Genomic DNA, 57,671 nt, shown 5'->3' on the forward strand with positions numbered 1-57,671 from the left:
AGTGCACCTCCCGCCAGGTCGCGCCAAAACTGCGCATATAGATTACTTGCAGCGTATTCTGGATTGCACAGCTTACGGTGATGGCTACCTATAATCTGATCTTCTCTGTAGCCAAATAAATCCAAAAAGATATTGTTGGCCGATTCAATAAGGCCATCCGGTGTAAAAATTATGTAAGCGACTGAGGACTTGATCGCGTCAATCACTGATTGAAGTGACTGAAGACGAGACTCGTTCTCAAGTAAAAGGTCCGCATACCCGCTTTTGGTCGGTTTTCTGAAAAACATGTTAAGCCTCAGAATGGATTTGACTACTATATTTATCGACATCTTAGAAAAAATGTATAAGACAATTTTTCTATCAGAAAATTATGTTTTGTATATTATTTGGATGCATTGGCCTGCACTAATTTAGTGCAGGCCCTCTGTTTGTAACAAGCACAACTGGTAATGACTTTACTGTTAGCTTGATGGTTTTTCTACTACATAAACCAGTCTATACCGCCCATATCGAGAATCGCCATGTCCGACAACAACATAACGGACCGCATGAAAATCGACGTCAGCCAACTGACCATTGGCATGTATGTCATAGAGCTTGATCGTCCCTGGACAGAAACCAGCTTTTTGTTTCAAGGCTTTCGCATACGCCAGCAAGAAGAAATCCGCTTGCTGCAAAACGTCTGCAAACATGTCTGGGTAGACGCCAAACAGACCGTTGGCGTAAAAGACCAATTAATCGAGAACCACGCTCAGGCCGCTGCGGCGCAGCCGATTATTGGCAAGGTCGATTTTTCCCATGAAGTTGATCATGCCTCCCCGGTCTGGCATTCAGCCCGCGAAGAATCATTGCGCATCCTCGATGCGGTAAAGATGGGGCAGGAGCTGGACGTCCAGGCGGTCAAGGCAGTGATCAAGGACTGTGTCGAGAGCATCCTGCGTAACCCCGCCGCCATGCTCTGGTTGGCGCGCATCAAAAACAGCGACGATTACACCGCCGAACACTCGTTGCGGGTCTCCATTCTCGCCATTGCACTGGGTAGAGAGCTGGGTTTAGCCGATTATCAGCTGGAGCAGATTGGCGTCTGCGGCATGCTGCACGATGTGGGCAAGATTAAAGTGCCCAATGCGATTCTGAACAAACCAGGCGCTTTGACTGCTGAAGAGTTACGCATCATGCAAAGCCACGCCATTGAAGGGCGCCGTTTGCTGATGAGCAATCAGCAGGTCACCCCGGCCACCGTCGATGTTGCCTACTCCCACCATGAACGTCTGGATGGCAAAGGCTATCCGCGTGGCCTTGTTGCCAGCAAGATCCCCTACTTTGCAAAAATCATCGCCGTAGTGGATGCCTATGACGCCATCAACAGCGACAGAATTTACAGCAAGGGTCGGTCGAGTCTGGAGTCACTGCGCATTCTGTTCGATTCCGCCAATAGCCATTTCGATGAAGAGATTGTCGGTAACTTTATCCGTATGATCGGCATCTACCCGCCCGGCGAAATCGTTGAACTGGCCAACGGTGAAGTCGGCATCATCATTGGTTGCCCGCCGGGCAACAAACTCAAACCGAAAATCCTCTGTGTACTGGACAGCAAAAAACAACCTTGCAGGGAGCGGGTTATCGACCTGGCAACCACCACCACCGACGCCCAGGGCAAGTCCTGCCGCATCCACGAAGTGCACAGCAGCGGTGCCTTTGGCATAGACATCGAGGCCTATCGGCGCAAAGGCCTGATTATTCCACCCGGTCTCTAATAGACACTCACAGGCTGTCAGCCAATCTGCGTAGACAGCTTGTGCACCGCCGCAATCTCACCACTCCAGATCATCTCGTAGTGCGCGGTCTGCACCATCGACCTGACCTGCCGTGGAGTAAACAGGCCCCAGCACACACCCTGCGACTGACGTACAGAGTGGTAACGCAGGGCCGTGGCCTGGCTGTCCCGTGCGCTTTTCCCCAACACGCGCGAGGTACTGTAATCATCAGGCGCATAGATGGGATCATGGCGCGGCACTGTCAACGCATCCAGCGCACCCGCCTCATTGAAGCGCGCGGTCAGCCCGCGAAAGACAAAACGCTCGTAACGCAGGTCCGGCACCTGCGACCAGTAACGTTGCTGGTGATAGCGCACCTCGGCAATCGCCGTTTCCATAGAGTCAGCCAGATACAACACACCATAACTGCCATCGCTGAAGCGTGAGCCTTCCGGATTGACGTGGGTAAAAGGCGCCGCCGCATAGGAGCAGCCCTGAATGCCAAAGGGGATGTCCTCACGCGGCAGCAGAGCCAGGGTTCCGGCCTGACTCTGCATGCGGGGATTGGTCAGCGCCTGCAGCGCATACAACTGCTCAAACTCTTGCGCAGTAGCCACATCATCAAAGATGGCAATGGGCGGAAACTTCGAATGCACCAGCCGGTAGGCACGCACTGTACTGTCTGGCAGCACCTGTAGCTTGCTGATCTCTACCACTGACTACCCCGCAACGCATCAATGCGCCGGAAGGTTTCATAGACCGCGACAATATCGCCACCGCTCATCACTTCCAACGGCGAGCGACCAAAGAAAAAGGCATTGTTGTTCGGCATCCGCATAAAACCGTAAAGGTTCTCCGGATTATCAAACACCATGCGCAAGGCCGCGTGCATGTTCAACACAAAGCTCACCCGCGAGAGCTGATCACGGTCCAGACTGATCGCCGCCAGGCCGTCCTTGCGCTTGGCCCGGGCATAGGTGCTGTGCGATACGCGCAGGATCGCCTCCCCCTGCTCCCCCGTCGCCCCCCATTTATCGAGGATGGCAACAGCCGCGCGCAGACCGGTGGCAGCGGTGGACTTTTCTGAGGCAACAGCAACAGTGCTAAGCATGGTTCAATCCCGGCAATACATGTATTTACAGATACTAGACCTGTAATACTGTATTTACAAATACAAAGATGAAGCCCGCCATCAGCATCCTGACTCAGGTCGTCGCCACACACTCGCCAACCACGGCTGCTGCGCGCACGGCAACCCGGCTGGCCGATAGTAATGCTCGATCTCGACAAACCCCGCCGCGCGCATGAATGCCTGCCAGGTCTCCAGACGGTAATAGGCCGCGTAGCGGTCACCGGTCCAGCCTTCCTGATCATCGCCACGCGGGTTCGAGCTGAACAGCACCCCGCCCGGCTTCAGGCTCTGATGCATTTGCCGCAGCGCCGCAGGCAGAATCCTGCTGGGAATATGAAACAGCGTGGCGTTGGCAAAAATCCCGTCAAAGCGCTCAGCCGGAAGATCCAGTGCCAGAAAATCCTGCAGCCATACTTCACAGCCGCTGTCCTGCCGCGCCATCTCGACAAAACGCTGGCAGCCATCCAGCCCCACCGCCACATGCTCCAACGCGGTAAAGGTGCGCAAATCCCGCCCCGGCCCACAGCCCATATCCAGAATCTGCAACGGCGCAGGCGCTTGAATGTGGCGCAGCAAGGCATCGATATTCTGGCTCACATCGTGATCCCGTGTGCCCTCACGAAAGCCCTCGGCGTTCTGCTGGTAATGTTCAAGGGTCTGCCGGGCCATTGCGGTCAGACGGGACAGGCGATCGAGCTCACTCTCGGATTGCACAGGCAACGCTCCTCGCAGGGTTTCAACAACGCCGACACGCCATATTGACGTGGGGCACTTCAACCAGCTCAACCTCAAACTTGTCCAGATACTCCCGGCGCTCAAGCCGGCGCATTTGATCTTGTATCCAGAGCGCGCGCTCCTGCGCGTAGAGTGGCGGTTGCACCGGATCCCATCGCAACGGGCTGGGGAGCACAGCCACTAATTGACTGGACTGGCGCTCAGACAGTTCACAGGCATCGATATTGAAGTGATGACGGGTGGCCGCATCGATACCAAACACGCCGTGATCCCACTCGACGATGTTGAGATACATTTCCAGAATGCGCTGCTTGGGCCAGAGCAATTCAATACCCAGGGTAAACCAGGCCTCGATCGTCTTGCGGAAATAGGTGCGATCAGGCCAAAGGAACAAGTTCTTGGCCACCTGCTGGCTGATACTACTGCCACCGCGCAATGTGCCGCCGAGCTTGTTGTGCTCATAGGCCGCACGTATCTGGGCATAGTCAAAACCGAAATGCGTGGCAAAACGCTGATCTTCAGAGGCAATAACCGCCAGCTTTAGATTGTCCGGAATCCGTTCATAGGGCCGCCATTGATACTCAATGTGCAGCTCCTGCTGGTTTTGCCTGGCCACATACCAGCGCTCGAGCATCAGCATCGAGCCCGGCGCCGGCACCCAGCGAAAGATCAAGACCGGCACAAGACTCAACAACGCCACAAACAGCACCGTCTTGGCGGTTATGCGTACTATTTTTTTGAGCATGAAAATATCAATTATCTGTTCGTTATGAGCACGCATCCGTGCACTGAGTCATACCAAAAGACAATACAACTGGTGTTTACAGCCCCGCCCTGGAGCAAGCCGCTCCGGTTTTGTGGCGGGAAATGTGGGCAAAGGGTAACAAACTTTAGCGGGCTTGGTGTCGATGGAATCGACATGACAGCGTGTCGTGTCGATATTTCAGTAAAAAATCAACATGGAAAAAGATCTGGCAGCTTTTAAAGCTGCCGCCTTTTCGACTCTGTAATTCAAGCATCATAAAAATTGTCCTATCCCATCTAGTCTGAGACTATTCAAACAGGCTTCAAAAGCACCAGAAAACTAAAAATAGGCTTTCCACTGTTCATGAGGGGTCAAGATGCTGACCAAAAAGACACTACTGCACAGATTTGCTCTAGCGCTTTCGCTCTGTCTCCCAGCCTTGACGCTTACCGGCTGCATGACTGGGAGCTATTTTGAATCATCTCCGATTCCGGTACTGGATCAGCCCCCATCAACAGACTATCGATCTCTTGGCACGACGCAGACCTATATCGACATGAGAGTGGGCAGTGCCACGTGGCGCAGTATTGTCGACTACAGACTCGCCAGCCAAGCAGTCTCCGAATACGGCAGTGAAGCTGATGCCGTGATCATGTTGAACTATAACGAGGGTCCACAGCACGCAATAGGCGTGGGCATGGTCATTAGCTATGTGGCAGGCCAATCTGGCGCTCAGACAACCCCCGTTGTCGAACAACCTCAGGCCATTCCAACTCCCCTCAACTTACCCACGGGCGAGGTGATTCTCTATCGCGATAAAAGGGCTCTGAATTCCGACGTTGACTACATCGTGCACTGGCAAGGCAAACCACAAGGGGTAGTAAGAAATGGGGGCGCTTTGAGAGTGCGTTTACCCGCCGGGCCGCAGGTGTTGAACATCAGCTACAGACCAGGTGCACCAGAGTTTCAGGAGCAGCTGGTCGTATCAGAGGATTCCGAAGCCTATTTGTTCATGCGTCTGAACTACTCCCTCAGCGCACGCTCACACTTGACCATCGAGCCCGTCCCGGTAGAGCAAGGTCGCGCTGCGGTGATGGCTTTGCAAAATTAGACAGGCCGGCTGACGTTCGGCGATCAGGGTGTGTGAGCCCAGCAGACTACAGAGTTGCTGGGCGTTGATCTGACCCCGGTTTGAAATCAAGGCTTGCCCTGCCCGGTCGCCTCGCCCGGGTTTATCGTCGTATCAAAACAGTCCTTACGCCTCTCTCAGGTAATCCGTATCCAGCTGCTTGACCACCTATACCTGCTTTACCTTTAGCCCAGCGTTTGGCTTGCTTGCGCAGATAAATAGATCTGTCACTTTGTATGCGACCTTTGCCTCCTAATCAGCCACCCTTTTGGGTGTTGGTTTTTCAAAGACCACGCTTATAGACTGCCGCCATCACTGGCAGCCACCGAACGGCCAGGCGCAATCAACCCCTTTATTAAGAGCATTTACCATGAGCCAGACAGATATCCCCTCCAGCAACAAGCGCCTGCTATTCACTTTGCTGATTTTAGCTCTCTGCATAATAAGCATCAGTCTGATCTGGCTCAGCGCCAAGCGTCCAGGCAGTTTAAGCTCGGCGCCAGAGGCTATGACCCAGGAGCGCCAGGACCCCCGCGTGCAAATCGACAAGATGCTTGAGCTGGCCAACCAGAGTAAGGAACTTGCCCGAGCGGCGGTGCAGTACAATCCAAGCAATTCAGAAGCCGTCTTTATAACTGAACCCTTTTCATCCCTTCGCCCACAGCTCCAGCGCCACCTGGAAGAGCTGGATCAGATTACCAAAGCCTATTCCGCCACCGCCGCGACAGACCAGGAACGCTTGTTGATCACGACTGTCAGCACCGACCTTCAGGCCTTCATCGAGAAAGGCCTGAATGCTGTATTTGTGGCAGCTGAAAACGACCGCTTTGACGACGCCATACAGCTGTATTATCGCCAACTGGAGCCGGCGTTTACGCGCTATCGCAACAGTGTTGATGCGCTCAAACGGCTGCATCCTGAAGTAGCTGAACAAGGGTAAGCGGGCAACAAAGCCGTGCAATCGGGGTCAGGTGAGCTTAAAAGCAGACTCTGACCCTCTAAGCTTTTCGGGCTGCTCAGACAGTCTTAGCTTGCGATCATATCCAGCTCAGCCAATACCCTGTCCACGGCCGCCAGGGCGCCCTCCATATAACCGCCCTGTTCAAGCGCTGCCTCGCTGCCGATCAAACGCACCCTCTCTGTCCATGGCGCGGCGAGCGTGATCTGCGCATCCAGTGCACCGTGCTCGCCCGATGACACCCGGTCCTGTTCTATCGCGGTACAGGGGTCAGCTGCCCAATCATAAAAGGCATCCTCAATAGGCGCTGCCGCCTGCTCACCAAACAAGCGCACCAGTTGGGCACGACAAGCGATTTTGATCTCGGCCGACGTCAGGCCTGCCCGCTGCTCGGCATTAATGCCGAAGAAGCCAAACAAGGCCGCACCCTGGTTGTTGCTGGCGTCGTGAACCTCAGTCAAAGGCCCTATACGGCTGAAGGCATCACCGGATAGCCCCGCCTCGCGCCAGAAGGGTCTGGCGTAGTGGGCAACATACTTTGCGTGAGCGGCCATCCAGGTGGGTACCGCCATCAACGTCTGCACATCCTGCTCGGGCAGCGCGGGGGTGAACTGGATACCGGCGATTAACCGAGGGGGCAGCGCAAGCCACAGATGCGTATAGGTCTGTAATCGGTTGGGAGGATTGGCAAACACCGGTTCTATTACCAACCCGTCACCCTTCACAGTCTTCAAGGCGGCGTTCAGATGCAGCTGCTCTGGTGGTAACAAGGCGCTGAGTGCCGACACCAGTTGCGCGGTGCCACCCTCGATACGCATTGATGTATTGCCCTGCACATAGCCTGCACGGCGCACCACACCAACCGCCCGATCTTCCAGCAGCATAGCCCCGGTGCTGTATTGCTCAAACACCGGCAAACCCAGCTCGGTTACCAGGGTCTGCATGCGCGGCTGGAAATCCGGCCAGAACCAGGATGGCCCGAGATCAAAGCCAGCCAGTCCGCTAGAAAGGATACGACCGCCAAGACGATCGCGCGCCTCAAACAGGTCAAAGCCGATACCCTGCCAGTGCAATCGGTAGGCCGCATAGAGCCCCGCCAAACCGCCACCAATAATGGCAACTCTTGCTTCAGACATGGTTTACCTCAGAGAGAATCTATATCTCTTGCGGGTATTTCTCAGGGCTCAGGCGGTTCCGGGATACTGCCTGTAGCGACTGGCCGCCCCGCTCAGTTTTCATATGCACATAAAAGAGGGCGCCATGCGCCCTCTGAGTAGGTACTTATGGCGTGACCGGCTTTATAACCTCTCTGTCGACCATATCCTTGCCCAGTCGGGTCCAGGTCACGAGGAAGAACAGGGCACTGGCAACGTAAAGGCAGGCCATTATCACCATGGAGGTTTGCAGGCTTTGTGAGTAAACCTGGCCACAGACATCCTGCAGGCTCTGATCCAGTTGACCGATCACCGTGGGGTGACACTGATTACGTGCCAGTTCGCCCGCAGCGACGCCGAGCTCGGCGATGCCGGACTTGAAGAAGATGTCGGAGACTGCGCCAATGAACAGCGGACCGAAGCCGTAGCCAATCAGGTTGACGAGAAGCAGCATCACTGCCGTGGCCATGGCCCGCACGCGCATGCTGACCACACCCTGACCGATGGTGTACTGCGCGGCCAGGTAGCCGTACTTTACAAAGCCGCCGATGATCAGGCCGATTGCAGCGTAGAGCAGATTGTTGGTCGTGAAGGCGAAAATATAAAAAGGAACCGACAGTGCCAGACCCACCGCCGGTACCCAGGCGATGGCGCCCGGGTGCTTCTTGTAAATCCGGGTCGCCAGCCAGCCGGTAGCAAAGGTGCCAATGGCAGAAGACAGGGCTACCGGTGTGTTGATCCAGATTGCCGCCTGACCAGCGGTGATTTCGTAGGTGCGGACCAGAAACAGCGACTGGAACGAGGAGATACCGTAACCGCAAAACGCAGCGATGGTGGCGCCGGCGGTCATCAGCCAGAAAGCCGGCTTGCCCATCAACTCGTGAATAGCCTCGCTCAGTTTGGCTCGCTCTTTTTTCTCCGCCTGCTGCGGATCGGTGAAGCCGCGCGGCGGCTCCTTGACTGTCAACTTGAACACCAGGGCGACCAGCAAACCCGGCAAACCGACAACGAAAAAGGCGGTGCGCCAGTCGAACATGTCGGTAACCCAGCCGCCTATCAGGTTGGCAAACATGGTGCCAAGTGTGACACCCATGGCGTAGAAGCCCAGCGCCTGGGAGCGTTCACGTGGAATAAAGTAGTCCGCGATCAGCGAGTTGGCCGGCGGCGTACAGCCCGCCTCACCAATGCCCACACCGACGCGGCACATCAGCAGAATCCAGAACGCGCCGATGGTGACTGAGCCAATGGTGACTTCCGTTGCCAGGCCGCAGAGCGCCGTCATCAGCGACCACAGGGCCACACAGACAGTCATGATCCAAACGCGATTGGCGACATCGGCAAAGCGCGCCAACGGAATGCCCACCGCGGTATAGAGCAGAGCGAAGCCAAAGCCGGTGAGCAGTCCAAACTGCGTGTCGGTAATCCCGAGATCCGGCACCAGATCGGGCCCCACGACAGCCAGCAGTGCACGGTCGACAAAATTCAGAATGTAGATGAGTGTCAGCGCGAACAGCACATAGTTGCGGTACGCCTTGGAGCCGAAGCCAACCAGGTGGCCGCCGCTGGCAGTGGTGCTACTCATAAATAAACCCCGTGTGCATATATTGTTGTAAGAGGATGCAGGCCGGAATAGCACGCTGATACTACTCGCCAGCAGAGGCCCGAGTATAGCGATCTGGCAACGCCTGTGCTGAACAGAATCCCATAATCTGACTGGCCGGTCATAGCCATCAATACCCGACATGGCAGCGCGAACCCCTATGAATCCTGGCGCGCAAGCCAAACAGCCCTTCTGGGTGATTGACATCAATCCATAAGCAAAATAGGGCTATATCATCAAAGCGTTATAGTACTGAGACCCGGTCAAGAATCATGCTGTGCCGATGCAGACGCTCCTTAAGACACAGTCTGATCCGCACCCGCGACATGCAGTAGGAACGTTGCACAGGACTGGTTTATTTACAGACATAAAACATACCGCCAGCCTTTTGGACAAAGCTTAGCCATCCGCGGCAGGCCTTGTATTGCCCCGCCCTGCTATCTGACATACCCTCCCGTACATGAAAACACCACCGGGGATCAGAATGAACAAAACCATTTCCGCAGCACTCCTGCTGGGCTCAAGCCTCCTGCTCAGCGCCTGCTCAAGCGGTCCGTCGGAAGACGACGTCAAGACCCTGCTGGAAGCCCAGATGAACCAGATGTCAGCGATGCTGGGTGAGATCGGTGGCGAGAGCATGTCCAGCATGCTGAAAGTCGAGATCCACGGCGTTACCATCCATAGCTGCGAAGAACAACGCACCAACGTCTACCTCTGTGATATTGACGTGGATGCGACCACCCCGATTGCCGGTCGCTCCATGCAACGCTCGGAAGTGTTGATGGCCAAATCCCAGGACGGCTGGGTCCCGGCACAGTAACGCCAACGCCGCCTTATTGAGCAGCTTTTCCCGCAGCAGGCTTTAACGCATACCCATACAGTTGGCGTAATAGGTCGTCGTGGCGGGCCAGTCGGAGAAAATGCCGATCACCCCCACGTCCCGGGCCAGCACATCAATCACGGTCATGACATCGCCGTCGTTGTTGATCGCATCGGTCACGCTCTGGTAGTACCAACCGCCGCCCTCGGCCAACGGCCCGCTTCGTTCTACTGTCCAGGCAATCAAATCCAATCCGGCAGCACGGGCGTTCTCGGCATAGGTTGAGGGCACTATATGCTGTTGTTCATCGAGGCTGAGCATCTTCCACAGGGCCGGGGCAAGAATAGCCACCCCCTGCGCTTTAAGGCCTTGCATGTAGGCCAGCGAAGACGTCTCCGGCGTCATATCACGCTGATCCAGAAAAACCGCCTGGCGGCCAAAGTCAGGCATCTGGTTCACCCAGAACAGCACGTCATCCAGCAGAAAAGACTGGGGCCAGACGTCCTCCGGACTGACACCGGCATCGATATAGTCCTGGATCATCTGACGGGCAACATCCTGCTGCGTGTAATCGCCCTGGTAAGGCATATCGACAACCGGCGTCTTTAACTCGGGTGTCATCTTCACGCCCAGGGCCTGGAATAAGGCAATGCTTTCCCGGTGGCTCAACAGGGTGCCGCGGCTGGTATACAGGTCCGTGCGCCAGCTGGGGGTTCCGGCCACATAGTCCTGGGGCGTGGTCGCCACCGGATTGAAACCGTCCATCTTGCCCTGCAGTGACTTGAACTCCTGCAGCGTAATGTCACTGGTGCGGCATTCTGCATGGGCCGCCCTGCCCGTCGCCGGGTCCGCAGGGACAAAAGGCTGGGTACACTTGGCGTTCAAGGCCGGGATGGTGACAATATTGGTGGTGGTATGCAGGTCATCCTGGGCATGGCGGCACACCAGCTCACGGTCGGCGGTAAAGGCCACGTCACACTCCAGAATACCGGCACCCATGCGCGCGGCTGCCCGGTAGGATTCCAGGGTATGCTCCGGAAACTGCAGCGGCGCACCCCGGTGCCCGATGGAAAAATCAGTACGCCTCAAAGGCTGACCCTCGCAACGCTTGAGGCTGTCTTTGAGCGGGCCTTCATCCATATCGTCCACCAGCCAGGCGGGGCGCGGGCCAAGCTGCACGGCAGGCTGATGCTGCGTGTGGTCGTCAACGCCAGCCTGATCCGGGCGATCGCTGGCATACACCGGCAGTGCACAGGCGGTTGCCAAGAGCATGGCCAGGGTCGATCCGAATCGTGTCATGCGTTGCTCCGTGCCGAGATCAAGCGGGAAACACCATCTCAGTATCCTTTATTCAGATGACATGATCATGATGATCAAACCAAGATTGCCGCTCAATCGCGGACAACCGTTTGAGCGAGCCGGCTGATTTCCCGCCGGGTATACAGATGCGCTATCACCGCGCTAACCATCACCACCCCGACGATGGTGTAGAACAGGGACACCATGGGGTAGCCCCACTGCACGATAAGCACATAGTTGATTGTGGCAGGTACCACAAGCTGCCGCGCAATACCCAGGTACATCGGGAACAGGGGCTTGCGCATGGCCTGCAGCACCGCGACGCTTTGAAATAGCACCACATACCCATAAAAGGCCAACGCATCGATTCTGAGATAGGTGATGCCGGTGTTTTTTATCGCTTGCGCATCGGTAAAAAAGCCCACCATCAGGGGCGATAAAAAGACCATGATCGGGACGGATACCAACGCCATAGCCAGCCCGATCAACAGACTTTTCCGGTAGGTCTCTGCCACACGTGAAACCTGCCCTGCCCCCATATTCTGCCCGGCAACCGCCATGACCGCGCTGTTCAAACCCAGTGCAGGCAACAGCAGCAGCTGTTCAAGTCGCAAGCCCACGGTATAACCCGCCACATGATCGCTGCCAAACTGCCCAATCAGCGCCACGGTAATGAAACCACCCAGCACGATGGTCAACATGTTGAAGCTGGCTGGCAGCACTTGCTTTAGCAACGCCTGCCAGCGCGGCCAGTCCAACGCCGGTCTGATACGAATATCAAGCCGCTTGGCAAGGACATGTAACAGGTAAAAGGCCGTTGCCAGTTTAATCGTCACCGTGGCCAAGGCTATGCCCGTCACACCCAAGCCCAGCCCGAACATAAACAGGGGGTTTAAAACAAAGTTGGCAAAAAAACCGATGGCGAGTGCATTGCGGTTCGACTTGGTATCGCCCAGGGCCATCAAGGCCCCTGCGGCAGCAAAAGACAGGGTAAAGCCGACCGAACCCGCCAAGGTGACCCACAGGTACTCCATGGCCAACGGCTCGATAATCGGCTCAGCGCCCAACAACACCACCAGAGGTCGCGCGGCCAACGCCCCAAGCACAAAGGTGATAACACTGAAGCCAATCGCTATACCGCAGACGTTATCGACCCAACCTTTGATCTCACGGCCACCCTCACCTGTGGCACCGCGTCCGATGTCCGGCGCAATCATGGCAGAGGCACCCGTCTGAATACCCAGACCAATGGACAGCAACAGGAAAAAAACACTACCCGCGATCGACAAACCGGCCAAAGCGTCATCACCCAGGTAACCCGCAAACCAGATATCGGTGAGGTTGTATAAGGTGTTGAACACCATCCCCATTGATGCCGGGATGGATAACCTGATGATATGGCCCAGAACAGGGCCATGCGTCAGCGAAGGTAAGGTCGGGGAATTTTTCAAGGCGCGAATCGCATCATCAAAGGGACCCTTTTGCCTGCAGTAAACAACGCCTAGCCAACTCTGTCTTTCAAATAAAGAGTAAAGACTGAGTATCAGGGTCACTGGTGCTGGGAGCAAGGTATCAAAGGTTGCTTTGGATTACCCCACGATGGATGCAAGAACGGGTATGAGCTGAATATTTCTATTCAGGATGTATGTTTATCTGACCCCAATTTCTTCTCTCTTTAACCCCCCCCGTCCATGGGGATGACGTTTCCGTGGCGTGAATGCTGTGTTGTCCGTGACTGAAGGCCAGACGCAATCAGACTTTCGACTCACAGAAGGACTTCATTGCGGATGTCAGTTGTTCAAGCTGCCCGGCTGAAATAGTGTAGGGCGGCATCGTGTAAAGCAACTTGCCGAAAGGCCTGAGCCATACGCCATGACTTGTCAGCAGCGCCTGCGCCTCGGCAACATCGATGCTCTCTGTCATCTCGACCACGCCAATCCCACCCAGTACACGGACGGCAGCCACTGATGGCAGCTCGGCCAGCGGCCACAGCGCGCTTCTCAAGTGTGACTCGATAGCCTGCAGGCGCTGTTGCCATGGCGAATCGATCAGCAATGCTATCGCTGCTTCAGCAACGCTGCATGCCAGCGGATTGGCCATGAACGTCGGGCCATGCATGAAAACGCCAGCTTTGCTGCGGCAGACGGTAGCTGCCACATCAGCAGTTGCCAGCGTGGCAGCTAGCGTCATGTAACCGCCGGTGAGCGCCTTACCGACGGTCATGATGTCAGGAATGATACCGGCGTGCTCATAGCCAAACATTTTTCCAGTCCGGCCGAACCCAACAGCAATTTCGTCAAAGATGAGCAGCAGGTCGAGTTCGTCGCAGAGTATTCTGAGCTGACGCAGATAGCAGGGATGGTAGATCCGCATGCCGCCAGCGCCCTGTACAACAGGCTCGATGATCACCGCTGCCAGTTCGTCGACGTGCTGTGTCAGGGTCTGGCGCCAGCGTGTAATGATCTCTGGATCAGCCACCGGACAGCTGCCAGCACCTCCATTGCAACAGCATGCATTCTTGGCGGCTGAGAGCTGCTCGCCGGATGTTGGCCCAGCGGCATCTGCCGCCGCAGGAACAACCGGCGGCATGCAGGCCGGGTCGATCGGCGGCGCTTCCAGAAAAATGTTCTGCGCCAGAAAGCCTTTGAACAGACTATGCATGCCATTGTCCGGATCAGTCACGGACATCGCGCCAAAGGTGTCACCATGGTAGCCAAAGCTAAACGCTGCAAAGCGGCTTCGTCCCTCTACCCCACGCCCCTGCCAGTACTGCAGCGCCATCTTCAGCGCTACCTCCACCGACACCGAGCCAGAGTCTGCAAGAAACACAGCTTCCAGCTCAGGCGCTGTGATGTCGACCAGGCGCCGGCCCAGCGCCACGGCAGAAGGATGGGTAATGCCGCCAAACATGACATGACTCATCTTTGCCATCTGTCCGCTGATGGCAGCGTTCAGCTCGGGTACGTTATAGCCGTGGATCGCGCTCCACCAAGAGGACATACCGTCGAGCAGCCGCGTGCCGTCGGCCAGCTGAAGTTCGCAGCCTTCAGCGGCCACGACCGGCGCGCAAGGCAGGGGTCTTAAAGTCGATGTATAGGGATGCCAGAGATGGCGCTGGTCGAATGCGAGGTCTTCAGGGGTCATGGCGTACCGGATCACGTGGAAAACAGGTTAGCCACTGTATCAAAGTTGTTGCGGTGTAGCAGGCCCTCCGCGCAGCATTACCGGGGAATGTCTCCTTGTGATAATCGTCCATTTCCTATCCCGCCATGCTCAAGTGCATGACGGCTTCGACACAAGCCAGCACGCCGAGGCCATCGAAATTGGTTGTCTCCAGGCTGTCGACAGGACGAGAAGCCATTATTTCGTTCCGGGAATCTCCACCAGTCCTATGACGTATTCGCACTCGAAATTCTTCTGAAACTGCCACGACTGCCACTCATCAAAATCATCCGCCAGATATACATCCATGGGATGCACTTCACCATTATGCCGGGCAAGATGAACCTTGATGTTTTTGGGCGTAATCGAAGGCATGAGTGCCGTCAGCAACGGCATCAGCATTTTTCAGCTCCGTAAAGTTGTCGACTCGCCATGGGCATCAGCTCTAACAAAGTATGCCAGGAGCAGATTAATATTTCCGTTGGAGACTATGTTCATCTGACCCCCGTTACATCCTGTTGGCTTAACTACCCGCCCTGCCCAACCGACGCGCAGCAAGCAGCAAGATAGCGGCAATAATCACCTCCGGTGCGATCAGATCAAGCGCCAGAGCAGCATCATGCACCGCCCAAGCCAACACTCGCCCCAGCGCCGCAATACCCAGCAGCATCGCAGCCGGGTAATACCAGATGCGCTGCGAGGTCACCAAGCCAAGCAAAATAAGCGCGCCCAAGGTAAGGAAGAAGGCGGTAAAGTCACCAATCTGCGTACTACGCCCCACTCCCTCCAGCAACGGCATACCCAACTGCCCCGCCGCGCCAGACGGATCCACCAGCCAACGCAAGCCGATCAGCAGGAACATCAGGCCAAGCAAACCTACAACCACCGTCAGTATCTTGTTCATTGTTGTCTCCGGAATAATCATTTTCTATTACCGCGGTTGCGTCACATGCAGGCCAGTTTGCCTTTCTTGATGGTAGCGTCGTGACTATTGTCAGCACTTATTTATATCGATGGGATAAACATGACGAACTTTCATGTCGAAATTTAGCTTAAAAATCGACATGAAAGCTTATGAGTCAGGAACAGCTTGAGCGTTCATTAGACCCCTGTTTGTTTTTGGCTGAAAGCTTTTTATGCATCGGTTTTGTAGGTCGCATTGCTCATAGCCTATGACATAGAAGTTAGATGAACAGAAGGATATAGCTCATGAAGTTTCGCAAAATCACCTACCCTATCAGCCTGCTCCATCGAACAGAGTTTCAAGCTATGGCTTCTGCGGGGAAAGCCTGTAATAGATACAGGCAGCCGCTTTGCTGAAGACAATTTGAACAACCAGTACAGCTCATCTCCTACACCGGCTTTACCGGCTTGTTCAATGGTCAGATCCGAGCGTCGAACCAATGAAACCGACTCGACAGACCACAGCCAGTCTGCTCTTTTCTCACCCAGTTCGGGATCGTGGGCTGTGATCACACAAAACCGGATTTCACGTATCAGGTTCCGGGAAATATCGCTTCGCTCAGATGCATGCAACCTCATGTGGTACCAGCCTGCAGTGCCATCCCGGAAACCCTGCAAATATTCCGGTGAACGGCCTTTTTTTGGTGCACCTGTAACAACCATGCAGAGCTCCGGATACCGTGACTGTCGCATCCCAGTTGGCGGAATTCGCGCGGAATCTTGCAGATAAAGGTGGTCAGCATTTGAAGGGGCGCCGTAGGCTGCACCACCCAGCTTATCTGCCAAAAAAGCACGCAACCATGCGTTTCCCTCATCGTCACCACCAACTTGACCAGGAACCAAAGGAAAAGCGCCGATCCCTATTTTCCTGACAGCCGCATGATAAGGATTGAGATCCGCATTAAACGGGCTCTGGGGGTAATAGCCCGGATACAAAGCAAAAGCCCCAAAAACAGGGCGTGAATGGCTATGCAGGCCATTAGTATCATGATTACAGACAAGTGCATCGCGATAACGGTGCATCTGGTTGATTGCATCGTCCGGTACATAATCAACTAATCCGTCGTCGTCCTTTATGCGGTATTTGGCATCGAACAACCAAACAAACCGCTCCCCGCTCGGGAACACGGCCTCAAGTAAAACGTCAGGCTTTTGGGTTGTTACCAATGCCGAAATCGGCTGCGTGTTAGTCCGGAAAACCGGCTCATGCGCCAAGCGGATCTTGACACCGTCCGGCCGGACAAAACTGAACGCACCGTAAAAACCATCCCGGACAACCTGCTCAAGGCCTTGCTGCTTCAGCACTGCGCGACCGAGACTCACTTCCGTGAAACCCAGATCAATCAACAAGTCTCGAATTTCCAAGAAACACCAGACCTCGTACAGCTCTGCAACACTTTTCATGGAGACGGAAGCCTGGCGCCCGAGCACACCCAAGTACATCTTCAATTTCTGCCAACACCGGTACACAATCGAGTAGCCGGATTTCTGGTGCAAAACAAGCGATTCGGAATTCAGCCCCGAGAAGGGACCGATTTCCCTGAATAACGGGTTAGCCAACTGTTTTTCAAGACTTTGTCGCCATCCGTCCAGGGTCTGGAAAAATACAGGCGACAATCTGTTCCTGTCTGCTGCAGCATCTGCCCTTTTAGCAACCTCGACAAACCGTGCCAGGTTATCGCGACTTTTCTCCAAAACCATTTTTATGAACCGGTTTTCCGGCGTATCGACAGCTAACTTCTTTCGCGTTATCTGGTAGCGCCGCGCTGTCATGCCCGACTCAAAATCCCCTCTAACACGCTCTGCCAGGCGATTAGACACCCGGCCTTTCATCTTGTCAGCGGTTACCTTTCTGAGCTCACTTACAAGACGGCTGTGAGGAGACCGGATAATTTGTTGGACGCCCCCCTGGAGTTGCTCTTGGAGCGATTCAAACTGGGCAAGCCAGAGCAATGGAAAATGCTGGTGCGTTGATGATGATCGATCGAATTCCTGTTCAGTCTGCTCTGCCAGGGCAAAACGCCACAATGGAAACTGCGCATCAACCTTTTCATAGATGGCCTGTACATCAGAGGCCATATCCATCTTGGTCGGAAACACTTCGGCGGAAACAGCGACCTTGCGCTCGCACCCGCAAACCATGTATCTGACAGGCAATCGTAGCCACCCCACATCATTGCCCGTATTAATGCTGCCTCGAAGGGACTTGACTCCATACTTGTCTGTGTAACGGAAGGCATCGTTTATACGCGCCATTCGGTGCCTGACCACCGGCGTACCGGTAACCGCGGCCGAAAAAACAAACTCGAACTCGTAGAGAGTATTTTCAAAAAGAACAGGTGACGCCAAAGCTGCAACCGAAACCGAATCGTGCAGAATCTCGACTGGCTCACCACCAACACAGATATCACTCCCATGAATAGCCGGATTCAGCCTGATTTGCGTACTTGAGTTATTTTCACAGCGACGCACCCGCAAGGTGTGAGCAAGCAACCTCTCGCGGCTCGAATGATCGCGTGTCCAGATCGTCAACTCCCAGTCAGGGCATTTGATGGCAAGCACTTCAGGCAAAACGCTCTCCTGCTGAATCTATCAGGGCCAAAAGCTGGTAAAACCGTTAGTCTGCAGGCGGCGTCGCATCCACTTAAGTTTGGCATTGCTACGGCAGCCAACACTCAGTGCTTCGCCTTCATTTATTGCTGCCCTGAAAAGATCCGGACGACCGCCACTCCATACTGATGGCATAACCACCTCCAGGTGAGCCGACAGATTCGCCAGAATGTCCTGAGACTCCATACCATCCACAGAAACGCTATCGAATACCGACAGTTTTTCCTGATCGCCTTCGATACGCGGAAGCACTTTCATCATCAGAAAGTCATCCCATACCGCCTGAAGCTCCCGATCATCCTGCGGACCATGGCATGCAACCGAGAGTAACAGTTCATTCAGAGCTCTATATGCCAGCTCGAACGGAGAGCCCCTGAGAATCGAGTTTACACCGGAGAGAAAGGCTACCGACTTTGAACCATCAGGATCGGATGGCACCTCTATAAGATCTTCACGGCTCACCGATGATACCAGCGGGTAACTCAACGCGACTGGCTCTGCTTGCTGGTTAAAGAACTGGTCGAAATCGTTCGGGAAGAACTCACCGAAATCCAAGGACAATGCCCGATCAATTACCTTCCTGGAAAAACCATGAGTGGTTTCATCCATATTCACCGTACCGGCAACAATCAGATTGAATGGCAAAGGTATACCTGTCGTTTTGAAATACTCCCACAAGCCGTCAAGCTGGGCACCAGCCAGTCCCAAATCACTCCTTACCGCTGACACACCTGCAGAATCAAGTTGTGCAAAAATTTCCGGCTTCAGAACCGGGTCGCTGCTGTAAACGTAGGTACGCTCAACGCCGTTATCTGCGTTAGACTGCTGCAACTCTTCTTCATTAAAAAACTGCCTGGTTTCCAGAATGGATAAAAAATCGGCGAAATACTGCTCGACTGGAGCCAGATTCATCTCATCCAAGCACAACCAAAACGGACGGATTTCATCAAGATCCCGGCCAATCCAAACGGGTTTACCGCTACCAGCTTCAACGCTTTGAATTATCTCTTTCCATGCACTGACAATAAATCGCAATACATCAGTCACCACGTAGCGCGGCCCATCCACTCCCAGCCGGGAAACGTAGCCCAACATATCTGATGGCTCATGCCAATCGGGCCTGACCGGCACCAGGCAATACGTCTCCTCCAAACTACCTGTAAGCTTTGCCTGCTGGCGAATGAAACGGGTTTTACCCGTACCAGAAATGCCGGCCAAAAGAATAAAAGGCTTCGGAAGCCGTCTTGCCTCAATGCTTTTTCTAACCGAAATATTATTAGAACTATTTCTTTCGATAAAGCTAAACCAGAGAGGCTTAGCCTTATCATAAAAATCCAACATTTGAATAAGATCTTGCTTCAGCGTCTCACTACTTGGAATAGCATCAGCAGGATAATACTTAGCGATAATATTTGGTGCTTCATATGACTTACCAAGTGAGGTAGCGGCCAGCAAGTCGATGCTCTTATGCCCCCAATTGTTAATATCGGCTACCTGGCCTCTTACCAACTCAGCAAACTCTTTTGCCCGCTGATTGGCAATACGCTTCCCCAGCTTTTTAGCTGGGTTTGTAGTTCCCTGATTTAACGAAAGGTAAAATCCACTTGCATCTGCCTTGAACAGATAAACAGGATATATTCCATCTTGTGCAGACCTTGTTATTTCCGGATCAAATATTGACAACCATGGCACACTTGCCCAATTTCCAGCACCTACACTGCCTTTAACATCAAACGACTTTCCTGCCTCATTTACGATATTTTTTATCGCATCAACAAATTCATTACGAAACTGATTCGCAAGAGGGTGCCCAGAAAAACTTTGTTGTATTGAAGATTTCCATTGACCAGTAATATCCTGGAGCAATGTTTGGAGATCAGCCATTTATTATCACCAATTTTTTGAATTCATCTTTTCGGACACCCGTTCTCCCCTTAAACGACGGACATCCTAGATCTCTTCTACCGGTACGGTGGCGAAAGGAGTCAAGCACGATAGCTTCGATATCGTGCTTGAACACATCATCCAGAAAATGCTGTTTGTCTGTCTGATAGATGATCAACAGTTATAGCTCCGTGTATTTTTTGTCGGAGCCTTTGGCTTTGTCTACGGGGTACTTGGCGTTGTTCTTTTCGATCTTGGTTTTCAGTGCTTCCACCAGATCGATGCCCAGGTCGTTGGCCATCAGCAGGGTGTAGCAGAAGACGTCGGCCAGTTCATCGGCGAGGTCTTGCTTGCGTTCCTGGGCTACGGCGTTGATGGCGGCCTGGTCCTGCTTCCACTGGAATATCTCCAGCACTTCGGTCGCTTCCAGTACCAGTGACAGGGCCAGATCCTTGGAGTTGTGGAACTGCTTCCAGTCGCGCTCATCGCGAAAGGCCAGGACTTGTTCGGTCAACAGCTTTATCTCGGACACGTTCTCTCCAAAATCCTTGTCAGCAAGAAGGCAGTACAGCGCGTGCGGTTCTGCACGGGTAAGTATTTGACCTACTTTGCATTATCTGTGTGCGTTTGTCTGCTCATGTCCAACACGAACCGATCTAGCTCTGATTCAAAATGTCGATGTAGGCGCTATAGGCGAATACCCGGTTGCGCTTTTGGCCGGTGAGTTCACGCACGAGGGCGAGATCGGGTTGTGATAGCAGATCCATCACCTTGCCTGCGGTCGCGGCGGTGATGCCGCTTTGTTTTACCAGGGTGTTGATGTTGGCAATAGGGTATTCATACAGCACATCCAGCACCTGTTTGGCCGAGGGTGCCATGCGGCCCAGGCTGCTGACCAGCAAACGGTGATCATTACGCAAGGCATTGAGCTGTTGGGCGGTACTGACGGCTTGAGTGGCGGTGTCGGTAACGGCGTCGACAAAGAACAGCAACCAACTTTCCCAGTCTCCGGTGATGCGCACTTGTTGCAGACGGTCGTAGTAGACCTGCCGGTGTTTCTTGAAAAACACCGACAGGTACAACAATGGCTCACTGAGGACATTGGCGCTGACCAATATCAGCGGAATCAGCAGGCGGCCAAGGCGGCCGTTGCCATTCATAAAGGGGTGAATGGTTTCAAACTGCACGTGCGCCAGTGCGGCCTTGATCAACGGGTCTGTGGCTTCTGGCACATCATTGAGAAAACGCTCCAGCTCTGCCCAGCAGTTGGCCAGTTCGTTTGCGGGTGCAGGCACAAAGGTGGCTTCGTCAGCTCGATGGCCGCCAATCCACACCTGGTTCTTGCGGAACTCACCCGGCGCCTTGCTGATGCCTCTGCCGGAGGTCATCAGTGCCTGGTGTAACTCGGTCAACAGGCGGTAGCTGATAGGCTGCCCTTCACGAATACGCTGCACGCCCAGTTCCAGCGCGCTGACATAGCAGGAGACTTCCTGTACGTCATCCATGGGTACGCCGGGCATGCCGTCCATTTCATACAGCATGAGATCGCTGAGGGAGGACTGTGTGCCTTCTATCTGGGAGGACATGACCGCTTCTTTTCGCACATAGCTATACAGAAACAGCCGTGCATCCGGCAGCAGCGTGCTGATGGCGTCCAGCCGACCGAGGGCCAACATGGCCTGATTGATGCGGCCCTGAAGCTTATTGTCCAGTTGCAGCGGTGGCTGGGGTGGCAGCGCTGCCGGGATGAAGGCTTTGCAGGCGACTCCTCCGGCTATGCTGCCGACATTATGCCCTGTTGTGCCGCGGTTCATGTTTGCTCCAAGTTAAAATAACGATGCACGTTAATTTAACTTAAGCAGAAAAATAAAATAAAGCACGGTGTTATTTGAGGTTCTCGAAGCCATAAAAGCGTTATTTCTATTTATGTGGCCATATCAAACGATTAACTTGGGGGGCAACTTGGGGGCTGACTTGGGGGTTAACTCACCCCCGCAACGTCAAAAACAACCTTAAATCCAGCTCCAGCTGGTGATAATCCGGCTCCATATGCTGACACAGCTGGTAGAAGGCTTTGTTGTGCTCTTTCTCGCGCAGATGCGCCAGCTCGTGCACCACCACCATGCGCAGCAGGGGTTCGGGCAGGGTTTTGAAGATGGCGGAGACCTTGATTTCGTTTTTGCGTTTGAGCTTGCTGCCCTGCACTCGGCTGACGAACTGGTGCTGGCCCAGGGCGTTGTCGATGACGTGCATGCGCGTATCAAAGTACACCTTGGTGACAGGGTCGCTGCTGCGCATATGTTGTTGCTTGAGGCGCTGGGTATAGTCGTACAGGGCGGCGTCGGTCTGGATCAGGTGTTGGGCTTGCGGCGGGTAGCGCTGTTCCAGCCAGGGGCCGAGCTGGTTGCTGTCAATCAGCTTCTGCACCTGGCTCTGCAGATCCGGGCCATAGCCACTGAGGTATTTGAGGGCGCTCACGGCTGAACTCAGCCGACCGGATTGCTGACGCTTTCGACCTGGCGTTTGACCTGCATGGGGTCGTCGATGCCCTTGAACACCACATCACTGATGCCACGACCGGTAATCTTGACGGTGCCAAAACCGAAGATGCGCCCGAGAATCCCCTGGTCAATCTCGACAGTTTCAATCGACTGCAATTTCATTTCCTCGGTGCGACGGCTGATGATGCCGCGCTTGAGCACTACGCGCTTGTTGGTGACGCCCTGCTCCATGGATTTAAGCTTGAGGTATTTATACAGCGCAAAAATCAGCGTGATCCCCAGCGTGGGGATGGCCAGTACCAGCCAGGCGTACATGGGCATGCGGGCAAACCAGTGCAATGGAAACAGCGCTTCGATCTTCTCGCCCTGGGACAGGGAGTCTTCAATATAGGACATAGGTGCGGCTCCTTTAGGCCCGGTAACAGGTTTTGCCGAGCGAGTTTACACCAATCTGCCCGCCCTGCTCTGCTGGTTAAAACAGGGCATAGCCGTGGCCATGCCCTGTCAGGGTCAGTTAAACGGCAGTGGCGCCCAGTCGGTAGCGCCGCGTTGCAGCAACAGGCCCGGATGGTCGCTGTCCATGCATTGCAGATACAGCCACTGATGCTCGACCAGCTCACGAACGACCTGATGTTTCGCCAGTACCGCATCGATCATGTCACGCGGAGCATCAATGACCACGGTCAGCCGCAAGGGCGTGTGCATCCAGCGCTGACCGTCATGCACAGACTGTTTGGCCAGGCCGATACGCAGGTCGCCGCCGTTGCCTTCAAACACGCCGATCCGCCCGCCGACCACGTTATGCAGCACCTTGTTGCCACTGCCGAAGCGCTGGTTATCGGTGGTCGAGGTCAGGTACTGCATGTTGATCCAGTTAGCAACGACCATGGGCGCGGTCATGATCAGTTCCAGAATGCTGCCATCGCTGTCCTGACGCCAATCATAGTCATGCAGAAAGGCCCGGCCCTGCAGATCAACGCCCTGAGTCCGCCAACGCGGTGCGGCTATAAAGGCCGCATTGTTGGCCAGCCCCCACTCAGGCCGGGTTTGCGCCCAGTCGCCGGCGCGTTTGCGCAGAGCTTTGAGCAGCGCTTCGGGCTGCACGGTCAGTGCCGCCAGACCCAGAGCTTCTGCCCGCTCGGCACGCACCTGATGGGCCGCGTTGTCCAACACCTGGCGCAGCTGCTGCCATTCCGTATGCAAGGATGCCGGTAGTTGCTGCTGATCAAACAGGCTGATCTCATCGGTGGTGGTGTTATGCAGTCCTGCGACCACATGGCAGCTGTCCGGAATACTGATGCCTTTGGCTGCCAGACCCTGTCTTACCGCTTGATCGTTCAGCACAGCGGCCAGCAGCCGGGCGTTGACTTCACCACTTTGCCCACAGCAGGCGCCACAGGCCAGACCGGCGGCCTGGGGGTTATTGGCACTTTGACTGCCATGCCCGAGCAGCACCAGTAGAGGCGGAAAACCGCTGGTCAGGCCCATGGCAGCCAGGATGCGGGCGGCCAGATCGGTCTTTTGCTCAGCGGTCAGACCCAACAGCACCGGGCTCAACTGGGCCTGCTCGGTATGACTTAATCCTGCAGTCGCAGGCTGGGCATGGCGGCCGAACTGATGACCCAGCAAGTTGGCCGCATAGCCCAGACCCAAGGTTTCAACCAGGGTAAAGGTGGACGCAGGCAGCCGTTCAAACAAGCGCCAACGGCCAGTCTTGGAGAGCCGTTTGACCCGCCTCTGGGCCAGGCTGTGATCGATCCTGGCATCACCGCTGCTGTCACTGACCTGCATCTGCGCAGCCAGCAGGCCGGGTAATTGCGGCCGCGCGGCATCGGTACCGAGCGGCGCGTACTCGATCGGCAAGCCAAAAAAGCCAGCAAAACCCGCGGTTTCAATACCGGTTGAATGATGCTCTATGGCCCGACGCACGACTTCCGAGCGCACATCGATGCAGAAGTAGACTTTGGCAAACACTGGCTGAGGCTGTTTTGCTGCGGCATCTACCGCACTCAGGCGCTGTTGCAGCTGTTCCTGCCAGGCCAGTTCGTCGGCCCGCTGCCAGACTTGCAACGCCTGCCAGCTAGCTTCTGGCTCACGCTTGAGTCCGACCAGAAAGGCGTGTTGCCACTGATGCCAGGCACTCTGGTCGCCACGCTCGCCATCATCAACCAATAACTGCCAGGCCGTGCGGATAGCCAGTAACTCGATCAGGCTATCCTCATCACCGCCCTGCAATCGGGCCTGCCAGCGCTGATAGGCACACCAGGAGGCCCAGCCCAGGCTGCGTTGCAAAAGGGCATCAAACCAGTCGGCCCAATGCCACTGATCCACCGACAACTGATCTACCGCGCGAGCCAGCACCGCTGCGGGCTGCAAGGGCAAGTCTGCCACGCGCTGGTGCAAGGTCCGGCAGCCGCTGAGTACGCTCAGGCCGTGATCCTGCAACAGACTGTCACGCCAGGCGGCGTAGAGCCCCACCTTGGCGTTCAGGTGCCAGTCTGCCTGCTCGCTATCAAACCAGGCCGCGCAGAACTGGCCGATCTGATGGGTAATCAGATCACGCCAGACCGGCAGATGGCCTTTGGCGCTGGCCAGGTCTTCGAGCAAGGGCAGGCTCTGGCCTACAGACAACGGGTCGTTCAAGTGCTGGTGCAGGTCAGCCAGATTGAGGTCAAGGTTGCTCTGCTGCAGCGCTGTCTTCAGGTGACGTTCGGCAATGCGACCGGATGCCCAGGCCTCTTGATAATCAGCTGGCGAAAAGGTCAACAGGCTACCCGACTGCCGCCAGACCTGCTCGGCGACCGTATGCCACGGCTGTGAGCGCCGCTCCCAGAGGGGATTGACGGCGATCATGCGATCCAGTGGCCAGGTAGGTGCTACCTGCGCGCAAACCTGCTCGGCAGCATCCATCAGGGCCTGGCTATGCGTTACCACAGGGTGTTCGATCATGTTCATGCTTTTACTCCCTTCGATTGTGTCGAGATGGCATTGCGGGCGGGTGGCCACAGGCGGAACGTGACCCGGGTCAGGTACTCGTCCAGATAAAAACCGGCGTAGGCCCAGGGGTACAAACGCCGGGCAAAGGCGCTGGCGGGCCGTTCAGTAATCCATGCCTGACTCACATACAGGGCGACAAAGAGCAGCACCACCAGCACCGCCAGCCCACTCTGGAATCCACTCGGCGTTGGATAGCCGCCCAGGATGAGGGCGGCGGCCTGGTGCCAGAGCAGGTACAAGGCAAGCAACAGGGTCAGCATGGCGGTGGCATGCAGCGCACCAGCAAGCCGGAAACACCAGGGCGCCAGACCGACCGTGAGAATCACCAGGGCGACCAGCGGCAGCGCATGCTGTGGCTGCCAGAGTGTCCACAAACCATGCAACAGCAGGACAGCCAAGGCGGCCAGGGGCAGCGCCCAGAGGGTCTGCTTCAACCCGGCCGCAGGCTGTGCCGGCTGCAGCGCATGCCGTTCGGCTTGATTGACGGTGTCACCCGAGGCCAGGAAGGCGTGGGCCTTGTACAGGGAGTGGGCGAGCAAATGCACCAGGGCCACTTCGTAGAGCCCGAGGCCCAACTCCATCAGCATAAAGCCCATTTGCGCACAGGTTGACCAGGCCAGACGCACCTTGATGCTGATGCGCGTCATCATCACCAGTGCCGCCAGCACGGCGGTTGTGCCACCGACAATCACCAGTAGGGTCTGGGCCGAAGGTACTGCCGAGAACAGCGGTGCAAAGCGCAGGACCATGAAACCGCCGAGGTTGACCAGACCGGCATGCAGCAGGGCCGATACCGGCGTGGGCGCTTCCATCACCTGAATCAGCCAGCCATGAAACGGCAGTTGTGCCGACTTCAGAATGACCGCCATGCCCAGCAGCAGCGTGGCTATTTGCACATCCCAGCCAAGACCACCCTGCTCCGCTATCTGCGTGGCCACCCAGTCCAGCGTGGCTGATATCGAGCTGTCACCACTGGCCCGCACCAACAGACCGGTGGCCACCAGCAGACACAGGTCGGCCAGACGGCTGACCAGGAACTTCTTGTGCGCCACCACCTGCGCAGTGACTCTGTGACGGTAAAAGACCAGCAGCTGGTGCAGGCTCAGACTGGAGATAATCCAGGCCGCGACCAGCCAGTAGAGACTGTCTGTGGTGACCACCACGGCGACCGCCGCCAGGGTAACCAACAAAGCCAGACTGTAGCGCAACTGACCGGACTCACCCTGCAGGTAGCGGCGCGAGAAGTTGATAATCACCAGGGCCAGAAAGCTGATCAATGCCGCCATGACCAGACCCAGGCGGTCGTTCGGCTGACCATCCAGCACAGCCACTACAATCGCCAGTGCCACCAGGGCTATACCGGCATAGCCCGCTACAACAGCAGGCAGCCATATATCACTGGCGTTTCGATAGCGGGCCCAGAGTACTAACGGGATAAGGGCAAGCAGATAAACCCAGGGCAACAGGCCGGCGGGTTCGGATAATGACATGGGCATAAGCAAGACTCCTGATAAGCTCGACCAGGTGAGTCTCGAACATCAGGCTTTTTATTAAAAATAGATTGTTTAGAATGTAACGATCTTTTTTAGAGAACAAACTATGCGCCGGCTCAATTTTCACCATCTGCATTACTTCTGGGCGGTCGCCACGGAGGGCAACCTGACCCGTGCCGCCGAGGCGTTGCACGTATCCCAGTCGGCCCTGTCGACGCAGATCCGCGTTCTGGAAGAACAACTCGGGCACGACCTGTTTATCCGCAGCGGCCGCAGCCTGATATTGACCGAGGCCGGGCGCTTGACGCTGGACTATGCCGACAGCATTTTTGCTCTGGGCAATGAGCTGCAAACCACGCTCAAAGGGGCGTTACAAAGTACACAGAAATTGCGTATTGGCGCGGTAGCCACACTCTCGCGGAATTTTCAGGAAAACCTGCTGCGGCCTTTTCTTGGGCGAAAGGATGTGCATATCACCCTGGAATCCGGCAGCCTCGATGACCTGTTGGATAGGTTGAGCCTGCATACACTGGATGTGGTGCTGACCAACCGGGCCGTGAGCACCGATGCCATGCGCAGTTGGCGCTGCCGTGTTCTGGATCGGCAATCGGTGTGTCTGGTAGGACCGCCAAGAGAGGACCGCACACCCTTTGATCTGGCCCGTGACCTGCCGGGTGCCCGCTTGATTGTGCCTGGACGCAGCAGCGATATCCGCAGTCAGTTTGACCTGTTCTGCGAAAGTCAGGGCCTGACGCCGACTATCTGTGCCGAGGTCGATGACATGGCCATGCTGCGCCTGCTGGCGCGTGACTCAGGCGATATGGCGCTACTGCCGATGGTTGTGGTTCAGGATGAGTTACAGTCCGGTAGCCTGGCTCTTTATGCCGAGATTCCGGGGGTTGTGGAGCAGTTCTATGCAGTCAGCTTGCAACGGCATCTGAACCTGAAGTTGATTGATGAGCTGTTGAGCACCCCGGCTGATACCTGAGGGGCACCGCACGGACGTCAGGGGCGTTCCCCTAGTCCGGCGTCCGGCCATTACACAGGGCTGCGCCTGTGCAAATAACCCGGACCACTGTGCCGGACACGAAGGAACAGTGTCACGTAAAGCGAAATACTGCGTTAGCCTTGGCGTCAAACAGCCGCATTAATCGGTTTGTCTGGATACCAGGCATCAACCAGCGGGCTGACGTCAACCTTGCTCAGTTCGCTACGACCCTTGAGCCAGCTTTCTACTGCTGCACGCTGTTCTTCACTCACAGAGCCTCGGCCACCCAGGCAGACCAGACCGAAATCTTCACCGCCGACATAGTTCAGGCCGTTGGCCTCAAGCGCCTGCAGGATGAACTGATCAAGGAAGCTATCAATTTCCTCGACGCTGAGGCCCTCTTTCAAATCCAGCTTCAGCTCAAAACCCAGTTCCTGAAACTCATCAACACAGAGCTTTTTGCGCAAACGACGCGAACGGTTGGTAGCCATGACAATACCTCTTTGGATGATTTTGGCAGGAAGCTTAGCAAGCTTGAAGGTCAGCAAGATGACAAAGGGCGCAGTGCGCCTCTTTGCTGAAAACCTGAACCCCTGAAATGAAAAAGCCCAATGCGTAAACATTGGGCTGAATCACTGAATATTGGTCGGGACGGAGTGATTCGAACACTCGACCCCTTGCACCCCATGCAAGTGCGCTACCAGGCTGCGCTACGCCCCGACGATGCTTCGGCTTTGTCTGCCTAAGCGGGTCGCATAATACATTAACTATCTGAAACGAGAAAGTTTTTTTTCGGGGATAGTGGTGATCAGCTGGTACGCAGAACCTGCAGAACTTCTTCAAGTTCGGCGATGGTCTGACGGATCAGTTGCTTGTAATGGGTGACGTCTTCCTTGGCCTCGTCACCGGACAGGCGCTGACGTGCACCACCGATGGTGAAGCCCTGGTCATACAGCAACGCGCGGATCTGACGGATCATCAGCACGTCCTGGCGCTGATAATAACGACGGTTACCGCGACGCTTTACCGGGGACAGCTGGGGAAATTCCTGCTCCCAATAGCGCAGTACATGCGGTTTTACCGCGCACAGGTCGCTTACCTCACCGATGGTAAAGTAGCGTTTGCCGGGAATCGCCGGCAATTCGTCGTTATGGCTGGGTTCCAGCATAGGCTTCTACTCTGGCCTTCAGTTTCTGTCCGGGGCGGAAGGTAACCACGCGCCGTGCGGTAATTGGGATTTCTTCGCCGGTTTTGGGATTTCGTCCCGGCCGCTGGCGCTTGTCGCGCAGGTCAAAATTGCCGAATCCCGACAGTTTGACTTGTTCGTTGCTTTCCAGGGCGTTGCGAATCTCTTCGAAAAACAGTTCTACCAGCTCCTTGGCTTCACGTTTATTGAAGCCAAGTTCCTCGTAGAGACGTTCCGCCATTTCTGCTTTTGTCAGAGCCCCCATAGGCTATTTCCTTAGTGTGGCATTGAACCTTTGTTCCACGGACGACAGCACCTTGTCCATGACAGCATTCACCTCATCATCGGTTAGAGTGCGTGATGAATGCTGTAAGGTCAAGCCGATTGCAAGACTTTTTCTATGCGGATCAATACCTTTACCCTCATAAACGTCAAACAACCTGAGGTATTTTAGTGCATCGCCTGCATTCTTGCGTATATCCGTGAGCAGATCGTCGGCCTGCACCGTCTTGTCTACCAACAAAGCGATGTCCCGCCTGACTTCCGGAAAGCGTGACAATTCAGCGAATTTCGGCAAACGTCCGTGAATAATCTGTTCCAGCAGCAACTCAAAGACAAAGACCGGACCCTGCAGGTCCAGATCAGTGATCAGGCGCGGATGCAGTGCACCAATCCAGCCCACCAGTTGGCCATCACGGGAAATCGATGCACTTTGACCTGGATGCAGCGCGGGATGTTCGGCGGCCTCGAAACAGAAGCTGGCCAGTGCACCGCCCTGCCCCAGCAAGGCTTCAACATCGCCTTTGAGGTCATGGAAATCGAGCTTCTCGCTGCCATTCGCCCAGCCCTCAGGCAAGCGGCTGCCACAGGCGATACCCGCCAGCATGGGCTGCTGTACCAGACTGCCATCGGCCTGGGGTACAAAACGCAGACCACTTTCAAACAGACGCAAACGGCTTTGCTGACGATTCTGGTTGTATTGCACGGCCTTGCTCAGGCCAGCCCACAGGGTGGTTCGCATGACTGCCATATCCGATGAAATCGGGTTGGCCAGAGCCAGCGGCTCTACCTGCGGATCAAACAGCTTGTTAAGGCCCGGCTCGACAAAGCTATAAGTAATGGCCTCGTGGTAACCACGGGCAACCAGCAGACGGCGCAGCGCCGGCAGTTCGCCACGGGTTTCCGGCTTGGCCGTGAGGTTCAGAGCTGCCGTCGGCGCACTGACCGGCAGGCGGTTGTAACCGTAGAGACGAGCCAGCTCTTCAATCAGGTCGATTTCCAGACTGATATCAAAGCGGTGACTGGGCACATTGACCTGCCACTGGCCTGCACCGTCGGCACTGACCTGCAGACCCAGACCGCTCAGGTAACCGGTAACATCAGCATCACTCATCTGCATGCCGAGCATCTGGTTGATACGCTCGCTGCGCAGGGTGATCTGCTTGAGAGTAGGCAGGGATGCCTGATCCACCGCTTCGACAATCGGGCCGGCTTCGCCGCCAACAATTTGCAGTATCAGGGCCGTGGCGCGCTCCATGGCATCGCGCTGCAGTTGCCAGTCAACGCCGCGCTCGAAGCGGTGCGAGGAATCGGTGTGCAGCCCGTAACCACGGGCCTTGCCAGCGATGGCGATGGTATCGAAGAAGGCGCTTTCGAGAAACAGGTCGGTGGTGCCGGTGCTGACGCCACTGTGCTCGCCGCCCATAATCCCGGCCATGGCCAGCGGACGCTGATGATCGGCGATGACCAGGGTGTCGGCACGCAGGCTGATCTCCTGACCGTCGAGCAGCACCAGCTTCTCGCCCTCCTCGGCCAGGCGTACGCGAATACCCCCTTTGATTTCGGCCAGATCGAAGGCATGCAGCGGCTGACCCAGCTCAATCATGACGTAGTTGGTAATATCCACCACAGCGTCGATGCTGCGAATGTCACTGCGGCGCAAACGCTCGACCATCCACAGGGGTGTCGGGCGCGACAGATCAACGTTACGAACCACCCGGCCCAGGTAACGCGGACAGGCCTGGGGCGCGAGAATCTCAACCGGTCGCACGTCCTGGTGCACGACCGCGACCGGTTCAATGGCCACGCGGCACAGCTGCTCGGCGTAATTGGCCGCGACTTCGCGGGCCAGACCGGCGATGGACAGGCAGTCGCCACGGTTGGGCGTCAGATCCACTTCAATGATGGCATCATCCAGACCCAGGTATTCGCGCAGGCTCTGGCCTACAGGCGCATCTGTGGGCAGCTCAAACAGACCATCATGATCTTCAGACAGTTTCAGCTCAGCGGCTGAACAGAGCATACCGAAGGATTCGACGCCACGCAGTTTGGCCTTCTTGATCTTGAAGTCGTCGCCCAGTTCGGCGCCGACCATGGCAAAGGGGATCTTGATGCCAGGGCGCGCGTTGGGGGCGCCACAGACCACCTGAAACTGCTCGCCGCCGTTACTGACCTGGCACACGCGCAGCTTATCGGCATCCGGGTGTTGCTCGGCACTGACGATCTCGCCTACCACCACGCCGCTGAAGACGCCGGCGGCCGGGGTCACGCTGTCAACTTCAAGTCCGGTCATGGACAGACGCGCGACCAGCTCGTCACGGGAGACGGCGGGGTTCACCCAGGTGCGCAGCCACTGTTCACTGAATTTCATTATCGATTCCTGATTTCAATAGGATGGGCGGATGCACACTCAGCGAAACTGCTCAAGAAAGCGCAGATCGTTATCAAAGAAGATGCGCAGATCGCCAACGCCATAGCGCAGCATGGTCAGACGCTCAACGCCCATGCCAAAGGCAAAGCCCTGGTATTTCTCGGGGTCGATGCCGGACATGCGCAGCACATCGGGATGCACCATGCCGCAGCCCAGCACTTCCAGCCAGTCGGCCTTCTCTTCACCGTTCTTGATCACGGTGCGGCGAATATCCACCTCGGCAGAAGGCTCGGTAAAGGGGAAGAACGAGGGACGGAAGCGCACTTCCAGATCAGCCTCGAAAAACTCGCGCAAAAACTGTTCGATGGTGCCCTTGAGGTCGGCAAAGCTGACGTTTTCGTCAATCAGCAGCCCTTCAACCTGGTGGAACATCGGCGAATGGGTCTGATCCGAGTCGCAGCGGTAGACACGGCCCGGACAAATGATCCGAATCGGCGGCTGCGTGCTCTCCATGGTGCGTACCTGAACCGGTGAGGTATGGGTGCGCAACAGGGTGTTGGCATTGAAATAGAAGGTGTCATGCATCGCCCGGGCCGGATGATGGCCGGGAATGTTGAGGGCTTCAAAGTTGTGGTAGTCGTCCTCGACTTCAGGACCTTCCTCGACGGTATAACCGACGTGGGCAAAAATCTGTTCGATCCGCTCCATGGTGCGGGTCACCGGATGCAGACCACCACTGCGCTGGCCACGGCCCGGCAGGGTTACATCGATACGCTCGGCTGCCAGCTTGTCGTTGAGCGCCGCGGCATCCATCTCGGCCTTGCGCGCATTCAGTACGCTGGAGACGGTTTCCTTGGCCTCATTGACCAGCGCGCCGACTTTGGGACGTTCTTCGGCCGGAATATTGCCCAGGGTTTTCATCACCTGGGTCAGCTCGCCCTTCTTGCCAAGGTAATGCACGCGGATCTGTTCCAGTGCATTGACATCAGTCGCCTGTTGCACGGCCTCAAGGGCCTGGGAGACCAGGGCGTCTAGGTTTTCCATTTACACACTCCAGAAACAAAAATAGGGGAAGAGCGTTGAGGCTCTTCCCCTATTAATGACGTTGCCAACCGAAGCCAGGCTCCGGTGATTGTCGTAACGAGGGCTTAAGCCAGGCTAGCCTTTGCTTTTTCGACAATCGCGGTAAACGCCGCTTTTTCGTTCACGGCCAGTTCAGCCAGAACCTTGCGGTCGATTTCTACGGAAGCCTTTTTCAGACCAGCAATCAGACGGCTGTAAGACATGCCATTCTGACGGGCGCCGGCGTTGATACGGGCAATCCACAGAGCACGAAACTGACGCTTGCGCTGCTTGCGGTCACGATAGGCATACTGACCGGCCTTGATGACCGCCTGCTTGGCAACACGGAATACACGCGAACGCGCACCGTAGTAGCCTTTGGCGAGTTTCAGAATTTTCTTGTGACGCTTACGCGCCATTACACCACGCTTAACACGAGCCATTCTTTATATCCTCTAACCTAGACTTAACGGAGACGCAACATGCGTTCAACTTTCTGGACATCGGCAGCATTGAGCTGCTGAGTGCCACGCAGTTGGCGCTTACGCTTGGTGCTCATCTTGGTCAGGATGTGGCTCTTGAAAGCGTGCTTGTGTTTGATGCCCTTGCCAGTCACTTTAAAGCGCTTGGCGGCACCGCTTTTGGTTTTCATCTTTGCCATGTTCATGTACTCCAAATAGAGTGGATAAGATAATCGCAAGGCCTGGCGTTGCCCTGGAGATTACTTTTTCTTCTTGGGTGCGATGACCATCATCAGCTGACGACCTTCCATCTTCGGATGCTGTTCGACGGAACCGTATTCAAGCAGGTCTTGTTCGACCCGTTTCAACAATTCCATCCCCAGCTCCTGATGGGCCATTTCGCGGCCGCGGAATCGCAATGAAACCTTGGCTTTATCCCCGTCACTGAGGAAGCGTATCAGGTTACGCAGCTTGACCTGATAGTCCCCTTCTTCCGTCCCTGGTCGAAACTTGATTTCCTTGATCTGAATGATCTTCTGGTTCTTGCGTGCAGCAGCCTGTTGCTTCTTCTTTTCGAAGATGTGCTTGCCGTAGTCCATGACGCGGCAAACAGGTGGTTCTGCATCGGGAGAGATTTCAACCAGGTCGAGCTTGGCCTCTTCTGCTACAGCCATCGCTTCCTGAATGGACACGATACCGATTTGTTCTCCTTCCGCACCGATCAGACGCACTTCACGTGCGGTGATGTTTTCATTGATCGGCGGGCGTTGGGCGGTTCTTTTGTCTTGTCTCATCTCGCGTTTAATCTTTATAGCTCCGTATTCGGGCGGCCTCGTTGTGCAACGGCGCGGGCAAGGAATTCGGAGAACTCGGTAACCGTCATGATTCCCAGATCTTTACCCTCCCGCGTGCGCACGGCCACAGTGTGCGATTCGACTTCCCTATCGCCCACTACGAGCAGGTAAGGTGTCTTGTGCAAAGTATGCTCGCGAATCTTAAAGCCAATTTTCTCGTTTCTCAAGTCCGCAGTGGCCCGATAGCCCATTTCATTCAGGCTTTTCTCCACTTCTGAGCAGAAAGCGGCCTGATTGTCAGTAATATTCAGGATGGCGGCCTGAGTCGGTGCCAACCAGGCAGGGAAATCGCCTGCGTAATGTTCAATCAGAATACCGATGAAGCGCTCAAAGGAACCGAGAATGGCGCGGTGCAACATGACCGGCGCCTTGCGAGAGCCATCTTCGGCCACATATTGGGCGCCGAGGCGGCCTGGCAGCATGAAATCCAGCTGCAGAGTACCGCACTGCCATACACGACCCAGGCAGTCGCGCAGGGAGAATTCGATCTTCGGGCCGTAGAAGGCACCCTCGCCCGGCTGCAGATCCCACTTCAAACCGGCCTTGTTCAGCGCTGATTCCAGACCCTTCTCGGCCTGATCCCAGAGCGCATCGTCACCCACGCGGCTCTCCGGGCGAGTCGACAGCTTGAGCTCGACATCATCAAAGCCGAAGTCCCTGTAAACCTGCAGGGTCAGCGCGATAAAGTCGGAGGCCTCAGACTCGACCTGCTCATCGGTACAGAAAATGTGTGCGTCATCCTGGGTAAAACCGCGTACGCGCATCAGGCCATGCAGCGAACCGGAGGGCTCGTTGCGGTGGCAAGAACCGAACTCGGCAAGGCGCAGCGGCAGCTCGCGGTAGCTCTTCAGGCCCTGATTGAACACCTGCACGTGGCAAGGACAGTTCATTGGTTTGATGGCGTAATCGCGGCTTTCCGACTCGGTGGTGAACATGGCGTGGGAGTAATGCTCCCAGTGCCCGGAGCGCTCCCAAAGAACACGATCCACCACCTGCGGGGTCTTGATCTCTTTATAGCCACTGGCGCGCTGCAGGTTGCGCATGTACTGCTCAAGCACCTGATAGATGGTCCAGCCATTGGGGTGCCAGAACACCATGCCGGGCGCTTCTTCCTGGGTGTGGAACAGGCCAAGACGCTTGCCGATCTTGCGATGGTCGCGTTTTTCCGCCTCTTCGATACGCTGGATATAGGCCGCCAGCTGCTTTTTATCCGCCCAGGCGGTGCCATAAATACGCTGCAACTGCTCGTTCTTGGCATCGCCACGCCAATAAGCGCCGGAGATACGGGTCAGTTGGAAGGCTTTCAGGAAGCGCGTATTGGGCACGTGCGGACCACGGCACATGTCCACATATTCTTCGTGGTAGTACAGTCCCATGGCCTGTTCATTGGGCATGTCGTCAACCAGACGCAGCTTGTAATCCTCGCTGCGCGACTGGAACACCTCGATCACCTGATCGCGCGGTGTGACCTTCTTGATCACGTCATAATCGGTGGCGATCAGCTCGCGCATGCGTGCTTCAATAGCCGCCATATCATCTGGAGTAAAGGAGCGTTCGTAGGCGATATCGTAATAGAAGCCATCGTCAATCACCGGCCCGATCACCATTTTGGCGGTCGGATACAGCTGTTTGACGGCGTGGCCAATCAGGTGAGCACAGGAGTGGCGAATGATTTCCAGCCCCTCTTCGTCCTTCGGCGTGATGATCTGCAGCGTGGCGTCGGTATCAATCATGTCGCAGGCATCGACCAGACGACCATCGACCTTGCCAGCCAGGGTTGCCTTGGCCAGACCAGCGCCAATAGAGGCCGCTACGTCGGCAACGGATACAGGGTGATCAAAACTGCGCTGACTGCCGTCAGGAAGAGTAATAGTGGGCATATGCCGCTCCTTCTCAGTGGTGACCGCTACGCAAGGCCACATGATGGAAAAGTCCGATTGGATTGCCTGCTCCTGCAGTTCAGACCGGCTGACGATTGCCGGCGCCCTCTTCAGGCTGCTGCAAAGGCGCCCCAAATGGCGCTGAAAGTAAAAAGCCCGGTCCAGGGACCGGGCTTTCAATTTGGTAGGCACGATTGGATTCGAACCAACGACCCCCACCATGTCAAGGTGGTGCTCTAACCAACTGAGCTACGTGCCTGCAATGGCCGCGAACTTTACGCAGCACACTGCACCTTGTCAAGCATAAGCTACTGATAAAAGCGGATAAAAAAGGCATTACGGCCAAGAACACCAACTTACCTGCATCGACCCGTGTAGGCACGTTGGTGTTCTTGGCCAATACCTGTCTGCTGATACCGGTAACTGTAGAACCAGGCTTGCCACCGAGCCGGCCAGCTCGCGAACATCAGGCGCAAGATTTCACCTGTGACAGGGGGTGATAGCCGCATTGATTACGCCAAGGTCGCATTGCCAAGGAGTGCCCGAATGTATCAATACATTGGAGCCGCCGAAGCGGGCTGTTATACTTTGCGGCTAACTGATCACGGAAGATCTCTCATACAATCTATTTCTGTCTTGGCCTAGAGTAGGAGAATTATAGTGGAACGCGAATTCATGGAGTTTGACGTTGTCATCGTCGGCGCCGGTCCTTCCGGACTAGCCGCCGCCTGCCGTATCAAGCAGCAAGCTGCTGAAGCTGGCCAGGAGATCAGCGTCTGTGTTGTTGAAAAAGGCTCCGAAGTCGGCGCCCACATTCTCTCCGGTGCGGTGTTTGAACCCCGTGCGCTGGAAGAGCTGTTCCCGAACTGGAAAGAGCTGGAAGCACCGCTGAACACGCCTGTGACTGGCGATGACATCTATATGCTGACCAGCGAAGCCAAAGCGACCAAGATCCCGCATATGCTGGTCCCCAAGACCATGCATAACGAAGGCAACTACATCATCTCCCTGGGCAATCTGTGCCGCTGGCTGGCTCAGCAGGCCGAAAACCTGGGCGTTGAAGTCTACCCGGGCTTTGCCGCACAGGAAGCACTGATCGATGAGAATGGCGTTGTAAAAGGTATTCTCACCGGCGACCTGGGCGTTGACCGCGAAGGCAACCCGAAGGACGGTTTCTTCACCCCCGGTATGGAACTGCGTGGCAAGTACACCCTGTTCGCTGAAGGCTGCCGTGGTCATATTGGCAAGCAACTGATCAAGAAGTACAACCTGGATTCCGATGCGGATGCCCAGCATTACGGTATCGGTATCAAGGAAATCTGGGATATCGATCCCTCCAAGCACAAGCCGGGTCTGGTCGTTCACACCGCTGGCTGGCCGCTGGATATCGTCGGCACCGAGAACACTGGCGGTTCCTTCCTGTATCACATTGAAGGCAATCAGGTTGTCGTGGGGCTGATCGTTGACCTGTCCTACAGCAACCCGCACCTGTCGCCCTTTGATGAGTTCCAGCGCTACAAGCAACACCCGGTGATCAAGCAGTACCTGGAAGGTGGCAAGCGTGTTGCCTACGGCGCACGGGCGATCTGCAAGGGTGGTTTGAATTCACTGCCGAAGATGGTCTTCCCCGGCGGCGCACTGATTGGTTGCGATCTGGGCACCCTGAACTTCGCCAAAATCAAGGGCAGCCACACGGCCATGAAGTCCGGCATGCTGGCCGCTGATGCGGTTGTTGAAGCGATCAAGGCGGGCCGTGAAGGAGGCGATGAGCTGACCGGTTACGTCGATGGCTTCAAGTCCAGCTGGCTGTATGACGAGCTGTTCAGCTCGCGTAACTTTGGCCCGGCCATTCACAAGTTCGGCCCGCTGTTCGGTGGCGCCTTCAACTTTGTGGATCAGAACCTGTTCGGCGGCAAGATCCCGATGACCCTGCATGACACCACGCCGGATTATGCCTGCATGAAAAAGGCTTCCGAAGCGCCCAAGATTGCCTATCCGAAGCCGGATGGCGTGATCAGCTTCGACAAGCTGTCCTCGGTGTTTCTGTCCAACACCAACCATGAGGAAGATCAGCCGATCCACCTGACGCTGAAGGATGCTGGCATCCCGATTGGCACCAACCTGCCCCTCTATGACGAACCGGCCCAGCGCTACTGCCCGGCTGGCGTCTATGAGGTCGTGACTCAGGACGACGGTGACAAGCGTTTCCAGATCAACGCGCAGAACTGTGTGCACTGCAAGACCTGTGATATCAAGGATCCTTCGCAGAACATCAACTGGATTGCGCCGGAAGGTACGGGCGGCCCGAACTATCCGAATATGTAACAGCAGCCGCAAGCTTTAAGCGGCAAGCGACAAGAAAAAACCCGGCCTCAGCGCCGGGTTTTTCTTTGCTTGCTGTGTTGTTTTGTTTTGTTTTGTTTTGTTTTGTTTTGTTTTTAGCTTGCGGCTTAAAGCTTGTAGCTTGCGGCTTGCGGCTTGCGGCTTGCAGCTCATTGCTCTGACGGCTGAGCCGTCAGAGCAATGCCCCCTCCTCCCTGACCGGCAACACATCCACGGCCACGGTCATGACGTGCTCGCCGCCGCCGGTCATGACGCCCTTGAGCGGGGTAACGTCGGCGAAGTCGCGGCCCCAGCCGAGGATGATATAGCGCTCATCCGGTACGCAACCGTTGGTGGGATCGATTTCCAGCCAGCCCCAACCGGGAATGAAGACCGCCAGCCAGGCGTGGGTGGCATCGGCGCCGAGGAGCTTTTCCTGACCCGGTGGCGGCAGGGTTTCCATATAACCGCTGACATAACGCGCAGCCAGACCCAGCGAACGCAGACAACCGATGGCCAGATGGGCAAAGTCCTGGCAGACACCGCGTTTGTTGGCTAAGACTTCACGCAGCGGCGTGGCCACGGTTGTCGAATCCGGGTCGTAGACAAACTCATTGAAGATCCGACTATTCAGCTCCAGCACCGCATCAAGCAGGTTGCGTCCGGGCAGGAAACTGGTCAGCGCATAAGCAGCCAGTGACGGATGCTGATGCACGAAGGGAGAGTCCAGCACAAAGAGCCGGGCTTCCAGGCAATCACGGTTGCTGTAGCGAATATCGGCAGTGGTTTCGCGAACCGCCTGCTCCCACGCAATGGTAGAGAAAAAGTCCTGGGCCGGGCGCGGCCGGGTCTCGATCTCGCTGGTGACGCTGACCTGCAGTTCGTCGTGCAGGGACTCGATGGAGAAATACACCACGCGGTTGCCAAAGAAGTCGATCCTTTCCCGCATACGCAAAGGTGATGGGACAATATCCAGCCGCGTCTCACCACAGATCTGCCAGGGCAGATTACGTGGCAGTATGCGAGCCTCGTTGTGGCTCAGGCTGGCGGTGCCGCTGTATTCATAGTGCGTGGTATGCCGCAACAGGTATTTCATGGTCGCCGTGCCTCTACTCAGGAATTATTGCTGTGATGCATGGTGACCAACTGACGCGGCGTCTCAACATGACTGAAATGACTGTGGGAAATGGCATTGGATAGCTCTGACATGGGCACGATTAGCTGATCGAGCAGCTCGGACAAGGCCAGCTTGGCGGTCTCTGAACTTTCCAGATCGGCCAGGGTGTCGATATCCACCAAATGCAGCGCGCTGGTCGCCTGAATGATCAGACGCTTTTCCAGGTTGCGGTAAGGCGAGCTGCCGAGCGTTGGCAGCCGGGTAATTTGCCGTCCGAGCCGTTTGAGCATATAGCCCACCGAACGCGGATTGGTTTCATCAAACAGCAGCAGATCGAGAATGGCCGAGGGGTGCAGCTGCGAGCGGTATCGACGGCGATATACGGTAAAATTGTCGGTCGTTGCCAACACCACTTCCCAGAGTGGAATCCCCGGTTTGTCGGCACTGATCAGGGCCAGTTTAAGCAGCTCCAGCGTACCCAGCGCACGTTCGATAAAACGGCCGATATCCAGAAAGCGCCAGCCATAATGATGCGGCATAGTCTCGTTGCACAGGCCAAAGAAGGCCGACAGATCCAGCACCATGGCTTCCAGATGGCGCTGCCCGACGACCACACCACGGGTACGCGGCAGGGCATTAAAGCGCTGCCGCATGCTGTTGATCGAGCGCCAGCTGTCATCACCCAGGTGATCGCGTACCGCACGGCTGTTGCGCACAAAATGACCAAACAGCATGGGCAAGCCTTCCGGCTGATCGTCGGAGAACAGCTCCAGCAGGCGGTCGCGGGTCAGCACATACTCGGGGGAAAAGCGCCCGGGATTACTGGCGGCTTCAAGATCCGCTTCCAGGGTTTCAGGGTCCAGCGACATATCCAGCGCGCGCAATAGATCAGGCAGCACACTGGGTCCGGACTCATGCCGATCGTCCTGCAGCAGTTTGCTCAGGGCCTCTCGCAGCAAACGCGATCGGGTGTCCAGACGCTCGCCGTATCGGCCCATCCAGAACAGACTTTCCGCCACGCGGCAAGGCAGGTCCTTGCCATCACGGGTGACCACGATCGGGCCCTGGGCCTGCCGCAACATACTGATGTGTGGCTGCGGTACCGGCGCCAGCACCCAGACATCCTTGACCGTGCGACTTTGCATCAACGGAGCACCGGGCTCACCAACCCAGGCAAGACCGCCAGGCATAACACGGTAGCCGCGCTGACTGACCGGTTTAGCTAAATCTTCCGGCTCAACCAGACTGAAAAAACGTAACGTGGTGTGCTGGCGTTCCAGTTTTTTGGTTTGTGGATTGAAGCCAGGGGTAACCGATGACACCAGCGGACGCTGTGCAGTAAACAGATAGGGGCGGCTCTGCAGGTTGTGACGCAGGACCTGCACGGCCTCAAGACCAAGCTGTTCCACCCGGTAACTCTTGCTCGGTTGACTGACATCGCGCAGCACCCATTCATCCATCGAGGCGCTGACCTGTTCAAGCATCTGCGGGTTGCCACACCAGAGGGTTTCACGGCATGGCAGCAGCAGGGTTTCTCCTAGCAGACGCTGACACAGACCCGGCAGAAACGCCGCTAACGCCGGATGCTCCAGCACACCAGCACCCAGGGCATTGGCAATGCGCACTTCACCGTTGCGCGCAGCCTGCAGCAGACCGGGCACACCCAGCAGGGAATCGGGACGCAGTTCCAGCGGATCACACCAGGGATCATTGATCTGCCGGACGATGACATCAACCTGAGTCAAACCGCCCAGGGTGCGAACGGATACCTGACCGTCACGCACCACCAGGTCATCCCCTTCAACCAGGGCAAAGTTCATGTAGTTGGCCAGCCAGGCGTGCTCGAAGTAGCCAGGACTGCCGGGGCCAGGTGACAGCAGGACGATATTCGGTTGCTCGCGGTGACTGCTGGCAAGACTGGCCAGGCAACGGTGTTGCGCTTGAAGAAAACCGGCCAGGCGCTTGATGGGCGCTTCGCGGTAAATACTGGGCAGTGCACGCGCCAGGGTAATACGATTTTCCAATGCATAACCTGCACCGGAGGGCGATTGCGTCCAGTCACCCAACACCTGCCATTGCCCGTGTGCATCACGGATCAGGTCAGTGCCGTGAAAGATCAACAGCGGGCGCTCCAGCTGCGAGGGGCTATCCGCAGCTGAAAAAAGATAGCCGGGATGGGTAAACACCAGTTCTGGCGGTAACAGGCCTTCGTTGATCACGCTGCGCTCGCCATAGAGATCGTCAAGCAGGTGCTCAAGCAGTCGGCTGCGTTGCTGCAAGCCGGCTTCCAACCCTTCCCACTCCTCGGTACTGATAACCCAGGGCAGGCAGTCGAGTTGCCAGGAACGTAGCTGACCCGGATCATCCTCGTAGGGATTGAAGGTCACACCATTTTCATGCAGCAGGTTCTGGGCCTCTTCGCTGCGACTGACCAGCATATCTGATCCCAGCGCAGCAAATTCTTCCAGCAGGCTCAACCAGTGGGCCTTGGGCAGCCCCTGACTCAACAGTTCATCGTGATCAGCGTGGCCGGGGTAGTCGCCAAGCAACGCTGTCAGAGCTGGGTCCGTACCACCCGGTTGCTGCATATAAAGGTTCCTGATGCGAAGCCCTCAAGTCCACTTGAAGGCTACCGTATGAGTTTGATCGGAAGGCCACTATACACCAGTGCCTGCTGCGCTAGCACGACGCAGGTCGAGCGTATGCGGGTATTCCTGACCAGGCGCCTGCTCGATGCGGGCCATCTTGCCCTGAGTATGGCCATGCGACCAGAACCGCGCCATGCGCCGGGCCTCTGCCTCGTTGGCGTTAACCGGAAAAGTCTCATAATTGCGACCAGCGGGATGCACTACGTGGTAGGTGCAACCACCCAGCGACCGACCGTTCCAGCTATCCACCAGATCGAATACCAGTGGCGCATGCACCTCGATCATCGGGTGCATGGCCGACGGTGGCTGCCAGGCGCGGTATCGCACCGCCGCCACCGCCTCGCCGGGTATACCGGTATTCTGCAAAGGTACGCGGTAACCATTGCAGGTCAGCACATGGCGGGCCGGGTTGAAGTCGCTGACCTTGACCTGCATGCGTTCGACCGAGGAATCAACGTAACGTGCGGTACCGCCACCACTGACCTCCTCGCCCAGAACGTGCCAGGGCTCAATGGCCTGTCGCAGTTCCAGCCCAACGCCGGCATAGCGCACCTCACCGCAATGCGGGAAGCGGAACTCGAGAAAGGGTGCAAACCACTCGGGGTCCATATCCAGCCCATGCTCGCGCAAGTCCGCCAGCACATCACAAAGGTCAGCCCAGATAAAGTGCGGCATCATCCAACGGTCATGCAGGGCGGTGCCCCAGCGTACCAGCGGCTTGCGATAGGGTTTATCCCAGAAGCGTGTGACCAGCGAGCGAATCAGCAACTGCTGGATCAGACTCATCTGCCAGTGCGGCGGCATCTCAAAGCCACGTAACTCCAGCAGCCCCAGGCGTCCGGTGGAAGAATCAGGCGAGTAGAGTTTGTCGATACAGAACTCGGCTCTGTGGGTATTGCCGGTGATATCGGTTAGCAGGTGACGCAGCAAGCGGTCTACCAGCCAGGCTTGCGGCACCTCGCCCACAGGCATCTGCGACAGAGCAATTTCCAGCTCATACAGTGCCTCATGGCGCGCCTCATCAACCCGCGGCGCCTGACTGGTCGGGCCGATAAACATGCCTGAGAACAGATAGGAAAGACTTGGATGGTGTTGCCAGAACGTCAGCATACTGGCCAGCAGATCCGGACGACGCAGGAAAGGTGAGTCCGTCGGCGTACGCCCACCCAAAGTGACATGATTGCCACCACCGGTGCCGGTATGCCGGCCATCAAGCATGAACTTTTCCGTGCCGAGTCGGGTCAGGCGAGCCTCTTCATAGAGGACGCGGGTATTCCTGACCAGATCGGGCCAATTGGCCGCCGGCATGACGTTAACTTCTATCACACCCGGATCCGGGGTAATCATGAACTTTTCAATGCGCGGGTCGGATGGTGGCGGATAACCCTCGATGCACACCGGCATCTTGAGATGCGCGGCGGTCTGCTCGATGCTGGCCAGCAGCACCAGATACTCTTCCAGCTGCGGCAATGGCGGCAGGAACAGAAACAGCTTGCCGTCGCGCGGTTCCAGACACAGTGCGGTACCAACCACTCCCTGCTCGCTGACCCTGGCCATTTGTTCCTGCCAGTCCTGCCCTGCCGCCTCGTGGTGCAGGCCATCACCCTTGGCCAGCGCACTTTGCACTTCGCTGTAACGACTGGCTACTTCACCGTGCACATCGGCCAACGCCGGTGGGGCCTCAAAGAGTGACCGCGGCTGCGGTTCATCCAGCTTGCGCAAGGGCAACGACGACAATGGCAACCGCAGCCCCATGGGTGAGTCACCGGGAATCAGGAACAGCGATTCGCGGCGCATTGGCCAGGGACTGCTGATCCAGGCGTCGCCCTTGTCAGAACGGGCCAGCGGCAGCGCCAGACCGGTCGGTTTGTCCAGCCCCCGTTCCAGCAAGCGCACCAGCCGCGCACGGCTTTCGTCATCGGCCAGGTCCTTTGAACCTAGGTCAACATCGCTGGGCTGCTGCTGTTCAAGCCAAAGGTAGTAATAGGTGTCTTCAAAACAGGGAACCAGATAGCGTTTGTCCAGCTCCAGGCGCTTGACCAGTTCCTCGGCAAAGCGGCGGGTTTCGGCCTCACCGACCTTGTAATTGGCTTCAACATCGGCCAGCCAGCTGTCGTCCTTCCACAACGGCTGACCGTCACGCCGCCAATAGCAGGCCAGGGCCCAGCGTGGCAGCGGCTCACCCGGATACCACTTGCCCTGCTGATAATGCATCAGCGAGTGCGGAGCGAAATGCGGGCGCAGGCGACGCAGCAGTTTCTCGGAAAGCCCTCTTTTGGTGGGCCCCTGCGCAGCAATGGTCCATTCTGGTGCATCCATATCATCAATGGAAACAAAGGTCGGCTCGCCACCCATGGTCAGGCGCACGTCCTGTGCCTGCAATCGGGCATCAACCGCCTCACCCAGCGCCTCAATTTGTTGCCATTGCTGCTCGCTGTAAGGCTTGGTGACCCTGGGGTCTTCATGCACCCGGGTTACCGTCATGGCAAAATCAAAGGTCACTTCACAGGGATCGGTAGCACCGGTAATGGCCGCAGCACTGCTCGGTTCCGGGGTGGCTGCCAGCGGAATGTGGCCCTCTCCAGCAAACAGTCCGGAGGTAGGATCAAGCCCGATCCAACCGGCCCCGGGGATAAAAACCTCGGTCCAGGCATGCAGGTCGGTAAAGTCGACCTCGGTACCGGATGGGCCGTCCAGCGCCTTGACGTCGGCGGTCAACTGAATGAGGTAGCCTGAGACAAATCGCGCTGCCAGCCCCAGATGACGGAAGATTTCCACCAGCAACCAGGCTGAGTCACGGCAAGAGCCCCGCTTCAATTTAAGGGTTTCTTCCGCACTCTGAACGCCGGGCTCCATACGAATCAAGTACTCGATATCGTTGGATAGACGCTGATTGATCGCCACCAGAAAGTCGGTTACCGGCTTCTTTTCGCGGCTGACGCTGGCCAGCCACTTCTTCAGCAGCGGGCCGGCTGGCGTGGCTTCCAGGTAGGGCCCCAACTCCTTGCGCAACGCCACCGGGTAGTCGAAGGGAATCTGCTCGGCGTACTCCTCGACAAAGAAATCGAAGGGGTTGACCACCGTCATTGGCACAATAAGTTCAACATCCACGTGCAACTTGCTGATTTTCTCAGGAAAAACCACCCGTGCAACATGATTGCCAAAGGGGTCCTGCTGCCAGTTGATAAAGTATTCGCCGCCCGTGATCGTCAGGCTGTAGGCCTCGATCGGCGTCCGGCAATGCGGTGCAGGCTTGAGGCGAATCTGGTGTGGTGCCACCGCGACCGGCTTATCGAAGTCGTAGTGGGTGGAATGCCTGAGTGCAACGCGAATAGTCATCTATGGTTCCCCGGAAGGCGTACGAAAATCATCCCTGTGGCAAAGCAATGCCTGTGCCAATCAGCCAAGTCATAGAGCGGTCATGGCAAAAACCGATACTCCAGACGGCGCGCTTTTCTCAGTGTGATAGCAAGCGAGTATGACAAGCATGAGGGCCATTACAAGGTTTAACGCTAGGTCGCATGGATAATCTCGCTCAAGGGTATTAGGCTGGTATAGCAATTGCAGCGTTTCTGCCCATCACCCAACCGCACATAAGAGTGGCTTAATGAGCAAAGTTAATTGGGACGACTACGCCTCCAAGGGTTTTTATGACGAGCTGATCGCCGCGCCAGGCCAACCCAGGCCTGAGGCAGCGATGCTCTGTCAGTATCTGGCTGACCTGGATTCCCGTGAGCTGGCTGAGCACAAGACCGCAGCCGAGGTGGCAATTCAACTGATGGGCATCACTTTTACTGTGTATACCGAAGGCAGCATGATTGACCGTGCCTGGCCCTTCGATATCGTCCCGCGCATCATTCCTCTGGCCGAATGGCAGAAGACTGAAGCCGGGCTCAAGCAGCGCGTGCAGGCGCTGAACATGTTTATTGATGATCTCTACCACGGGCAGAAGATCATTAAAGACAAGATCTTTCCGGCTGAGATTCTGGCCAAGTCGGTCAACTTCCGCCCCCAGTGCGTTGGCGTGAAAACGCCGCACAATATTTGGGCGCACATTTGCGGCTCGGATCTGGTGCGCGACAAGGACGGCACACTCTATGTGCTGGAAGACAACCTGCGAGTCCCCTCCGGCGTGTCCTACATGCTGGAAAACCGCAACGTCACCAAGCGGGTCCTGCCTGAGCTGTTTGCCACTGGCCTGATTCAGCCGGTGGATGATTACACCTCTCAGCTATATGACATGCTGGCGTCCATGTCGCCCCGCCCGGGCGATGATCCCTGCATCGTCATTCTGACCCCCGGCATATACAACTCAGCCTATTACGAACACGCCTATCTGGCGCAACAGATGGGTGTAGAGGTGGTTGAAGGCTCCGACCTGGTGGTCGGTGATGATGACTGTGTCTACATGCGCCGCATCGATGGCCTGAGTCGAGTCGATGTGATCTATCGCCGGGTCGATGACATGTTCCTCGACCCCGAGGTCTTTCACCCCGATTCAATGCTCGGCGTACGTGGTTTGATGCGCGCCTGGCGTAAGGGCAATGTGGCACTGGCCAACGCGCCAGGCGCGGGTGTGGCGGATGACAAGGTGGTGTATGCCTTTGTCCCGCAGATCATCAAGTACTACCTGGGTGAAGAGCCCTTGCTGCCAAACGTGCCCAGTTACCTGTGCATGTTTGATGATGATCGCAAGTACGTACTCGACAACCTCGACAAACTGGTGGTCAAACCGGCCAACGAGTCCGGCGGCTACGGCATGCTGATCGGTCCACATTCAACCAAGAAGGAACGTGACACCTTTGCCGCGCTGATCAAGGCAGACCCACGCAATTACATGGCGCAACCGACCCTGAGCCTGTCCACCTCACCTACCCTGTGCGGCAATGTCATGGAACCAAGACATGTCGATCTGCGACCCTTTATTCTGTCCGGCGAAACACCCTGGGTGACCACCGGCGGACTGACCCGGGTAGCCTTGACCAAAGGCTCATTGGTGGTCAATTCATCCCAGGGCGGCGGTAGCAAAGACACCTGGATTGTCGATCTGGCGGGGAACTGATCATGCTCTCACGTGTAGCTGAAAACATTTACTGGCTGGCACGCTATATCGAGCGTGCCGAAGATACCGCGCGCCTGCTCAGCGTCAACAGTCACCTGTTGCTCGACCTGCCGCGCTCGACCAAGCTTGGCTGGTCGGAAATCATCGCCATTACCGGCAATGATGAGCTCTTTGACGAGCATTATGAAAGTCGCGATGAGGCCAGCGTGCTGTCCTTCATGTGCGGAGACCGGCGTTACTCCGGCTCGATCATCAGCTCCTTGGCCGCCGCCCGCGAGAACCTGCGTACCACCCGGGAAATCATCCCGCGGGAAATCTGGGAAGAAATCAACCAGTTGTATCTGAGCGTCAAGGAGCAGGTCGAAGCCGGCATCACCCCGCGCCGCCGCGATGCCTTTCTCAATCGGGTTATCCGCAGCTGCCAGACGGTCAACGGCCTGGTTGAGGGCATGCTCAGCTATGGTACGGCACGCACCTTTCTGATCCTCGGGCGCCAGCTCGAGCGCGCAGACATGACCACGCGCATCATCGATGTGCGCTCGGCCAATCTGTTGCCCCGCAGCCCGGAAGACATGATGCCCTTTGAGAGCCTGCAATGGATGAGCGTGTTGAAGTCCTTGAGCGGCTTTCAGATGTACCGCCAGCATGTACGTCTGCGCATACGTGGACCGGATGTACTGCAATACCTGTTGCAGGACCGGCGTTTCCCGCGTGCCGTAGCCTGTAGCCTGGAACGTCTGGCCACGGCATTGCATAGCCTGCCGATGCATGAATTGGCATTGGATGAAGTGGAAACCTGCCGCAAGCATCTCAGCGAGGCAGAAATCATGCGCATGGCCGCTGAACCGGACCTTCTGCATGCCTTTGTCGATGAGATCCAACTGGACTTCACCGAACTGCATGAGGCCATTCGCAAGACTTACTTCGCCGATCCGGAAGAGGCCGCACAGGCACAACAGCAGTAGAAACCGCCCCCCGCCGGGGGGCGAACACATGGGTAGCAGAACATGAGTTATTTCGACCAGTTGGTCAAACGCAGCGAAGGAAGCCAGCTGTTCGATTATCACCCCAACGGTCATGTACAGCGTTGCCAGTGTGGCCAAGCCGTGTTCTTCAGCAATACTCGCTGCCTGCGCTGCGGTGCGGAGCTGGGCTATCATCCTCAGCAGGGCAAGCTCTGTAGTCTGCAGCCCGGTGTCAACGCCGAGCGCTGGACCGTCATTTCGCCAGGACCCTTGCAAGGTAAGCAGTTTCAGCGTTGCGCTAACCTGCAGCAGCCAGCCCAATGCAACTGGCTGGTACATGATCCGGCTACTGCGCCGTTCTGCCAGGCCTGCGCCCTGAACCTGACCATTCCCGACCTGAGCTATCCTGACAATGGGCTGTACTGGTTTCTTATCGAAGAAGCCAAGCGCCGACTGATTGCCCAACTGGTAATGCTTGGGCTGCCGGTCATATCCCGTCAGCAGGATCCGCAACAGGGTCTGGGCTTCAAACTACTGCGTCCCCAGCCCGGAAAACCCCCGGTGCTGACTGGCCATATGGACGGGGTCATTACCCTGGATATCAGCGAAGCCGACCCGGCCCATCGTGAACAGGTTCGCCAGAACATGCGTGAGCCCTATCGCACCCTGCTCGGGCATTTTCGCCATGAATCTGGGCACTACTACTGGGATAGACTGGTACGCAACAGCCCCTGGCTGGAGCCCTATCGCGCCCTGTTTGGTGATGAACGTCAGGACTATCAGCAGGCTCTGGACCAGCACTACAGCAACGGCCCACCGGCCGATTGGCGCGACAGCTACATCAGCAATTATGCCGCCTCGCACCCCTGGGAAGATTGGGCCGAAAGCTGGGCGCATTACCTGCACATGACCGATACACTGAATGTGGCGCTGGACTTCGGCATTCACCTGGACACCCTGCGCTTGCAAATCGATCACTTCAAGCCTGAGCAACTGGACAATTGCGTACCTGGCCCGGGCGATCAGCAGGCTTTTATCGCCTTTATCAATCGCTGGGTCGAGTTGAGCAGCGTACTCAACGTGCTGGCCAGGAGCATGGGGCAGGCGGATATCTATCCCTTTGTGCTGACCCTGCCAAGTCTGAAAAAGCTCTATCTGGTGCATCGAGTTGTTGCCGAGAACACCGGCAGCCCATGATCGGCTGACAGGGATTCCCTGGCTGGGGTGAATCTTAACCAGCCGCTGTTGGAACAGCATTTCGATGCCAATAAGGGTAAGATCCAAGGCTGATTTCAATCTGCAAGGGTTAACGCATGTCCTCATCCCCTATCATCGCAGGCCTGTGCCAGACGCGCCTGCAACGCATTGGCGCACATCTTGATCGCGCCTACATTGAACCCGGCAAACTACCCGGCGCTCTTACGCTTGTAGCCCGGCGCGGCGAGATTGCCTACCTGCATGCCCAGGGCCTGATGGACGTGGAGCGCAACAAACCGGTACAGCGCGACACGCTGTTTCGCATTTATTCGATGACCAAACCCATTACCTCGATTGCGCTGATGCAGCTCTATGAACAAGGGCGCTTTCTGCTCGACGATCCGGTACACAAATACATTCCGGCCTGGCACAACCTCAAGGTCTACAAGGCCGGCATTCACCCGCAGTTTCTGACTAGCAACGCCATACGGCCGATGAGTATTCGCGATCTGCTCACCCACCAGTCGGGCCTGACCTATGGTTTTATGAACCGGAGTAATGTGGACGCCGCCTACCGTGAGCTGAAGCTTGATGGCGGCAGCGGCTTGACCCTGGAACGGCTGATCCATGACCTGTCGCGCCTGCCACTGGAGTTTTCACCGGGCAGCGCCTGGAATTACTCGGTTGCTACCGATGTCTGCGGTTACCTGGTTCAGCTGCTGTCCGGCAAGCCGCTGGATCAGTATTTTGCCGAGCATATCTTTCAACCGCTGGGCATGACCGACACCTTCTTCACCGTGCCAGCAGACAAGATCGAACGGCTGGCGGCCTGCTACCAGTACCAGCCCGGCGACAAGTTCAGCCTGCAGGATGATCCGCACAAATCCAGCTTTACCCGCGCCCACGGCTACCTGTCCGGCGGTGGCGGCCTGGTATCCAGCATTGATGATTACTACCGCTTTGCCCAAGCGCTGGCCAACGGCGGAGCCTTGGACGGCGCACGGATTATCGGGCGCAAGACCCTGGCGTTCATGCGTATGAACCACCTGCCGGGCAATCAGGATCTGCCCGGTGTGTCCACCGGCGCCTTCAGCGAAACGCCCTATGAGGGCTCGGGATTCGGCCTGGGATTTTCCGTCAAGCTGGACGTGGCCAAGTCACAGACCAATGGATCGGTAGGCGAGTATGGTTGGGGCGGCATGGCCAGCACCAATTTCTTTATTGATCCGGTCGAGGACCTGCTGATGATCTTCATGACCCAGCTGATCCCCTCCTCTACCTATCAGGTGCGGCAGGAGCTGCGTGCTATCGTCAACGGCGCGCTGGTCGACTGAGGCCTCGCCTCATTCCGGCTCGGCGTGGGATACCCAGATCAGCGCGTCGGTATCAAATCCCAACGCCGTTGCCCGGCTGACAAAGTCGGCCTTGAGTTCATCGCTGACCTCAGGACTGCGTGCCAGCAGCCACAGATAGCCCGTGTTCGGACCTGAGACCATGGAGTAGTCATAGCTCTCGCCAAGGCCGAAAATACCATAGGCGCCGTAGAACGGGCCAAAGAAGGAGACCTTGAGGTAGCCGGTGGCCTCATCTTCGACAAAGTAAGCCTTGCCTTGCGCTTCCTTCCATTCGTCTTTGGCACTGTCATAACCACGGTTCAACACAGCAATGCCGCCATCCTCGCGCTGGCTGTAGTCTGCCGTCACCTGACTCAGACCCTGCTCGAAGCTGTGGTCCAGCCGCGCAATCTCGTACCAGGTGCCAAGATAACGGCTGGCCTCAAAGTCCTTGACCGGCTCGACGTTCGTTGGCAGCTTCACACAGCCCGCCAGTGCCAGCAGTACAACACTCAAACACCCGATTCTGATCATGGTTTTGCTCTCTGTTGGTGCAGGTACCGCAGAATTTGCCCCATCAAGTCGGAGGCTTCGTCCAGTTCAGGCTCAGGCACAGCCAATAACTGTTCGGCACTCTGGACCCATTCGGTGGGCTGCAATTCGGCCTCGCTTGAGGCCTCGACAAAGGCACGTAACTGCGTGGCCGTTGACTCGAGGTGACACTGTAATCCAATTACCCGGTCGCCGTACTGAAAAGCCTGGTGCGCACAGGCTGCACTGCTGGCCAGATGCACGGCACCGGTCGGCATATCGAAGGTTTCACCATGCCAGTGCAGCACATTGATCTGCTCGGGAAAGCAGAATACATCCTGACGCCCATGACTAACCGCCTGCACCGGGAACCAGCCGATTTCGCGCTGCCGATTGGGATAGACCCGCGAACCCAGCACATTGGCGATCAACTGCGCGCCCAGACAGACACCGAGAATGACCACGCCCTGATCCATGGCCGCCTTGATGAAGGCCTTTTCCTCGACCAGCCAGGGATGCTCCTGCTCATCATTGACACTCATTACCCCGCCCATGATCACCAGCAGGTCGATATCGCCCACGGCGGGCAGACTTTCGCCCTTGTAAAGACGTGTCGCGGTGATGTGGTAACCGAGTTGCTCCAGCCACGGCCGAATACTGCCGAGGCGTTCAAAGTCGGCGTGTTGCAGATAATGCGCATGCATGGATAGGCGTCTCCGGGGGTCAATAACAGGAGTTGGGCGTGCTGTCCGGGCGCAGTTCACCTTCTACTTCATCCGGATCGACATCGTTCAAACGAAGCATTTCCCGTACCAACTCAATCTCGTCAAGAACCTGCTGGAACTGCTCACCGTGATCAAAACGGTTAACGTCCATGGGCTTGGGCATATAGACAAAGGCTACTTTCAATGCGTGCAGCGCGTCCTCACTCATGCGATCACTCATGCCTGCTACCTCCGGGTGGATAATGCTTAAAGAGCATTGCAATACAATGGTTAGCGCTTGCTGATCACACCCTCGGATGTATCAGCTGCAACCTGGTCGGGTTTGAACCATTTAAGCTTGTCGTGCAGCTTGACCACCTCGCCGACAATCAACAGGGTGGGCGGCGTCACCTCGGTACGTTCAACCAGCGCCGGCATGCTCGCCAGCGTGCCAATCAATACCTTCTGGTTGGCGGTAGTGCCCTGCTGCACCAGCGCCATGGGCGTATCGGCGCTGCGGCCATGGGCAATCAATTGTGTGCATATCTCCGGCAGGCCGACCAGTCCCATATAAAACACCAGGGTCTGGCCGGGAGCGACCAGATCGCGCCAGGGCAAATTGGTGCTGCCATCCTTCAGGTGCCCAGTAACAAAACGCACGGACTGGGCATGGTCGCGATGGGTCAGCGGAATACCGGCATAGGCCGAGCAGCCATTGGCCGCAGTGACGCCAGGCACAACCTGAAAGGGCACACCATGGGCAGACAGCTCTTCAATCTCTTCACCACCACGCCCAAAGATGAACGGGTCACCGCCCTTCAGCCGCAGTACGCGCTTGCCCTCTTTCGCCAGTTTGACCAAAAGCTGATTGATCTGGTCCTGGGGTACAGCATGATCAGCGCGGCGCTTGCCGACATAAATGCGCTCGGCATCGCGGCGGCACAAATCGATAATGGCGGTGGGAACCAGGCGATCATAGAGCACCACATCGGCCTGCTGCATCAAACGCAGGGCGCGAAAGGTCAGCAGATCCGGGTCACCGGGGCCGGCACCGACCAGATAGACCTCACCAACATAGCTCTGACCGGCCTGCTGCGACAACCGACTGGCCAGCAGGTCTTCGGCGTCCTGATCTTGCCCGGCAAATACCCGCTCAGCTACATCACCCTGAAAGACATTTTCCCAGAACACCCGACGCTGGTTGATCTGTGGAAAAGCCGCTTTGACCTGACTGCGAAAACGCTTGGCCAGTTGCGCCAACTTGCCGTAGGTGTGCGGAAACAGGGTTTCAATCCGCGCCCGGGTCAAACGCGCCAATACCGGGGCATGGCTGCCACTGGACACGGCAATGATCAGCGGTGAACGATCGACAATGGCGGGAAAGATCACCGTACACAGATCCGGCGCATCCACCGCATTGACCGGCAAGTGACGCGCCTGGGCGTCAGCCGATACCCGGGCATTCAAGGTTTCATCATCGGTTGCCGCGATAACCAGCTGCACACCATTCAGATCATCAGCCAGATAGCCACGCTCAGTGCAGGTCCCGCCACTGGCTGATACCAGCGCGCGCAAATCAGCCTCGATCTCCGGAGCCACCACCTGCAGGCAGGCACCGGCCTCATGCAACAGGCGTGATTTGCGCAGGGCAATCTCGCCGCCACCGACGACCAAAACCGGACGGCCCTGAAGGTTGTGAAACAGCGGCAGGTATTCCATCAGTCGATAATCTCGATACCGCCCATGTAGGGCAGCAGCACATCCGGTACGCGGACACTGCCGTCAGCCTGCTGGTAATTTTCCAGAATCGCTACCAGGGTGCGGCCCACCGCCAGGCCGGAACCGTTAAGGGTATGAACCAGCTCTGGCTTGCCTGTTTCCGGGTTGCGCCAGCGCGCCTGCATGCGCCGCGCCTGGAAATCGCCGCAGCTGGAACAGGAGGAAATTTCGCGGTACTTGCCCTGGGTCGGAATCCACACCTCAAGGTCATAGGTTTTCACCGCGCCAAAACCCATGTCGCCAGTGCAGAGCGCCAACACCCGGTATGGCAGATCCAGTAGCTTGAGAATGTTCTCGGCATGTCCGGTTAACTGCTGAAGCGCCTGATCAGAGTCCTCGGGACGGACGATCTGGACCATTTCAACCTTGTCGAACTGGTGTTGGCGGATCATGCCACGGGTGTCACGCCCGGCAGAGCCGGCTTCGCTACGGAAACAGGCGGTGTGGGCAGTGAGCTTCAGGGGCAGCTGGTCGGCGCTCAAGATGCTCTGGCTGACCATATTGGTCAGCGTGACTTCAGCGGTCGGGATCAGGTACAGATCGCTCTGGTCTTCACCGCGCGGCACCTTGAACAGATCCGCCTCGAACTTGGGTAACTGACCGGTCCCCTGCAGCGCCTCGGCCTGCACCAGATAAGGGGTATAGACCTCTTCGTATCCGTGCTCGTTGACGTGCAGGTCAAGCATGAACTGCGCCAGCGCCCGATGCAGCCGGGCAATCGGGCCACGCATCAAGGCAAAACGCGCGCCGGACAGTTTGGCCGCGGTTTCAAAATCGAGGTAACCGTGCTGCTCTCCCAGCTCAACATGGTCGCGGGGAGTAAAATCAAACTGGCACGGCTCACCCCAGCGGCGAATCTCGACATTCTCATCCTCGCTGGTACCGACAGGGACCGAGGCGTCCGGCAGGTTCGGCAGGGTCAGCAACAGGGCATCAAGCTCTGCCTGAATCACATCCAGTTCTTTCTTGGCGGCATCGAGTTCATTGCCCATGCGGTCCACATCCGCCAACAGCGGCTGAATGTCCTCACCACGGGCTTTGGCCTGACCTATCGACTTGGAACGGCTGTTACGCTCGGCCTGCAGGGTTTCAGTCAGGGTCTGGGCGCTCTTGCGACGGGCTTCCAGGCTCTCAAGCAGTTCAACATCCAGTGTAAAACCCCGTGTGGCGAGGCGTTCGGCAACCAGTTGCGGCTGGCTGCGGACCAGTTTCGGATCAAGCATGGGTCATCATCTTTTGGTTACGGTGGCGGTCAGACCGGTGTGGTGCCGGTCAGACCTGGATTATAGCGCGCCGCGCAGGTGCCGGACGCCGGTCTGCATGGTATCAAAGATCGGGGTCGGCTCGCCGCTTTGTCTTGCTTTGTCTGTCGAGGCTGCGCAGATACTCGAGCTTCTGACCGATTTTCAATTCCAGGCCACGGGGTACCGGGCGGTAATACTGGCGCGGACTCAAGGCTTCAGGGAAATAGTCCTCACCGGCCGCATAGGCTTCGGGCTCGTCGTGGGCATAACGATAGGCCTCGCCATAACCCAGTTCTTTCATCAATTTGGTCGGGGCGTTGCGTAGATGCAGTGGCGGCTCATGACTGGGCTGACTGGCAACATCCTGCCTGGCTGCCTTGAAGGCGCTGTAGACCGCGTTGCTTTTAGGTGCGCAGGCCAGATAGACGATAGCCTGGGCCACCGCCAGCTCGCCTTCGGGACTGCCAAGACGCTCCTGCACGTCCCAGGCATTCAGGCACAGGGTCAAGGCTCGCGGATCAGCGTTGCCTATATCCTCACTGGCCATGCGCACTACGCGCCGGGCGATATACAACGGATCGCAGCCGCCATCGAGCATGCGCGCAAACCAGTACAGCGAGGCATCCGGGTTGGAGCCGCGCACGGATTTGTGCAAGGCAGAAATCTGGTCGTAGAAGGCTTCCCCGCCTTTGTCGAAGCGACGTTGGCTATCATTGAGCAGCTCGCTGAGCAGACTTTCACTGATCTCGCCTTGATCCTCGAGCAGGTCAGCGGCGATTTCCAGCAGATTCAGCAAGCGCCTGGCGTCACCGTCAGCGGCATCAATCAGCAATCCACGGGCGGCGTCACTCAGACGCAGAGCATGCTGCCCGAGTCCGCGTTCCGTGTCGCTCAGCGCGCGATCAAGCAAGGCACTGAGCGCCTCGGTATCCAGGCCTTTGAGCACATAGACGCGGGCACGCGAGAGCAAGGCGTTATTCAGTTCGAAGGAGGGGTTTTCCGTGGTGGCGCCGATAAACAGCAGGGTGCCGTCTTCAACGTAGGGCAGAAAGGCATCCTGCTGCGCCTTGTTGAAGCGATGTACTTCATCAACAAAGAGGATGGTCCTACGCCCACTCTGGGCCAGATGCTGACGCGCCTGGTCGACGGCGACACGGATATCCTTGACCCCGGCCATGACCGCCGAGAGCGTGACAAAATGCGCCTCTGCCAGGGTGGCCAACAGGCGTGCGAGGGTGGTTTTACCCACCCCCGGCGGGCCCCAGAAAATCATCGAATGCAGGGCGCCCTGCTCAAGCGCCGTGCGCAGAGGGCGTCCGGGGCCGAGTAAATGGGTCTGCCCGGCATATTCATCGAGGGTGGCGGGACGCATGCGCGCGGCCAGTGGTTGACTGGCCGACTGCGCATCAAACAGTCCGGGTTCAGTCACTGATGACATCGACGCCATCTGGCGCGACAAAAACGAAACGCTGATCATCGATTGGCTCGTTGATCTGCACATTGCTGAACAGGATATTGGTGCGCTGGCCGACCGCGTCGCTGATCTGCATATCGTTGATCACGCCGCCCCAGAAAGACACCCGCAAGGTATCGAACAGGGTGTCATTGACCTTGGGTGTCAGCACGAAATCAACCACATCGCCCCCCTCGTTGATGAGGATATTGAAGCTTTCCTGCAGGGTGCTGACGTCACCCGACAGCAACAAGGCCGGCGTATGGGTCAGGCGCATGTCCATATCCTGCACAATGACCTGCATCAGGTCCGGATCATACAGCCACATCTTCACGCCGTCGGTAACCACCACCTGCTCCAGGGGGGCATCGGTGTGCCAGTAAAACATCCCGGGGCGCTTGAGCTCCATCTGACCGGTCGCTTCCTGCATATTGGCGCCATTGGAACTCAAGGTCATCTGCGAGAAGGTGGCAGTAATGGTATTGGCACTGGATAACAGACCGTTAAGCCGCTCGGCAGCAACAGCCTGATCATCGGTCTGGGCCTGTACCGATAGACTCAGCAACAGGGCAGCAAGACCGGGAAGCAGCAGGGTTTTCAACATGGCAGTGGGGTATCTCCAATTGGACTGGGTCAGAGCTGGCAGTGTCAGTCACGCACCGGGGGCGGTGCAATGACCTCACGCGAACCGTTGGTATTCATCGGGGTCACTACCCCGGCCATTTCCATGGCTTCAATCATTCTGGCGGCGCGGTTATAGCCGATTTTCAGCTTGCGCTGCACGGCCGAAATGGATGCCCGACGGCTTTCGCAGACAAAGCGTACAGCCTCGTCGTACAACGCATCTTCTTCGCTGTCGCCACCACCCATGCCACCGGAGGTGTCGAAGGCCGAACCGGCGCCGTCATCGGCACCATCAAGAATATCCTGGATGTAATCCGGCTCACCGCGCTTCTTCCACTCATCCACCAGCCGGTGTACTTCCTCGTCGGAGACAAAGGCGCCGTGCACGCGGACCGGCAAGCTGGTACCGGGTGGCATGTAGAGCATGTCGCCATGCCCGAGCAGCTGCTCTGCCCCGCCTTGATCAAGAATGGTGCGCGAGTCAATCTTGCTCGATACCTGGAAAGCCATACGGGTCGGGATATTGGCCTTGATCAGACCGGTAATCACATCCACCGAGGGCCGCTGGGTTGCCAGGATCAGGTGAATACCGGCGGCGCGGGCTTTCTGGGCAATGCGCGCAATCAGCTCTTCAACCTTTTTGCCGACGATCATCATCATGTCAGCAAATT

At 56.7% G+C, this 57,671-nt stretch carries 50 protein-coding genes and 2 tRNA genes (1 of these 52 running past the window's edge); 10 read left to right on the plus strand and 42 right to left on the minus strand.

What is annotated here, in order from left to right:
- On the minus strand, window positions 1–287 hold a 287-nt coding region (locus AC27HQ_RS05245; RefSeq protein ID WP_487155024.1), incomplete at its 3' end, for a PAS domain S-box protein.
- Between the two features lie 234 nt (window positions 288–521).
- Between AC27HQ_RS05245 and AC27HQ_RS05250 the strand changes: the two genes are divergently transcribed.
- Window positions 522–1,757 (plus strand): HD-GYP domain-containing protein, encoded by a 1,236-nt coding sequence (locus AC27HQ_RS05250; RefSeq protein WP_487155025.1) that lies wholly within the window; start codon window positions 522–524, stop codon window positions 1,755–1,757.
- Between the two features lie 17 nt (window positions 1,758–1,774).
- On the opposite strand, the gene AC27HQ_RS05255 is transcribed toward AC27HQ_RS05250, so the two are convergent.
- From AC27HQ_RS05255 to mtgA, 4 genes are all read right to left on the minus strand, one after another.
- On the minus strand, window positions 1,775–2,473 hold the full coding sequence (locus AC27HQ_RS05255) for an RES family NAD+ phosphorylase (RefSeq protein ID WP_487155026.1): 699 nt from the start codon (window positions 2,471–2,473) through the stop codon (window positions 1,775–1,777).
- Window positions 2,467–2,868: an antitoxin Xre/MbcA/ParS toxin-binding domain-containing protein gene (locus tag AC27HQ_RS05260; protein ID WP_487155027.1), complete on the minus strand. Its 402-nt coding sequence runs from the start codon at window positions 2,866–2,868 to the stop codon at window positions 2,467–2,469. Before AC27HQ_RS05260 ends, AC27HQ_RS05255 begins: the two co-directional genes overlap by 7 nt.
- Window positions 2,869–2,949: 81 nt before the next feature.
- Complete coding sequence (locus tag AC27HQ_RS05265) at window positions 2,950–3,558, minus strand: class I SAM-dependent methyltransferase (protein WP_487155316.1); 609 nt, start codon at window positions 3,556–3,558, stop codon at window positions 2,950–2,952.
- A gap of 67 nt (window positions 3,559–3,625) precedes the next feature.
- Entirely contained in the window at window positions 3,626–4,369 is a 744-nt protein-coding gene (gene mtgA / locus AC27HQ_RS05270) for a monofunctional biosynthetic peptidoglycan transglycosylase (RefSeq protein WP_487155029.1), read from the minus strand.
- 376 nt (window positions 4,370–4,745) lie between these two features.
- Here mtgA and AC27HQ_RS05275 point away from each other — a divergent pair, with 376 nt between their 5' ends.
- Together AC27HQ_RS05275 and AC27HQ_RS05280 are read left to right on the plus strand one after the other, a co-directional pair.
- Window positions 4,746–5,480, plus strand: a complete 735-nt coding sequence (locus AC27HQ_RS05275) for a hypothetical protein (protein ID WP_487155030.1) — start codon at window positions 4,746–4,748, stop codon at window positions 5,478–5,480.
- A gap of 388 nt (window positions 5,481–5,868) precedes the next feature.
- Window positions 5,869–6,438: a Tar ligand binding domain-containing protein gene (locus tag AC27HQ_RS05280; RefSeq protein ID WP_487155031.1), complete on the plus strand. Its 570-nt coding sequence runs from the start codon at window positions 5,869–5,871 to the stop codon at window positions 6,436–6,438.
- 86 nt (window positions 6,439–6,524) lie between these two features.
- Here the strand turns inward: AC27HQ_RS05280 and AC27HQ_RS05285 are convergent, their stop codons facing one another.
- On the minus strand, window positions 6,525–7,592 hold the full coding sequence (locus tag AC27HQ_RS05285) for a flavin monoamine oxidase family protein (RefSeq protein WP_487155032.1): 1,068 nt from the start codon (window positions 7,590–7,592) through the stop codon (window positions 6,525–6,527).
- A 145-nt stretch (window positions 7,593–7,737) separates the two neighbouring features.
- Window positions 7,738–9,192 carry a spinster family MFS transporter gene (locus AC27HQ_RS05290; RefSeq protein WP_487155033.1) on the minus strand — a complete coding sequence of 485 codons (1,455 nt, stop codon included), beginning with the start codon at window positions 9,190–9,192 and terminating at the stop codon, window positions 7,738–7,740.
- Window positions 9,193–9,694: 502 nt separating this feature from the next.
- Here AC27HQ_RS05290 and AC27HQ_RS05295 point away from each other — a divergent pair.
- The gene (locus AC27HQ_RS05295; RefSeq protein ID WP_487155035.1) at window positions 9,695–10,030 is read left to right on the plus strand and encodes a hypothetical protein; all 336 of its coding nucleotides are present in this window, start codon (window positions 9,695–9,697) and stop codon (window positions 10,028–10,030) included.
- Window positions 10,031–10,072: 42 nt separating this feature from the next.
- Here the strand turns inward: AC27HQ_RS05295 and AC27HQ_RS05300 are convergent, their stop codons facing one another.
- From AC27HQ_RS05300 to AC27HQ_RS05360, 13 genes are all read right to left on the minus strand, one after another.
- The gene (locus AC27HQ_RS05300; protein WP_487155036.1) at window positions 10,073–11,329 is read right to left on the minus strand and encodes a glycerophosphodiester phosphodiesterase family protein; all 1,257 of its coding nucleotides are present in this window, start codon (window positions 11,327–11,329) and stop codon (window positions 10,073–10,075) included.
- A gap of 92 nt (window positions 11,330–11,421) precedes the next feature.
- A complete protein-coding gene (locus tag AC27HQ_RS05305; protein ID WP_487155317.1) occupies window positions 11,422–12,699 on the minus strand; it encodes an MATE family efflux transporter in 1,278 nt (425 codons plus the stop codon).
- 382 nt (window positions 12,700–13,081) lie between these two features.
- A complete protein-coding gene (gene bioA, locus AC27HQ_RS05310) occupies window positions 13,082–14,473 on the minus strand; it encodes an adenosylmethionine--8-amino-7-oxononanoate transaminase (protein WP_487155037.1) in 1,392 nt (463 codons plus the stop codon).
- A 216-nt stretch (window positions 14,474–14,689) separates the two neighbouring features.
- Window positions 14,690–14,893 (minus strand): hypothetical protein, encoded by a 204-nt coding sequence (locus tag AC27HQ_RS05315; RefSeq protein ID WP_487155038.1) that lies wholly within the window; start codon window positions 14,891–14,893, stop codon window positions 14,690–14,692.
- A gap of 121 nt (window positions 14,894–15,014) precedes the next feature.
- Window positions 15,015–15,395 (minus strand): hypothetical protein, encoded by a 381-nt coding sequence (locus tag AC27HQ_RS05320; RefSeq protein WP_487155039.1) that lies wholly within the window; start codon window positions 15,393–15,395, stop codon window positions 15,015–15,017.
- Window positions 15,396–15,661: 266 nt separating this feature from the next.
- Entirely contained in the window at window positions 15,662–18,016 is a 2,355-nt protein-coding gene (locus AC27HQ_RS05325) for a DUF2357 domain-containing protein (RefSeq protein ID WP_487155318.1), read from the minus strand.
- Between the two features lie 30 nt (window positions 18,017–18,046).
- Window positions 18,047–19,948 carry an MrcB family domain-containing protein gene (locus AC27HQ_RS05330; protein WP_487155041.1) on the minus strand — a complete coding sequence of 634 codons (1,902 nt, stop codon included), beginning with the start codon at window positions 19,946–19,948 and terminating at the stop codon, window positions 18,047–18,049.
- A 181-nt stretch (window positions 19,949–20,129) separates the two neighbouring features.
- Window positions 20,130–20,480: a nucleotide pyrophosphohydrolase gene (locus tag AC27HQ_RS05335; RefSeq protein ID WP_487155042.1), complete on the minus strand. Its 351-nt coding sequence runs from the start codon at window positions 20,478–20,480 to the stop codon at window positions 20,130–20,132.
- A 124-nt stretch (window positions 20,481–20,604) separates the two neighbouring features.
- On the minus strand, window positions 20,605–21,762 hold the full coding sequence (locus AC27HQ_RS05340) for a Fic family protein (protein WP_487155043.1): 1,158 nt from the start codon (window positions 21,760–21,762) through the stop codon (window positions 20,605–20,607).
- A 172-nt stretch (window positions 21,763–21,934) separates the two neighbouring features.
- Complete coding sequence (locus AC27HQ_RS05345) at window positions 21,935–22,426, minus strand: M48 metallopeptidase family protein (protein WP_487155044.1); 492 nt, start codon at window positions 22,424–22,426, stop codon at window positions 21,935–21,937.
- An 8-nt stretch (window positions 22,427–22,434) separates the two neighbouring features.
- A complete protein-coding gene (locus AC27HQ_RS05350) occupies window positions 22,435–22,845 on the minus strand; it encodes a PH domain-containing protein (RefSeq protein WP_487155045.1) in 411 nt (136 codons plus the stop codon).
- Window positions 22,846–22,959: 114 nt separating this feature from the next.
- Entirely contained in the window at window positions 22,960–25,404 is a 2,445-nt protein-coding gene (locus tag AC27HQ_RS05355) for a YbcC family protein (RefSeq protein WP_487155047.1), read from the minus strand.
- The gene (locus tag AC27HQ_RS05360; RefSeq protein WP_487155048.1) at window positions 25,401–26,942 is read right to left on the minus strand and encodes an NADH-quinone oxidoreductase subunit L; all 1,542 of its coding nucleotides are present in this window, start codon (window positions 26,940–26,942) and stop codon (window positions 25,401–25,403) included. The genes AC27HQ_RS05355 and AC27HQ_RS05360 overlap by 4 nt, the downstream gene beginning before the upstream one ends.
- Window positions 26,943–27,045: 103 nt before the next feature.
- Between AC27HQ_RS05360 and AC27HQ_RS05365 the strand changes: the two genes are divergently transcribed.
- On the plus strand, window positions 27,046–27,927 hold the full coding sequence (locus AC27HQ_RS05365; RefSeq protein ID WP_487155049.1) for a LysR family transcriptional regulator: 882 nt from the start codon (window positions 27,046–27,048) through the stop codon (window positions 27,925–27,927).
- 146 nt (window positions 27,928–28,073) lie between these two features.
- Here AC27HQ_RS05365 and AC27HQ_RS05370 read toward each other — a convergent pair whose 3' ends face one another.
- From AC27HQ_RS05370 to AC27HQ_RS05420, 11 genes are all read right to left on the minus strand, one after another.
- Window positions 28,074–28,418, minus strand: a complete 345-nt coding sequence (locus AC27HQ_RS05370) for a YggL 50S ribosome-binding family protein (protein ID WP_487155050.1) — start codon at window positions 28,416–28,418, stop codon at window positions 28,074–28,076.
- A gap of 152 nt (window positions 28,419–28,570) precedes the next feature.
- A tRNA-Pro gene (locus tag AC27HQ_RS05375) sits at window positions 28,571–28,647 on the minus strand.
- An 88-nt stretch (window positions 28,648–28,735) separates the two neighbouring features.
- On the minus strand, window positions 28,736–29,095 hold the full coding sequence (locus AC27HQ_RS05380) for a MerR family transcriptional regulator (protein ID WP_487155051.1): 360 nt from the start codon (window positions 29,093–29,095) through the stop codon (window positions 28,736–28,738).
- The gene (gene ihfA, locus AC27HQ_RS05385) at window positions 29,076–29,378 is read right to left on the minus strand and encodes an integration host factor subunit alpha (RefSeq protein ID WP_036992243.1); all 303 of its coding nucleotides are present in this window, start codon (window positions 29,376–29,378) and stop codon (window positions 29,076–29,078) included. The genes AC27HQ_RS05380 and ihfA overlap by 20 nt, the downstream gene beginning before the upstream one ends.
- A gap of 3 nt (window positions 29,379–29,381) precedes the next feature.
- Window positions 29,382–31,763: a phenylalanine--tRNA ligase subunit beta gene (gene pheT / locus AC27HQ_RS05390; RefSeq protein WP_487155052.1), complete on the minus strand. Its 2,382-nt coding sequence runs from the start codon at window positions 31,761–31,763 to the stop codon at window positions 29,382–29,384.
- Window positions 31,764–31,802: 39 nt separating this feature from the next.
- On the minus strand, window positions 31,803–32,807 hold the full coding sequence (gene pheS, locus AC27HQ_RS05395) for a phenylalanine--tRNA ligase subunit alpha (RefSeq protein WP_487155053.1): 1,005 nt from the start codon (window positions 32,805–32,807) through the stop codon (window positions 31,803–31,805).
- 104 nt (window positions 32,808–32,911) lie between these two features.
- Complete coding sequence (gene rplT, locus AC27HQ_RS05400) at window positions 32,912–33,268, minus strand: 50S ribosomal protein L20 (RefSeq protein ID WP_487155055.1); 357 nt, start codon at window positions 33,266–33,268, stop codon at window positions 32,912–32,914.
- A gap of 23 nt (window positions 33,269–33,291) precedes the next feature.
- Window positions 33,292–33,486 (minus strand): 50S ribosomal protein L35, encoded by a 195-nt coding sequence (gene rpmI, locus AC27HQ_RS05405; protein WP_304641279.1) that lies wholly within the window; start codon window positions 33,484–33,486, stop codon window positions 33,292–33,294.
- Between the two features lie 60 nt (window positions 33,487–33,546).
- Window positions 33,547–34,098: a translation initiation factor IF-3 gene (gene infC / locus AC27HQ_RS05410; protein WP_487155319.1), complete on the minus strand. Its 552-nt coding sequence runs from the start codon at window positions 34,096–34,098 to the stop codon at window positions 33,547–33,549.
- Complete coding sequence (thrS, locus tag AC27HQ_RS05415) at window positions 34,095–36,020, minus strand: threonine--tRNA ligase (RefSeq protein WP_487155056.1); 1,926 nt, start codon at window positions 36,018–36,020, stop codon at window positions 34,095–34,097. The genes infC and thrS overlap by 4 nt, the downstream gene beginning before the upstream one ends.
- A 182-nt stretch (window positions 36,021–36,202) precedes the next feature.
- Window positions 36,203–36,279: transfer RNA gene (locus AC27HQ_RS05420), tRNA-Val, on the minus strand.
- A 401-nt stretch (window positions 36,280–36,680) separates the two neighbouring features.
- Here AC27HQ_RS05420 and AC27HQ_RS05425 point away from each other — a divergent pair.
- The gene (locus tag AC27HQ_RS05425; protein WP_487155058.1) at window positions 36,681–38,345 is read left to right on the plus strand and encodes an electron transfer flavoprotein-ubiquinone oxidoreductase; all 1,665 of its coding nucleotides are present in this window, start codon (window positions 36,681–36,683) and stop codon (window positions 38,343–38,345) included.
- Between the two features lie 190 nt (window positions 38,346–38,535).
- On the opposite strand, the gene AC27HQ_RS05430 is transcribed toward AC27HQ_RS05425, so the two are convergent.
- The 3 genes from AC27HQ_RS05430 to AC27HQ_RS05440 form a co-directional block, all read right to left on the minus strand.
- Window positions 38,536–39,438, minus strand: a complete 903-nt coding sequence (locus tag AC27HQ_RS05430; RefSeq protein ID WP_487155059.1) for a transglutaminase family protein — start codon at window positions 39,436–39,438, stop codon at window positions 38,536–38,538.
- Window positions 39,439–39,455: 17 nt separating this feature from the next.
- Window positions 39,456–42,047: a circularly permuted type 2 ATP-grasp protein gene (locus AC27HQ_RS05435; RefSeq protein ID WP_487155060.1), complete on the minus strand. Its 2,592-nt coding sequence runs from the start codon at window positions 42,045–42,047 to the stop codon at window positions 39,456–39,458.
- A gap of 69 nt (window positions 42,048–42,116) precedes the next feature.
- Complete coding sequence (locus AC27HQ_RS05440; RefSeq protein ID WP_487155061.1) at window positions 42,117–45,446, minus strand: transglutaminase family protein; 3,330 nt, start codon at window positions 45,444–45,446, stop codon at window positions 42,117–42,119.
- A gap of 268 nt (window positions 45,447–45,714) precedes the next feature.
- Here AC27HQ_RS05440 and AC27HQ_RS05445 point away from each other — a divergent pair, with 268 nt between their 5' ends.
- The 4 genes from AC27HQ_RS05445 to AC27HQ_RS05460 all read left to right on the plus strand — a co-directional run bounded on the left by AC27HQ_RS05445 (window position 45,715) and on the right by AC27HQ_RS05460 (window position 50,665).
- Window positions 45,715–47,169 (plus strand): circularly permuted type 2 ATP-grasp protein, encoded by a 1,455-nt coding sequence (locus AC27HQ_RS05445; protein ID WP_487155063.1) that lies wholly within the window; start codon window positions 45,715–45,717, stop codon window positions 47,167–47,169.
- A 2-nt stretch (window positions 47,170–47,171) separates the two neighbouring features.
- Window positions 47,172–48,134, plus strand: a complete 963-nt coding sequence (locus tag AC27HQ_RS05450) for an alpha-E domain-containing protein (protein WP_487155064.1) — start codon at window positions 47,172–47,174, stop codon at window positions 48,132–48,134.
- A 42-nt stretch (window positions 48,135–48,176) separates the two neighbouring features.
- Window positions 48,177–49,331 (plus strand): zinc-binding metallopeptidase family protein, encoded by a 1,155-nt coding sequence (locus tag AC27HQ_RS05455; protein WP_487155066.1) that lies wholly within the window; start codon window positions 48,177–48,179, stop codon window positions 49,329–49,331.
- Between the two features lie 116 nt (window positions 49,332–49,447).
- Window positions 49,448–50,665 (plus strand): serine hydrolase domain-containing protein, encoded by a 1,218-nt coding sequence (locus tag AC27HQ_RS05460; protein ID WP_487155067.1) that lies wholly within the window; start codon window positions 49,448–49,450, stop codon window positions 50,663–50,665.
- 9 nt (window positions 50,666–50,674) lie between these two features.
- Here the strand turns inward: AC27HQ_RS05460 and AC27HQ_RS05465 are convergent, their stop codons facing one another.
- From AC27HQ_RS05465 to AC27HQ_RS05500, 8 genes are all read right to left on the minus strand, one after another.
- Complete coding sequence (locus tag AC27HQ_RS05465) at window positions 50,675–51,199, minus strand: lipocalin family protein (protein ID WP_487155069.1); 525 nt, start codon at window positions 51,197–51,199, stop codon at window positions 50,675–50,677.
- A complete protein-coding gene (locus AC27HQ_RS05470) occupies window positions 51,196–51,900 on the minus strand; it encodes a type 1 glutamine amidotransferase (protein ID WP_487155071.1) in 705 nt (234 codons plus the stop codon). The genes AC27HQ_RS05465 and AC27HQ_RS05470 overlap by 4 nt, the downstream gene beginning before the upstream one ends.
- A gap of 19 nt (window positions 51,901–51,919) precedes the next feature.
- Window positions 51,920–52,141 carry a penicillin-binding protein gene (locus AC27HQ_RS05475; RefSeq protein ID WP_487155072.1) on the minus strand — a complete coding sequence of 74 codons (222 nt, stop codon included), beginning with the start codon at window positions 52,139–52,141 and terminating at the stop codon, window positions 51,920–51,922.
- A 50-nt stretch (window positions 52,142–52,191) separates the two neighbouring features.
- Entirely contained in the window at window positions 52,192–53,619 is a 1,428-nt protein-coding gene (gene cysG / locus AC27HQ_RS05480) for a siroheme synthase CysG (RefSeq protein WP_487155073.1), read from the minus strand.
- On the minus strand, window positions 53,619–54,902 hold the full coding sequence (gene serS / locus AC27HQ_RS05485) for a serine--tRNA ligase (RefSeq protein WP_487155075.1): 1,284 nt from the start codon (window positions 54,900–54,902) through the stop codon (window positions 53,619–53,621). The genes cysG and serS overlap by 1 nt, the downstream gene beginning before the upstream one ends.
- 103 nt (window positions 54,903–55,005) lie before the next feature.
- The gene (locus AC27HQ_RS05490; RefSeq protein WP_487155076.1) at window positions 55,006–56,361 is read right to left on the minus strand and encodes a replication-associated recombination protein A; all 1,356 of its coding nucleotides are present in this window, start codon (window positions 56,359–56,361) and stop codon (window positions 55,006–55,008) included.
- Window positions 56,345–56,980: an outer membrane lipoprotein periplasmic chaperone LolA gene (gene lolA, locus AC27HQ_RS05495; protein WP_487155078.1), complete on the minus strand. Its 636-nt coding sequence runs from the start codon at window positions 56,978–56,980 to the stop codon at window positions 56,345–56,347. The genes AC27HQ_RS05490 and lolA overlap by 17 nt, the downstream gene beginning before the upstream one ends.
- Before the next feature lie 44 nt (window positions 56,981–57,024).
- On the minus strand, window positions 57,025–57,671 hold the 3' end of the coding sequence (locus AC27HQ_RS05500) for a DNA translocase FtsK (protein ID WP_487155080.1). Its footprint extends 1,759 nt past the window's final position; only the last 647 of its 2,406 coding nucleotides appear in the window; its start codon lies off the right edge, out of view; the stop codon is at window positions 57,025–57,027.

Source organism: Halopseudomonas sp. 4NH20-0008, from assembly GCF_057548395.1.

Excerpts from the sequence above, each read along its gene's own strand:
- AC27HQ_RS05250 (WP_487155025.1), top strand. The coding sequence starts at position 522 with ATGTCCGACAACAACATAACGGACCGCATGAAAATCGACGTCAGCCAA.
- AC27HQ_RS05260 (WP_487155027.1), bottom strand. The coding sequence starts at position 2,868 with ATGCTTAGCACTGTTGCTGTTGCCTCAGAAAAGTCCACCGCTGCCACC.
- AC27HQ_RS05265 (WP_487155316.1), bottom strand. The coding sequence starts at position 3,558 with ATGGCCCGGCAGACCCTTGAACATTACCAGCAGAACGCCGAGGGCTTT.
- mtgA (WP_487155029.1), bottom strand. The coding sequence starts at position 4,369 with ATGCTCAAAAAAATAGTACGCATAACCGCCAAGACGGTGCTGTTTGTG.
- AC27HQ_RS05275 (WP_487155030.1), top strand. The coding sequence starts at position 4,746 with ATGCTGACCAAAAAGACACTACTGCACAGATTTGCTCTAGCGCTTTCG.
- AC27HQ_RS05280 (WP_487155031.1), top strand. The coding sequence starts at position 5,869 with ATGAGCCAGACAGATATCCCCTCCAGCAACAAGCGCCTGCTATTCACT.
- AC27HQ_RS05285 (WP_487155032.1), bottom strand. The coding sequence starts at position 7,592 with ATGTCTGAAGCAAGAGTTGCCATTATTGGTGGCGGTTTGGCGGGGCTC.
- AC27HQ_RS05290 (WP_487155033.1), bottom strand. The coding sequence starts at position 9,192 with ATGAGTAGCACCACTGCCAGCGGCGGCCACCTGGTTGGCTTCGGCTCC.
- AC27HQ_RS05295 (WP_487155035.1), top strand. The coding sequence starts at position 9,695 with ATGAACAAAACCATTTCCGCAGCACTCCTGCTGGGCTCAAGCCTCCTG.
- AC27HQ_RS05300 (WP_487155036.1), bottom strand. The coding sequence starts at position 11,329 with ATGACACGATTCGGATCGACCCTGGCCATGCTCTTGGCAACCGCCTGT.
- AC27HQ_RS05305 (WP_487155317.1), bottom strand. The coding sequence starts at position 12,699 with ATGGGGATGGTGTTCAACACCTTATACAACCTCACCGATATCTGGTTT.
- bioA (WP_487155037.1), bottom strand. The coding sequence starts at position 14,473 with ATGACCCCTGAAGACCTCGCATTCGACCAGCGCCATCTCTGGCATCCC.
- AC27HQ_RS05315 (WP_487155038.1), bottom strand. The coding sequence starts at position 14,893 with ATGCTGATGCCGTTGCTGACGGCACTCATGCCTTCGATTACGCCCAAA.
- AC27HQ_RS05320 (WP_487155039.1), bottom strand. The coding sequence starts at position 15,395 with ATGAACAAGATACTGACGGTGGTTGTAGGTTTGCTTGGCCTGATGTTC.
- AC27HQ_RS05330 (WP_487155041.1), bottom strand. The coding sequence starts at position 19,948 with ATGGCTGATCTCCAAACATTGCTCCAGGATATTACTGGTCAATGGAAA.
- AC27HQ_RS05340 (WP_487155043.1), bottom strand. The coding sequence starts at position 21,762 with ATGAACCGCGGCACAACAGGGCATAATGTCGGCAGCATAGCCGGAGGA.
- AC27HQ_RS05350 (WP_487155045.1), bottom strand. The coding sequence starts at position 22,845 with ATGTCCTATATTGAAGACTCCCTGTCCCAGGGCGAGAAGATCGAAGCG.
- AC27HQ_RS05355 (WP_487155047.1), bottom strand. The coding sequence starts at position 25,404 with ATGAACATGATCGAACACCCTGTGGTAACGCATAGCCAGGCCCTGATG.
- AC27HQ_RS05360 (WP_487155048.1), bottom strand. The coding sequence starts at position 26,942 with ATGCCCATGTCATTATCCGAACCCGCCGGCCTGTTGCCCTGGGTTTAT.
- AC27HQ_RS05365 (WP_487155049.1), top strand. The coding sequence starts at position 27,046 with ATGCGCCGGCTCAATTTTCACCATCTGCATTACTTCTGGGCGGTCGCC.
- AC27HQ_RS05370 (WP_487155050.1), bottom strand. The coding sequence starts at position 28,418 with ATGGCTACCAACCGTTCGCGTCGTTTGCGCAAAAAGCTCTGTGTTGAT.
- AC27HQ_RS05380 (WP_487155051.1), bottom strand. The coding sequence starts at position 29,095 with ATGCTGGAACCCAGCCATAACGACGAATTGCCGGCGATTCCCGGCAAA.
- ihfA (WP_036992243.1), bottom strand. The coding sequence starts at position 29,378 with ATGGGGGCTCTGACAAAAGCAGAAATGGCGGAACGTCTCTACGAGGAA.
- pheT (WP_487155052.1), bottom strand. The coding sequence starts at position 31,763 with ATGAAATTCAGTGAACAGTGGCTGCGCACCTGGGTGAACCCCGCCGTC.
- pheS (WP_487155053.1), bottom strand. The coding sequence starts at position 32,807 with ATGGAAAACCTAGACGCCCTGGTCTCCCAGGCCCTTGAGGCCGTGCAA.
- rplT (WP_487155055.1), bottom strand. The coding sequence starts at position 33,268 with ATGGCTCGTGTTAAGCGTGGTGTAATGGCGCGTAAGCGTCACAAGAAA.
- rpmI (WP_304641279.1), bottom strand. The coding sequence starts at position 33,486 with ATGGCAAAGATGAAAACCAAAAGCGGTGCCGCCAAGCGCTTTAAAGTG.
- thrS (WP_487155056.1), bottom strand. The coding sequence starts at position 36,020 with ATGCCCACTATTACTCTTCCTGACGGCAGTCAGCGCAGTTTTGATCAC.
- AC27HQ_RS05430 (WP_487155059.1), bottom strand. The coding sequence starts at position 39,438 with ATGAAATACCTGTTGCGGCATACCACGCACTATGAATACAGCGGCACC.
- AC27HQ_RS05435 (WP_487155060.1), bottom strand. The coding sequence starts at position 42,047 with ATGCAGCAACCGGGTGGTACGGACCCAGCTCTGACAGCGTTGCTTGGC.
- AC27HQ_RS05440 (WP_487155061.1), bottom strand. The coding sequence starts at position 45,446 with ATGACTATTCGCGTTGCACTCAGGCATTCCACCCACTACGACTTCGAT.
- AC27HQ_RS05445 (WP_487155063.1), top strand. The coding sequence starts at position 45,715 with ATGAGCAAAGTTAATTGGGACGACTACGCCTCCAAGGGTTTTTATGAC.
- AC27HQ_RS05450 (WP_487155064.1), top strand. The coding sequence starts at position 47,172 with ATGCTCTCACGTGTAGCTGAAAACATTTACTGGCTGGCACGCTATATC.
- AC27HQ_RS05455 (WP_487155066.1), top strand. The coding sequence starts at position 48,177 with ATGAGTTATTTCGACCAGTTGGTCAAACGCAGCGAAGGAAGCCAGCTG.
- AC27HQ_RS05460 (WP_487155067.1), top strand. The coding sequence starts at position 49,448 with ATGTCCTCATCCCCTATCATCGCAGGCCTGTGCCAGACGCGCCTGCAA.
- AC27HQ_RS05465 (WP_487155069.1), bottom strand. The coding sequence starts at position 51,199 with ATGATCAGAATCGGGTGTTTGAGTGTTGTACTGCTGGCACTGGCGGGC.
- AC27HQ_RS05470 (WP_487155071.1), bottom strand. The coding sequence starts at position 51,900 with ATGCATGCGCATTATCTGCAACACGCCGACTTTGAACGCCTCGGCAGT.
- AC27HQ_RS05475 (WP_487155072.1), bottom strand. The coding sequence starts at position 52,141 with ATGAGTGATCGCATGAGTGAGGACGCGCTGCACGCATTGAAAGTAGCC.
- cysG (WP_487155073.1), bottom strand. The coding sequence starts at position 53,619 with ATGGAATACCTGCCGCTGTTTCACAACCTTCAGGGCCGTCCGGTTTTG.
- serS (WP_487155075.1), bottom strand. The coding sequence starts at position 54,902 with ATGCTTGATCCGAAACTGGTCCGCAGCCAGCCGCAACTGGTTGCCGAA.
- AC27HQ_RS05490 (WP_487155076.1), bottom strand. The coding sequence starts at position 56,361 with ATGTCATCAGTGACTGAACCCGGACTGTTTGATGCGCAGTCGGCCAGT.
- lolA (WP_487155078.1), bottom strand. The coding sequence starts at position 56,980 with ATGTTGAAAACCCTGCTGCTTCCCGGTCTTGCTGCCCTGTTGCTGAGT.